This window comes from Rossellomorea sp. NPDC071047, from assembly GCF_050270195.1.
In the GTDB taxonomy this organism is placed as follows: Bacteria; Bacillota; Bacilli; order Bacillales; family Bacillaceae_B; genus Rossellomorea.
Genome location: NZ_JBNNJT010000005.1, coordinates 287,921 through 345,591, shown reverse-complemented (window position 1 = coordinate 345,591; position 57,671 = coordinate 287,921). Strand labels below are relative to the sequence as shown.

Below are 57,671 nucleotides of genomic sequence, written 5' to 3'. Positions count from 1 at the left end.
GAGGATTGATCGAATGATCAGCCCAAGTACCACTCCGGGAATTACAAACATCATCGGCAAAAAGACAGGTCCTATAAATACACCAAATAAATATACCTTAGGAGAGTACATCAAGCCAACGGTCACCATATAAGCAGACATGACAAAAGGTAAAAATATATATGGTTCTTCCTTTGTTTGGGCAAGCTTATATGCATCCCACATGGCAAACATATATAGGCATGGATAAAACATCAACCACTGATAATCGATTACAGAAGCTGCTTTACGGGTTTCCCCTAAAAAACTATACATAATCCCTTGATTAAAGTTACTCTGGACATTGATGATAATCTCAAGAAGCACAAATAACGTTCCCTTAAACCAAAGTCCAACCAGTAATTGCGGAAAACCCGGAAGAGCAATGCTCCATAGAATTCCTTCTAATTTTGTAATAGAAGTTTTCATGGGCATCCCAGCAATTGGTGATGGAGTGAATGAACTATAGGATGTATATACCGGGTCGGCTCTTGCGTAAGGGAAAATGACATCTCGAGAATCCTCCTATTGATGCTTCTCCCATTATTTTTACCATTTCCCTCCCAATTATTACGGAGATTAAGACACTACCTAACAATCTTCATGAAAATATCCTTAATTTATCTTCACATGTAATCTTTCGTCAGATGAATGTTCAAGATAAAATTGAACCATTTTTTCGATTTGGTTTGAGAGCGTTGGGCATTGAATGTTAGATCCTTTTAAGTCTTCTTGGGCATATTGGCAATTGAACCTTCCTTCAAGTGTAAAATAAGCAAGCGCTTCACGTTCAACCTTCAAATATCTGCGTACAAAACGAAATCCCAGAGCCCAATTGGAAAGAGATAACGGAACTCTTCCCCGCGGCTGTTTCTTGTACATATGCCATAGAATCTGTTCATACACTTCTTTTACTGTCACTGGTTGTGGATCGGTAAGATGATAGGTTTTTCCTTTTCCGATCCCCACGTGGCCAAGGTATATAGAAGCTCGGACGACATATTCGACGGGAACGATGTTGATGAGGGCATTTCCTTCTCCGAGAAAAGGTATCCAAGGTAAAAACGATAATCGTTTAAACATATTCATAATAAAATACGGACCATCAAACTTAACTGTCTCACCCGTAGTTGAACTTCCTTTAACGATACCGGGGCGGATGATCGTAATCGGCAGGATTTTCTTCAGTTCCTCAACGTATACCTCTGCTTCATACTTTGTCTGTTCGTAGAAATTATTAAAGCTGTCTGGATACTCAAGCTCCTTCTCATAGATCTCTCCTTTACGTGTACCGGCTACAAACGCAGTAGAGAAATAAACATATCTCTTTAATCGGTGAAGAGTTTTACAGAAAGAATTAACGTGTCGTGTTCCCTCGACGTTTACTTTATATGCAAGATTTTCAGGTACGGCAAGGTCATAGATGGCAGCCAGGTGCCAGACATACTCCACTGTTTCCCGTATTTCACCTATTTTTTCTCCTGACATACCAAGATCAGGTTGTGTAATGTCCCCCTTCACTAAGATGAGGTCGGTTCCTTTTCCTCCAAGCATTCCGGCTAATTCCTCTGCTTCTTTAGTCATATTGTCTAAATGAAGCAAGTAGATCGATGATGCCTTCTCTTGAGTAACTAATTCTTCCACAATATTAAGACTCAAGAACCCTGGGAACCCTGTAATTAAATATATCCCTTTCTTCATATCGTTTTCCCCCCGCAAAGGACTTCTTTCATATGTGTAAAAAAAAAAGCTAACCTGCAGCCTAAGGTACCTGCTCGATTTAAGGAGGTGACTACTTAGCTGTAAGGTTAGCTCGTTTGACTTTGACTATTCTTTATTACCGTATGCTTCACGATTACTCTTCATTCTTCTCGTTTCTTTATCAAAGAAACTATATACAATCGGAATGACATAAATCGTCAACAGTGTACTGCTTATCAACCCACCAATTACGGCTATACCCATCGGCTGATTGATCTCAGTACCTTCCCCGAGTCCCAGGGCAAGCGGTAACAAGCCAAGTATCGTCGTCAATGCGGTCATTAATATCGGCCGTGCCCGATCTTGAACCGCTTCAACAATACTATCAAAGCTATTGATTCCTGATTCTTTACGCTGGTTGATGTAATCGACAATCACAATCGCATTGTTTACAACAATGCCTGCCAGGACAATGACACCAATAATCGCTGAAATGCTTATAGGTGTTTGAGTTACCGCCAGCGCTATTGCGACCCCGATGACCATGAGCGGCACAGTAAACATAATGACAAATGGATACTTAAATGATTCAAACTGTGCAGCCATGACCATATAGACAAGAACAATTGCGAGTCCAAGTGCAAGTGCCATATCGTCAATGGAGTCTTCCAGTAACTCCCTGTCACCACTGAATGAAACCAGAGTCTCATTCGGAAGTTCCAATGATTCTATCTTATCATCCACATCTTTCGAGATTGCACCGAGATTGGTGGACGATGAATACTTCAAAGTAAATTGAACTGCGTGCTGTTGATCGATTCTTTGTATACTGACAGGACCATCTTCTATTGCAAAATCCACTACAGAATTTAATTGAATATACTTTCCTTGTCCGTTAGGGATTAGTAGTTTTTTCAGTGAGTCCAGATTCTCAGTAATATTACGGTCATATTGTACGAGGACATTTATGACATCAGACGACTCTGTGACCATTTGTGTCGCCAATACACCTCGTGTTACATCCTGAACAAGGGTGCCTATCTGTGCTGGTGCCAATCCTTGTTCCAGAGCTTTGTCACGGTTCACTTTCATTAGGACTTCTTTGACCGTTTCCATTTGATCAGTCGTCACTTCTGATACGTTTTTCATATTCTTCAAAGAATTAAATAATGCATCAACGGATTGATCCAATCTTTTCGGATCTGTATCCCTTAAATTGAACGTCAGGGTTTGAGGACTGGAACCTGATGTTGATTGAAGGTTAAATGAAATTTCCGAAGAATCATTTACCTTTTTTGCAGCTTTTTCTATCTCAGGTTTTACTTCATCAGCAAAAGTGAATATGGATCTTCCACGATCTTCTAAAGGCTTCATTTTCACATACACTTCAGCAATATTCCCTTTTGAACTTCCTCTAAAGGACTCTTCCTGAGTTGTACCGACCAGGCTTACAAAAACATCAACATCCTTTTCCATTTCCAGCCTATCTTCAATTGCATTTACAACTGTATTCGTTTCTTCCACGGATGCTCCATTATCTAATTCGACTCTCATATTGAAAAACCCTTCATCCGTAGGAGGTAAAAACTGTGTTCCTACTGTCGTCAATCCGAAACCGCCTGCGACGAGAGTGAGAGCAGTAATAAACAGGACGATGAACCGGTGGCGAAGGGCCCACTTGACAGACCTGGCAAATGTTTTTCTGCTTTTGGAGCGCCTGCGCTTCGCTTCGAGATTTCCTTTAGGCTTCTTCAATAATCTGCTTGCTAACATCGGGATGACCGTTAAGGCTACAACGAGCGATGCTAACAAGCTAAAAGAAATGGTAAGGGCAAATTCGGTAAATAACTCACCAAGCAAACCTGAAATAAAGACAACTGGTAAAAACACTGCAACTGTTGTTAAAGTAGATGCCGTAATGGCACCACCCACTTCTTTGGCTCCGATGCTTGCAGCCTCTCTGGGTGTTTTCCCAAGAGAAAGATGCCGATAAATATTTTCAATTACGACAATGGCATTATCCACAAGCATTCCAATTCCAAGGGCAAGTGCTCCGAGAGTCATGATATTCAAAGCAAAATCAGCAAAGAACATTAGGACAAATGTAACGATGACAGAGTATGGAATCGCCACACCAATAATTAACGGACTCTTTACATTCTTCAGGAATAGAAATAGAACAAGCATGGCAAAAGCCCCGCCAATAATTAGGGAATTTGCAATATTTCCTATCGCTTGGGTAATATAGTCCCCCTGATCGAAGAGAATGTCTGCTTTGATTGATTTGTATTGGTCTTGTTGAAGTAGACGATCCAGCTCATCCTGGAATGCTTTTGAAACAGAAGCCGTGTTTGCGTCGGATTGTTGCAACACACTAAAGAGGATCGCAGGTTCCTGATTGGCACGAGTGATCGTATTCGTATCCTGCTGCTGCTTCTCAACAGCCGCCACTTCCCCAAGGGTAATCTTTTTACCATTTTGAGGATTCACTTGAAGCACCAATTTTTCCAGTTCATCTACGGACTGTAATTCACTCATAACCCGGGTGGTTAAGGTTTGTCCATCAGTTTCTATGGTATCCCCAGGTGATGTTACATTATTTGCTCTGATCGTGTTAATAACGTCAGATTGACTTAGACGATTATCTTTCAGCGCTTGTTGATTTAATTCAATGACCACTTCATCCTTGAGTGAACCAGAAACGTTCACATTGGCCACTCCTTCAACCCGGGTTAATTCCAATTTCAAATTCTCGGATAACGTCTTTAAATTACTTTCCTTCCCCTCTTCACGTAACGAGAATTGAATGATTGGGAATTGGGCCGGATCGAACTTAAGAAACCTTGGATTATCCGCTCCATCCGGGAGTGGAGTTTGATCGATTCTTTGAAGTACATCGTTTTCTATCTCATCAATCGAAGTTGTCCATGAAAATTCAAGGAGAATGAAGTTTGAACCTTCTCTGGAAGTAGATTGGATATTTTTCATTCCTGGTAAAGTTGACAAGCTTTCTTCCAGTGGCTTTGTCAACTTTTCCACCACTTCTTCAGGACTGGCACCAGGATAATTGGTTACGACGACCCCAACTGGAGGGTTTAGATCAGGAATGAGCTTTAATGGTATTCGTAGGAGGGACACTCCTCCAAGAATAAGAATGAGTAGCATTGTGACAATGGTGAATACAGGACGGCGTATGGAAAAATCACTGATTTTCAAACGGGCGCTCCCCTTTCTATATCTATATTGTTCATTACGGTTCGGAAGCAGTTAATGTTAACTATAGTCTCTTCAGGAAAATCCTTCAATATTAAAGCGTCTACAAGAGAAAATGTTCATAATTTATTCACCTTGATAAATAAATACACCTAATCTGTAAACACTATTTTTATACTGAAACGTTAGGAGCATTAGCATGGCGAATTGGGTTCCCTTTGTATCCCTTAGTCTTATCAGCATTATCCTGTTGGTCATAATTGTCGTTAAGAACCGTCATATGTCTGCTCGGATTGTATTATTTTGGCTTTTCATTTCCGGTTTAGCTTATGTATTCGAATATATCATCTTTGTTTTATTTAACAGCTATACGTATCATCCCCATATTTTATCGAATAATTACAATGACAGCGTGTTAGGATCGATTAGTTCCCAGGCCTTTTCGGTGCCAATCGCGCTCACTTATATTGTTGTATATCATTTAAGAGCAACCAGGATTGCCTTGATCATTGGTTTATTCTTTCTCATTGAAACATGGTTCACCTATTCAAATTTTTACGAACATCATTGGTGGCAATCGTATTACACATCATTCTTCTTGATCGTTTCTGTCATACTGTCTAAAGCGTGGTGGAAACTGCTTGAAAATGATCCGAATCACTATGTACTATTCATTACCTTGTTTTTCGCTCTGTCAACCGTTTCTCTTTCATTTGCCTGGATTCTATCATCCCTATTGCAACTATATATCATCCCATTGAATCAATTCTCCAATCCTACACGGGACTTGATTGCGGGAAATGCAATGTACATTTGGTTTTCCACCTACTTCTATACACTGGTGATCTTCTTTAGGAATGAGGATAAGCAATATGCATTGTTGACCATCCTTTTTCTGTTAACCATAGAGATATTCATGATCCAAGACGGTGTGTTGCTATTAAAGAACCCAATGATGATAATGGTTCTTCCACTTTTTCATTTTTCAATGATTGCACTAGGCGGATATTATTACAATCATCATTTCCCAAATTATGTTGAACTTACACGAAAAGGACTGCCCTCTGGATAATTCATCTTTTTTTAAAAAATGCGATGAATTACGAGGACAGTCCTTTTTACTTCTTTTTATAATGTTAGTTTGATGCAATTGGATTCGGTTCGGTTTGTTCTTTTTCGATGGTCCATCCGGTAAATCCATATAGAATGGTTATGACGGGAGAAATGAGACAAAAGATAGCGAACGGTAAATACTCTATCGTGGCGACACCTAATACATCAGTTAAGAATATACCACATACACTCCATGGCACTAACGGGTTTATGACCGTTCCAGCATCTTCTAACGTACGTGATAAGTTCTTGGGATGTAACCCAAGCTTCTTATATTGGGATTGAAAGGCTTCTCCCGTTAATAGGATGGACAGATACTGCTCCCCTACAACCAGGTTTATACCAATGGCGGATAGAGCCGTTGAAAGGATCGTTCTTCTTCCTGATTGAAGGATCGTTGAAACTTTATTAAGCATCACAGGAATTATACCAAGTTTAAATAATAATCCACCGAGGCTTAAAGAGAGAATGACAAGAGAAATCGTAAACATCATGCTGTTCACTCCTCCTCTGGTTAAAAGTGAGTCGATGGATTCCACCCCTGTTTTGGATTCAAACCCTGAAAATAACACCTGAAACAGTTCATTCAGTTTCAAAGATCCATGTAGGAATGAAAGTCCAATCGAGACAACTACATTGATCGCAAGTGTTAGTAGAGCAGGGGTCTTAAATACGATGAGAGCAATTAGTAATAATACAGGTACGAGACTGTACCAATGAATGAGACCTGTTTGATCCAAGCCATCCTGTAGCGATTTCAGCTGGGTTAAATTCACATCACTTGTTTCAGGTGATAAAAAACCAAAAACGATGAGTGTAATAATGAAAGCAGGAACAGTTGTCCAGGCCATATTACGAATATGAGTAAACAAATCTACCTTCACAATTGAAGAAGCAAGGTTCGTTGTGTCTGATAAAGGCGACATCTTGTCTCCAAAAAAAGCCCCTGAAACAATCGCGCCAGCTGTTATACTCATTGACAGTCCCATCGCCTCACCGATTCCTATAAGCGCCACACCTATGGTTGCCGCCGTTGTCAATGAACTTCCAATCACGATTCCGCTCAAGGAAGTAAGTAAAAAGGCAATCGCATAAAAATAATTTGGTGATACAAATTCAAATCCATAAAACATCAAAGTAGGAATGGTTCCACTGAGTAGCCAACTGCTTACAAGAAGACCAATGAAGAAAAAGAGTAAAATAGCTCCTAGGCCACCTTGAGCCCCCGCAATCATTCCTTGTTCAATTTCTTTGAATTTCACTTTACGACTTAGCCCATACACCATCAAAAAGAAGAGCGATAGGATAATGGGAATATGAGGGACTGATTCGAGCCCAATAATACTGAAACTAATAATCCCAAGTACAGCGAGCAATATCACTGATGCTTCTATAACATTTGGTTTGTTTACACTTTGAATGTTTAACATAGTAACACTTCCTTCTCTAAGTTGAAATTGATGAATTGGAATAGAAAGAACAACAAAAAGAACTCTCATTCCCGAATAGGGACGAAGAGTTCTCCGCGTTACCACCCTAATTGGAATAAACTTATTGTCATACATTCCCACTATTCATTCACTACTATTCATGAATAGTTAACAATTAGTTTATTCCCACTCCATAAAGGTTTGTCCCTGGATAAAGCCTCATTTACTTTGAGGATTTATAAGCAATGTAATTCAGAAATATTGGACCTAAGCTTTCACCTGCCGCCTAGTCTCTGATTGCTGTCCACCTATTTCCTACTGCGTTGCTCAAGACAAAGATATTTAATTCAATCGCTAAGAGTTCTCAAGGTCATCAGCCTCTTTCGCTCTTAAACGCTTTTAAGCACTAAAGCAATTATAGTAGTATTTTATCACCTTAACGAAATATGTCAATGATTTTCATTAAAAAATGACCTTCTTACAAGAAGGTCATTTCAGCTATACAAATAAGGATTGCGCAAATGGTTCTTTTGCTTCAAGAGCCGGTTTTCCTATGAAGTAGCCTTGTGCATAATGAACTCCGATTTTCTTACAGAATAGCAATTCTTCTTTCCTCTCAATTCCTTCTGCTAATACAAGGATGTTCAATTCCGTTGCAATCTGCATGACCTTATGTAAGAACTCCTGGTTTTCTGGGACACTATCACAGTGATTGATAAAAGAACGGTCAATTTTTACATAGTCAGGCTTTAGGAGCGTCAGCATTTCGATAGTGGCAAAACCGGATCCAACATCATCAAGCGCAACCTTCATTCCTTCACGTTTATATACATCAAGGACGGACTTTAAATGCTCGACATCCTCAATTTTCTCTGTCTCCACCACTTCGAATACAAGATCTTCAGGATTTAAACCTAATTCGTTCACGATTTGAAAGGTATGACGTAAACAGAATTCAGGATTATAAATCGTGGAAGGAAGGAAATTAATGAAACTTTTAATGCCAGGATTCACCTGACCTATACGGCATTCAATTGCCGATTTCCTTGCTTTCTGGTCTAACATGGAATGAAAGCCAGTGATGGCAGCAACTTCAAATAATTGTCCCGGATTAATACTTTTTGACTGATCGCCTGCCCGTAGAAGAGATTCATAACCCAAAAGACTATAATCGCTTAAATCAATGATCGGCTGAAGATGGCTTATGAATTCCCCATTCTGAATCACCTCTACCATCTCTCTATGTTTCATTAATAGCATGAATCTGCTGACTGCCATGAATGGTCCGGGCTGATCAATAACATTAATGCTACACTTCCATCCATCCTCTTCCATTATCCCTTCTTTTTTCACAAGATTTTCGTATAGTACATTCAGATTTTCATACAAAAAAACATATGTACCATCTTCTAATTGTGAAGAATATCCCTTCAACGGCAAGGTATAGTTTTGAGCATTATGTAAAAAAAAGTACCCTGTATCAAGATACTTCATGGTTACTGCACAATTTGCACAAGCGATGTTCATTTTCAACTCTCTCCCTTTATCATTAATATATCCCCTATAGGTATATACTAAGACTTTTCACCTGGGTAATGCCACTAATATACATTTATCCCGGTAAATATTCACTTGATAATGGTAAAGAGTTCAATTAAACGAAGGATCCCCTTTATTCCGACTACAAAAAAAACACCCCTCCAAGTCCAATTCTTGAGGGGTGTTCACGATCCTTACATCAAACTATATAATCGAATGTCCGGATTTTTATCATTGAACCATCTCATGGCAAAATCATTTTCAAACAAGAATACCAAGTTGTCATGACGGTCTTTAACCAGCATGCTTCGAGAGCTTGACATTGATTCCTTGACATCTTCTTCATTTTCAATCCATCTGGCTATTTTTGATCCGATCGGTTCCATTTTCACATCAACGTTGTACTCATTTTTCATTCTGTGCTCGAATACTTCAAACTGCAGCTGCCCGACTGCACCCAGGATAATATCTTCCGTGCGGGTCTTATAGTATTGGATGGCCCCTTCTTGAACCAGTTGAAGAATCCCTTTTTGAAAATGCTTCTGTTTCATTACGTTCTTAGCTGTAACACGAACAAAAAGTTCAGGTGTAAATTGAGGGAGCTTTTCATATTGGAAGCTTTGCTTTCCTTGAACAAGCGTATCACCGATTTGATACGTACCTGTGTCATAAACCCCGATAATATCCCCACTTACTGCTTCGTTTACAGTGCTTCGATCGTCTGCAAGAAACTGTGTTGATTGAGCAAGCTTAATCGATTTACCTGTGCGGGAAAGATTAACCGTCATCCCTCTCTCGAATTGTCCCGAACAGATGCGGAGAAATGCAATCCTGTCACGGTGAGCGGGATTCATATTTGCTTGAATCTTGAACACGAAACCAGAAAACTCCTCTGCCGTCGGCTCAATTTCTCCAGCATCGGAATTCCTTGGCTGGGGAGATGGTGCAAATTGTAAATACGTTTCAAGAAACGTCTGAACGCCGAAATTCGTTAATGCACTACCAAAGAATACGGGAGAAAGCTCTCCATTCGCTATTCGCTCGCGTGAAAACTGATTTCCCGCTTCGTTCAGAAGCAACACATCTTCAAGGGTCTGATCATATAGGTTGCTTTCTTTAAGGGGGTGTTCCCCATCGATTTCACCTTCATCGTTTAAAGGAATGAAACGATCTTCATCCTCCACGCGGAATTGCTCAATTCGATTATGGAAGCGATCATAAATACCTAAGAATTCTTTCCCCATTCCTATCGGCCAATTCATCGGATAAGATTGTATTCCAAGTACTTCTTCAAGCTCTTCCAATAATTCCAAAGGTTCACGGCCTTGACGGTCAAGCTTATTAATGAATGTGAAGATCGGTATGCCTCTCATTCGGCATACTTTGAAAAGCTTTAAGGTTTGTGCTTCAATCCCTTTTGCTGAATCGATGATCATAACCGCACTATCAACAGCCATCAATGTTCTATAAGTATCTTCAGAAAAGTCCTGGTGACCAGGTGTATCCAGGATATTCACCCGATAATCATCATAGTCGAATGCCATAACAGAAGAAGTGACCGAAATCCCTCTCTGCTTCTCAATTTCCATCCAGTCAGATGTAGCGAACTTTCCAGATTTCTTACCTTTTACAGTTCCAGCTGCCCGAATCGCTCCTCCAAAGAGAAGAAGTTGCTCAGTTAATGTTGTTTTCCCGGCATCCGGGTGGGAAATAATAGCGAAAGTCCGTCTTGACTGAACTTCCTGTATAAAGTCTATTTTCATTCATAAAATCCTTTCTCGTCATTCTCACTTTCTCATCATATTCGTTCTAAAGTGACAATGCAACAAAGAATCAACACCTTGGTAATTCAAGCATGTTTCACATATCATTTCCTATAGGTATGAGTTTGCATTTTCACTATCACGTTCTTACAGTATTCACCAAAATGGCTTTAAGGACACTTACATTTCACTTGTCCATTGAACAATTCGGGAACTTAATGATTCTGCTGTTTCTTTTGAAACCCTTCCCTGTAACGAATCCAGTAATTTAGTTTGTATATTATCTTCACCATAGGTAAAAGAATAAGACCAACGAATATCAGGGACTGCAATCAATATGAACTCATCTTTCTTGTTTTCATAGATATATACTTTTTGTTCCAAGCCTTCCAAAAAATTTTTTCTGATCTTCAAAATGTGTATCCCCTTTCATGAAAACGCTTTATTGGCGCATACTAATGACGATGTTGTCCGTACAACTTTAAGAAATTCGTGTAATTGTAGGTTGTCAGACGTCTGAAAGAATTGTAAAATAAAAAACCGAAAGCATCAAGTTACAAACTTAAATTTCGAAGAGGTGAAAGAAGTGCAATATTTATGGGGTATCATGGGTATCATTGTCGTTCTGGGAATTGCTTTTGCATTTTCTACGAACAAAAAGCGTATTAATTTCAGAACCGTCCTTGGAGGACTAGCTATACAGTTATTTTTCGCTTTTATCGTGTTGGAAACTTCTTGGGGTCAGAATTCTCTTAAAGGATTGACTCAAGTTGTAAACGCTATTATCAATTATTCAAATGAAGGAATCACCTTCCTTTTCGGTGGTCTTTATACGGAAGAATCCAATATAGCGTTTATTTTTGCGTTTAATGTCCTTCCTGTCGTTATTTTCTTCTCTGCTTTAATTTCAGTTCTTTACTATCTTAAAATCATGCAATTTTTCATCAAAATTTTAGGTGGCGGACTGGCAAAGCTGTTAGGAACAAGAAAGGCAGAGTCACTTTCTGCAGCAGCGAATATTTTCGTCGGACAGACTGAGGCTCCGTTGGTAGTAAGACCTTATCTATCCAGAATGACTGAATCGGAACTTTTCGCAGTCATGACAGGTGGACTTGCTTCCGTTGCAGGGTCCGTATTAGTCGGGTATTCCTTATTAGGGGTTCCATTGGAGTACTTACTGGCAGCAAGCTTCATGGCTGCTCCTGCAGGACTCGTATTGGCAAAGTTATTTGTACCTGAGACAGATAATACACCTGAACCAAAAGAGCTTGATATGGAAGCGGATTCTGATTCGGCAAATGTGATCGATGCAGCGGCTAAAGGTGCCAGCGTCGGGCTTCAATTAGCTTTAAATATCGGTGCAATGCTACTGGCATTCATTGCACTTGTCGCAATGATCAATGGATTGCTTGGCTTAGTAGGTGGCTTGTTCGGTATGGACAGCCTTTCATTAGAGCTTATCCTTGGTTATGCCTTTGCTCCACTTGCTTTTGCTATCGGTGTTCCTTGGAGTGAGGCAGTCATCGCCGGAAACTTTATAGGACAAAAGCTTGTCATCAATGAATTCGTTGCTTATTCCGCGTTTGCTCCTGAAATCGGGAACTTATCGGATAAAGCGGTAGCCATCATCTCCTTCGCTCTATGTGGATTTGCGAACCTTTCTTCATTAGGTATTTTACTTGGTGGACTTGGTAACCTTGCTCCTGACCGCAGAGGAGATATCGCCCGCTTAGGATTAAAAGCCGTCATTGCCGGTGCACTCGCTTCGTTACTAAGTGCCGCAATAGCTGGTATGTTTGTATAATATACAATCAAAAAAGAAGCTGTCCTCAAGGAGGACAGCTTCTTTTCATTCCAGACAGCTCATGGAATGTAAAGCTCATCATTTGCAAGACATGTCCTTCCCTTCCCGGCTTTCTTAGCTACATAAAGCCTTTGATCGGCAAGTGCGAAAAGCTTTTCCGGGTCATCGTCTTCCGTCGTTCCAGCTTGACCGAAACTCATGGAAATCGATATAGGCGCTAAGGTCTCTAACCGGCTGTATAATTCCTTTAAGAACTGATGGATAACACCATCATCCATATGTGGCAATAAGATGACAAATTCTTCTCCTCCATATCGAAATGCCTGTCCCTTATAGGTCTCCGTGAGATTACGAAAGACTTCTCCAACCTTTCGAATCACATCATCCCCTGTTAAATGCCCATATTCATCATTCACTTTCTTGAAGTCATCGATGTCACCAAGGAAAAATGTGAAAGATTCATTCGCATCCACCTTCCCTTTGAACTTTTCCTGAAATGATAGCTGATTGAATAAGCCAGATAAATAATCTCTATGGGCGAGATGATGATAGGCTTCCTTTTGGACATAATGGGCTCGTTCCCTCAGCATGATCAGAGCACCGAAAAGACCAATGATCCAAAGGAAAAACAAATTAAAAGAAAGAGTGAAATAATGTTGGAAATCTGTTAAGTTGACGGTCACAATTCCCATCAGAAGGTAGGCAAGACTAAATGCTGCAAGAGAAATGAAGGCCCCTTTGGTTCTCCAATAAATGGTTGCATGCATAACAAACAATATAGAGATCGGATAAAGCGGACTATGTATCCCTTCTGATAAAAACATCAGCCATATTAATGCCAGAAAATCGAACATTATCCCCGCTTTTAAGATGAGTTGGAGACTTCCTTTATCATCCCGGGCACGAACAAGTGCAAATTGAGTCACAATCATATAGATGACCGCGGATACTAATAAATAGGGAAAGACCGCTTTATTGGTAGTGATATTATCAGAAAAGGGTGGTACGTAAAATATGAGTGTAGCGATCACTACAAACAGCCACCTCAAAGTAGAAAACAACTTCTCTGTTTCGTAATCATTCAAGTACAATGAAAATCTCATAAGCTTCATTCTCTCATCGTTTAATATGGTTTAAATTTACCAAAGATTGTGAAATTCGTCTATCACATATCAAAAAAAACAGACCAACATCTGTCATATTGGTCTGTTGCAGAGGAGAAGATTATTCAATCACGCCGTACTTCGACTTGCTCTCTTTGATCGCAATATCTTTGTCACTATGAGGATATTTTGTATTTTCGATGATTTGATAATCCTCATGGCCTTTACCGGCAAAAATGATAATATCCCCAGGTTCACTAACTTCAACTGCATGCTTAACCGCTTCTGCTCGATCTCCAATCAAAGCATATTGTTCATGCTGCATTCCTTTTTCAAGATCTTTTAGAATGCTATCGTATTCCTCATATCGAGGGTCGTCTGTTGTTAAGATGACATAGTCTGCCAGTGATGCTTTTTCTGCCATGGTAGGACGTTTTGTCTTATCACGATTTCCTCCTGTACCAACGAGGAAAATGATCTTGTTTTCTTTAAACGGCAAGACGGATTGAATTGCATTTTCGATTGCATCCGGCGTATGTGCATAATCAATGTAAACGGATAGAGGTGCCTCCACTTCAACCTTCTCCATTCTCCCGCTTACAGGTGGGAGATCGCGAACAATTTCCACCAGTCTGGATACTTCCATCCCCTTCGCATACAAACAAGCCATGGCTGTCAGTACATTATAGACATTGAACTTCCCTAATAACTTCATTTCTACCTCAAAGCTTCCTTGAGGAGATACAAGTGTAAACTTCGTTAAATCATTGAAATATTCTACATTTTCTGCTTTGAAGTCTGCGTGCCCTTCAAGTCCATAGCTTATCACTTCATGTGGGGTCATATAGCTGTAGCGCTCATACCATTCGTCATCTGCATTAAGAACAGCGTACTTTGGATTTTGAAGGTCCTGACCTAATTGAGAAAACAATAACCCTTTGGCATATCCGTAGTGTTCCATCGTTCCGTGGTAATCCAAATGATCATGACTTAAGTTGGTGAAAGCCACCACATCAAAGTCAATGCCCCAAAGCCTCCCCAACGCGAGTCCGTGTGAAGATACTTCAAGGGTGAAATTCTGAATATCGCGATTTATCGCTCTTTGCAGCATCTGCTGGTTCGTTAAGTTGTCACAGGTTGTGTTTTCACTCGGGAGTAACTCTCCATCTAAATTAAAGCCGATTGTACCGGATAATGCAGAACTCCGGCTGTCTTTTTTCAGGATGGAGTGGATCAGGTTGCTCACTGTAGTCTTTCCATTGGTCCCCGTAACTCCGAAAACCGTTAACTTCCGTGAAGGGTAATCATAATACTTATTGGATAATTGAGCCAATGCTTTGAATGAGTCTTTGACTACTACTAATCCGGCTTTATTTAAATCAATGTCTAATTGTTTTTCTGCAACGATCAGGGTGGCTCCTTTTTCAACGGCCATCTGTGCATAATCATGTCCATCCACTGTGTAGCCTCTTGTACATACAAACATGCTGCCTTCTGTCACTTTTCTGGAATCGACATGAATTTCGTTTATTTCTGATGGCAATTCACCGTAAATGGTTTTTAATTTAATGCTGTCTAATAGATCATATGTAATCATTTGCTTACCTCTTTTGTATTAATATTGTATCTATTTTATCTTATCATCTTCGCCTTGATAAGAGAAATACCTCCTAAAATCAAAACAAAGTTTTCTCACACAAATGTCACCTTACCCCCATTCACAATGACTAAAACAAAAAAGTCTTTGATCACACCTATAAAGGGTGACCAAAGACTTCACATTTACTCCACAATCATCTTTGATTGAACATAGTGCCAAAGTAATTTTTCCGTATTGAGAATCGAGGTTTCATGCGTTCGCTCATATGCATGTGAAGCATCGATGCCTGCCCCGATCAGTCCATGAACGATATCAAAGCCTGCACGGATTGCGGCAGATGCATCGGAACCATAGTAAGGATAAATATCGACTTTATATTCGATCCCGTTTTCTTCAGCTAATGAGACTAAGTGTTTACGCAATTCGTAATGATAGGGTCCACTCGAGTCCTTCGCACAAATAGAAACGGTGTATTCATCCGTTGATTGTCCATCACCGATTGCTCCCATATCCACCGCCAGGTATTCAATGGTCTCATCAGGAATATTAGAATTCCCCCCGTATCCGATTTCTTCATTATTGGATATTAAGAAGTGGGTCGTATAAGGAAGAGTGATTCCTTCTGATTTGATTTGGTGAATCAAGCGAAGGAGCATACCCACACTTGCCTTATCATCTAAGTGGCGGGACTTAATAAACCCGCTATCTGTAATTTCAGCACGTGGATCAAAGGAAACAAAGTCACCAACCTCAATTCCAAGTTCCCTTACTTCCTTTGCATTTTGGACTTTTTCATCAATGCGGACTTCAATATTTGTTTCGTCCCTTTTCGCCTCACCCGCATTTTTGTATACATGAACGGATGTTTGATGCATGAGGATGGTTCCACTATAGGTTCTGCCAGAAGAGGTTTCAATCTGACAATACTCCCCTTCGACTGCATTCCATCTGAATCCACCTATCATGGATAAACGCAAACGGCCATCCCCCTTGATTTCCTTTACCATGGCGCCAAGGGCATCCACATGGGCCGTCAGCATACGATGCCTTCCTGTATCTTCGCCAGGAAGCGTAATGATCAGTGCACCTTTTCGGTTTCTTTTCATTTCTACATTTAGGTCTGAAAGATAATCCTCAACAAAATTCATTATCTTATTCGTGTTCCCTGAAGGACTTGGAATTTCAACAAGTTCCTTAATTATTTGAAGTGTTTTTTTCGTATCTGGATATGTATTCAATTGACTCCCTCCCTTATCGTATTATACCGTCAATTGGAAGCTTACTACAAATGTTGTTTACCGAATATTCCACCTAATGCGCTTGGATTTTCTAATCGCCTCTCTTTCGAATTTCTTTCTTTTCTCTTTTTGAAACGGATGAAGATAGCCACAGTTCTCACAGCAGTAAAAGCCAATATTTCCTCCAACCTTTTGTCCATGTGACAAAATCGTAAGCCCATCACCATATTCTTCTCTCAAAAACATTTCACTTTCCGACAATTCTGGGTGACCACAATATAAACAACCATTAAACCCCATATTTTCCACCATCCCTTTTTGTACATGCCTATGAAAGGAACGGGGATACTATGAATGGATTCGTAGGAATTTCACTGTAGCCCCTAATCATTACACATAAAAACCATCAAAGAAAAAGGAGTGATATAGTGAACTCATCAACACTGGACAATTTACCTCAAGGAAAGAAACATCCGAAAGGGTTATATCTCTTATTTTTCACAGAATTATGGGAACGGTATAGCTACTATGGCATGAGGGCTCTACTCGTCCTCTATCTAACAACCGCATTTGTAAGCGGGGGATTGGGTGTGGACCCAGCAAAGGCTTTATCAATCTATGGAATTTATACAGGAAGTGTATATTTCACTCCAATATTCGGAGGGTGGATGACAGATCGCTATATAGGGTTGAGAAGAGCGATTACCATTGGGGGCATCACAATGGCATGCGGAGATTTTTTAATCTTCCTTACCCACTCCCAAACCGGGCTATATGCAGGATTAGCCCTACTAGTAATAGGAAATGGATTTTTCAAACCGAATATCTCAACCCTGGTTGGTGAGCTCTATCCACGACATGATAAACGAAAGGATGCAGCTTTTACGATTTTTTATATGGGAATAAACCTGGGAGCATTATTCGCACCCCTAATTGCAGGGTTTCTCGCAGAAGATGTATTTCTCACTACGCTTGCGGATGGTACGATGCATTATGGATTTAAATGGGCTTTCCTTGCATCCTCCATCGGAATGGTTACTGGTCAAATCATCTTTAGCACATTAAATAATAAGTATCTCGGAAACGTTGGACTAAAGCCCAATAAAGCATTGGCCGAAGAAGCGAACGAGAACCAGAATGTTCCTCTGACAAAGAAAGAAAAGCAGCGGACAACAGCCATTCTAATTCTAGCCTGTTTTGTCGTTTTCTTCTGGGCAGGCTTTGAACAGGCAGGAAGCTCTTTCACTCTGTATACGAAAAGTTTCATCGATCGAGAAGTGTTCGGCTACACTATACCTGTCGCCTGGTTCCAATCTGTTAACCCCTTGTTCATTGTGATTCTGGCACCAATTCTATCAAGTGTCTGGTTAAAGCTTTCAAGGTCAAATAAAGGGGACCTGAACATGACGACTAAAATGGGGATCGGGATGATCCTCCTCGGACTCGGATTTATGATCCTCATTCCCGCAGTCATGCAAACGGGTTCGGATGAACAAAATATAACCGTAAAGGCCAACTTACTGTTTATCGTTTTTACTTACCTTCTGCATACTCTTGGAGAACTGTTTTTATCCCCAGTCGGTTTGTCTCTGGTCAGTAAAGTAGCACCTGTTAAAATTGCATCCTTGCTGATGGGTGTTTGGATGGCTGCCATAGGGGTGGCGAGCCTTCTTGCCGGACAGTTAGCTTCCCTGACAGCCACACTGGGATATTTGGAAATCTTCGCTGTCATCGGTGCCACCGCCATTATCCTTGGCTTCATCTTACTTGCCATCTCGAAAAAGCTAGTCTTAATGATGAGAGAAGAAAATCAAACGTAAAAGAAATAAAAAGCCGCTGGGCAATTAAGCCAAGCGGTTTTCCTATTTCACCTTTTTCTCAGCTACACTGCCGTTCAATAATCCACCAATCAATAAAATCGTGGAGGAAATGTAAAACCATACAACTAACGTAATGACGCTGCCCAGCTGACCATAAAACTGGGAATAGTCATTCAATTTAACATAGGTACCATATAACCAGGAAACCCCTTGCCAGCCAAAGGTGGCGACTAGTGCACCGGGGATGACATGTAGGAACGAAATTCGTTTACTTGGAACAACCATATAAAGAAACAGGAATAAAATCAACATAAAGATCGAACTTAAACCCCATTTTCCTATAACCCATGCTTGACTCCATTCTCCGTTAATCTTCCCTTCTGCGAACCTTGCATGACGGATATATTCCTCAACCACTGGTACGATGAGAGAAAATGAAATGAGGAACATAAAACCGACCGTCAATAACAAATCATACAATAACGCAATCAGAAAGGGTTTCTTCCTCTCGATTTTATACGCTTTATTCAATGATCTCACCATGGATTGGACAGCCATAGAAGAAAGCCAAAAGGTAAAGAAGATGGAAATGGACAACACATCTCCCCTTTGGTCATACAAAATACGATCTATATTATTTTGAATGATGGCGTATGATTTATCTGGTGCAAAAGGCTTGATCAGAAGCAATACATTGGTTTCCGAAATGGGCAGATAACTAATCAATGAAAAGACAAAAATTAAGAACGGAAAAATGGATAATAACAAATAATACGCCAACTGTGCAGAATGATCGAAAAAACGTTCCTTAAAAAATCGAACTGTCACATTTTTAGAATGATGTAAGATATTCATGGTTTTAACTCCTAAATAGGAAAAGATATTCTTATTTTCCCCTTTCATGCCCAATTCAATCATTTTAGAACAGCTTTGCATTATCATTTGACCTTTCTTAACCTCATTCTACACCCCTTTTTCTCCACTCATCCATTAATAAACCGAAAAGCAGGGAGTCTCTCCACCCATTTTTCATTTTCAACGCATGACGGATTCTTCCTTCTAACGTCATACCGATTTTTGTTAACACTTTCTGAGAGGAAATGTTTTGAGGGTCACATGTCGCTGAGATCTTATGCAGATTCAACTCAGAAAACCCTCTCTCCACTAACGCATTTCCAAGGAGAGTTCCGATGCCCTTTCCCCAGTAATCAGGATGTAGAATATACCCAATCTCTCCAGACTGGTGAACGAAGCTTTTGATTATTATTTCTCCTGCACCAATTACACGACCGGTTTTCTCATCGACCAAGGCATGAACATACCTTGTTTGCGGAACCAACTTTTCAGCTTTCAGCACATCCTCCACATACGCTAATGTTTCCACTTCCGAATTTGGGCCCCATGCCTGATACTGAGAAACAGCTTCTTGGGACGCATAAAGATGAACGTCCTTCCAATCTTCTTTCTTTAACCTGCGTAAAAATAAACTAGAAGAAAGATAAATCTTTTCCACATCATTCACCCCACATGCATAATAAATTGATCTAATATTAACACAACTTACCATATTAGGATTAAATTTTTTCTGAATGAATACCACTATTGAACAAATAGACAAAGGAATTCAAAAACAACACAAAATTCAAGAAAATACCCGAAACTAATAAAGGATTTCTCCCTCTCATTCAAGAAATCAATAATAGAAAGAAAATTTCTAGCATCACTGTATGAAGCAGACGAAAGGAAAGGGAGAATCTATATGGTAAACAACAAGGAAACAATGGGGAATGAAGATGTATACACCGACTTTATTAATAAAATGACCTATGGTGAATATCTTGGCCTGGATACACTACTCCATAGTCAGAAACGTTTATCCGGTCACCATGATGAAATGTTATTCATTATCATTCATCAAGTAAGCGAGTTATGGATGAAATTGATTCTGCATGAAATCAAAGCCAGTATCACCTCCATTCAAAAAGGTGAACTTTCTCCTGCATTTAAAATGTTGGCACGTGTTTCAAAGATTCAGTCGCAAATCATTCATGCATGGGATGTGCTATCTACACTTACACCATCAGAATACGTTCAATTCAGGGACAGCCTTGGGCAAGCCTCAGGATTTCAATCCTACCAATATAGAATGATCGAATTTGCCCTTGGCTATAAAACGAAACATGTATTGGAGATTTATAAGAAGGATCCTGAGTTATTAGCTCAGCTTGAAGAGGCACACGAAGCCCCTTCCCTTTATGATGTTTCTATCCTTGCCCTATCAAAAGCAGGATTACCCATTCATGAAGATGTACTTCTTCGGGACTATAAGAAGCATTACACGGAAGATCAGTCTGTATTGGATGCATGGACAGAAGTTTATAAGCAACCCGATCAGTATTGGGATTTATACGAATTAGCCGAAAAGTTGATCGATATCGAGGATTGGCTACAGCAATGGCGCTTCAGACATATGAAAACCGTGGAACGGATCATCGGTCATAAAATGGGGACGGGAGGATCAAGCGGCGTAGGCTACCTAAAAAAGGTTCTGGACCATCGGTTCTTTCCTGAATTGTGGAATGTCCGTACGAACCTCTAAATCCTTTGCATTTTGCATTTTTTTGTGAGGCTCATATAGTAAAAGTGAAATTCACACATTTTTCTGCCTATTTTTAATTCCTTCATTCATAAGGGTTGCCTTTTAAATGGTTACCTGATATTATGTAAGAGAATTATTTTTGTTCGGAATGGAAGGATAGACAAAGTTTTTAAAGCTTTTCGCCTTGAAGTTACGTGAGCAAGAATAGTAATACAATTGTGTGGAGAACACACGAGGAGGTAACATTATGTTAGAAGGTACAGTTAAATGGTTTAACGCAGAAAAAGGTTTCGGATTCATCGAGCGCGAAGGTGGAGACGACGTGTTCGTACACTTCTCAGCTATTCAAGGCGAAGGATTCAAAACTTTAGAAGAAGGTCAAAAAGTTTCTTTCGAAATCGTTCAAGGAAACCGTGGCGACCAAGCTGCTAACGTTACTAAAGCATAATTCATGCTAATTCGAAAGACTCTACTCTGTAGGGTCTTTTTTCTTTGCCATCACATTAAAAAGCGGATACAATAACCATACCATGCTTATTAGGAGGTTTATTTGTATGGCTAGACACTCTTTTCATATATCTACTGATTGGCCGGGTCTGCGAAATGATACAGGTACTTTAAGCTCGGAAAATTTTCACACGAAGATATCCATTCCTACTGAAATGGATGGGCCTGGAATAGGAACAAACCCTGATGAAATGCTTCTTGGAGCAGCAGCTACCTGTTACATCATCACTCTGGCAGCGATGCTTGAACGAAGTCATATTGAGAAAACGGACTTAGCGATGACATCTGAAGGAATTGTGGAAGTTCAAAAAGGGATCATTACATACAAAGAAATTATTCACCGCCCTGTACTGACATTGGGTCCCTCCACTACTGAAAAAGACATAACCCTTACGAAGAAATTGTTGATGAAAGCAGAGCAGTCTTGCATGATCACCCGTGCCATCAAAGGGAATGTCACGGTAAAGGTAGACCCGGAAATACATATGTAAAAAAGCATAAGCAAAGGGCATCCATTCAGATGCCCTCTCTTTTTATGATTCAGCGTGAACAAGCTTCACTAACATATGGGCAAGCATATGCTGCTCTTCCTTATTACCCGATTTCCATAATTCATATAATAACTTTTCTTCTCTATTCTTCGGTTCCTCATGAGCCGCAAGATAATCCCCAACCTTCTGGGCTGCCTTTGCCTGCTGTTCTTCATTCATCCCTAACTTATCCGCCAAGGAAACTTTATTACCTAAGTATTGTTTGAAATGATCAAAGTTAGATAATATATCCTCTTTTTTATCCTGGGACATATTATCTAACGTTTTGTCCACCTTAGATTCCATTTTTTCTTCTGTAGAATGATTTGTCATGTAAAACCTCTCCTCTCATTCAATCTAATATGTATATTCCCACCACTGGGAGAGTTAAACATTTATTTTCATATTATTGGTAATGGAAGCTCAAACTCTCTGCTTCTTGTTTAAGCACTTTCTCCAGAGTGTAAACAATATAGTGGATATTGAATAATGAGGAGGAATAATCATGAATACACAATTTGATAAACTGTTTATTAATGGAGAATGGGTAAAAGGGAGCAGTGAGAATATGATTCCTAATAAAAACCCATTCAATAATATAGAGCTTTGTTCCATTAAAGCTGCCAGTAAAGAGGATCTCGACACCGCATATCAATCAGCACAGAAAGCACAAGTAAGCTGGGCGGAGGAACTTCCTCAAGTAAAAAGAGAAGTGATGGAAAAAGCCGTTCGAGTCGTCGAAGACAATCAGGAATTCATCATTGATTGGCTTATCAAAGAGTCTGGCAGCACTTACATGAAAGCTGCAGGCGAAGTGAAGGTCTCCATAAATAGTATGAAGGAAGCAGCTACCTACCCTTACAGAATGGAAGGTAGAATCCTGCCTTCTCAAGTGCCCGGAAAAGAAAACCGTGTCTATAGAGAACCGCTGGGAGTTGTGGGAGTAATCAGCCCCTGGAACTTCCCCTTCCATTTAGCAGTTCGCTCAATTGCGACGGCATTGGCAACCGGAAACGGTGTTGTTGTTAAACCGGCTACTCACACTCCTGTGACAGGTGGTCTATTATTTGCAAGTATCTTTGAAAAAGCAGGACTGCCGAAGGGATTGTTGAATGTAATCGTTGGAAAGGGGTCAGAAATTGGTGATGATATCGTTGCTCACCCGATTCCCAGATTGATTTCCTTTACCGGTTCGACTGAAGTTGGACGTGGAATAGGAGCTCTCGCAGGGAAGAACCTGAAGAAGACTGCTCTTGAGTTAGGCGGAAACAACGTCTTTATCGTTCTTGATGATGCAGATCTCGATCAGGCAGTTGAATCCGCCCTTTTCGGAAAATTTTATCATCAAGGACAAATTTGCATGTCCATTAATCGGATCATGGTTCAAAAAGGGATATACGATAAATTTGTGAAAGCTTTTGTATCTCGTGTAAAAGAACTAAATACTGGAGATCCCTCAGTTAAAACCACCCATATCGGACCCTTAATTGATCAAAATCAGGTGGACCGCATTTTGAAGGATATTGAAAGCAGCAAGGAACAAGGAGCGGAAGTGGTATTAGGAGGCAACGCTGATGAGAACTTATTGCACCCCACAGTAATCACTCATGTCACCAACTCAATGCCGATTGCGAAGAATGAAATCTTTGGACCTGTAGCAGCCATCATCCCGTTTGAAGATGCCGATGAGGCGATCCGTTTTGCCAATGAGCATCCATACGGCCTAAGCGGAGCAGTACACTCTTCCTCGATAGAGAGAGCGACGAATTTGGCTCACCAAGTAAAGACCGGGATGATTCATATTAATGATGAACCTGTGAATGATGAACCCCATTTGCCATTCGGAGGAGAAAAGGATTCCGGACTTGGCCGCTTCAATGGCGAATGGGCTCTTGAAGAATTCACAACGGTTAAATGGGTCGCCGTTCAACATAAGAGAAGAGATTATGGACCTTTTATTGAGAAGAAATAAGTCAAAAAGCGAGTCATGATGACTCGCTTTTCTTATGGGGAGATTGTTATGATGTTGTATAAATTCTGAAAATAAAAACTTCCTTTTCCTAGCTTTTAGTTCTGAAAAAACGCATTTTGAAAGGAAATTAGTCCATTTCAGTATCATGATACCAAAATCCCCTCCATTATTAGTTGATTTTATATTACGTTGCCTGGATATCGGCGAATTTTTCATTTTATCGGCGGTATTTTGATTTTATCGGCGAAATCAGTACTTTTATCGGCGAAATTTCAAATATAACGGCGAACTGGATAACCACGATTATAGAGCTATCTTCTGCCCGAACGTCCCTCCGCTATAGTTATTACAGTTCATCAAACCCATTAGCATCCGATGTCTTCGTATATTGCCTTGATTTCTGTTCAAAGAAATCGGTCTTCCCTCTATCCACTTCCTGATAGGCGATGATCCATTTTAATGGGTTGGTCTTGTATCCTTCGAATGGTTCTTCAAACCCCAGCTGTTTGGCTCTTTTATTCGCCATGAATTTAATATAATCTTCAAGATCGCTCATCAAAAGACCTTCAACGTGAGATCCGATGATTTCCCTTCCCCACTCTATTTCCAGGAGAGCTGCCTGTTTGAATGCATCATGCCCGAAGTCACGCAGCTCATCCGTTTGATAAGCGGGATTCTCGTTGAGGACTTCTTTATATATTTTTTCAAATAAGCCGACATGAAGCTGTTCATCCCGATTGATATAATTAATCATCGTTGATGTCGCCACCATCTTTTGATTTCTGGCCAGATTGTAGAAGAAGGCAAAACCTGAGTAAAAGAATAACCCTTCCAGAATGACATCATAGATGATCGATTTTAATAGATTCTCTATGGTAGGGAATTCAACAAACCCTTTATATCCATTCGTTATAAATTCGTTCCGTTTTTTCAAGATCGGATCGTTCTTCCAGAAATCAAATACTTCATCCTGCTTTTTTTTGGATACGATACTGGATAACACGTAACTGTACGAATGATTATGGACGACCTCTTGCTGTGCCAGAATGATCATCAATGCATTCAGGCTGGAATCCGTGAGATAGTCTGCCACTTTACCGGCGTAATCTGTCTGCACGCTATCAAGGAGAGCCAGCAGGCCGATGATTTTCAAAAAAGACTCCTGCTCCCTTGATGAAAGAGCCGGGAACTGCTTGATATCCTTTGCCATATTGATCTCAAAAGGCGTCCAGAAGTTCCCAAGCATTCTCTTATACTTTGGATAGGCCCATGAAAACCTGACATCATCCCAGTTTAATATATTCGAACTTTGTCCATTTACAATTCCTGTAGATTTATTTGGTGCCTCAGAATCTATTAAGATTCGCTGTTTTAATCCATTCATTTTATCATCTTCCTCCCAGTCAGCTATGGCAGCTTTCACATTCTTCAAAATTTGAAACAGACGTCGATCTCACATAGTAGGTCGTTTTCAATCCTGACTTCCATGCATCTAAATGAAGAGATAGTAACTCTATCGCCTTGATATCATTCCGTACATACAAGTTAAACGATATTCCTTGATCTATATGTCGCTGTCTTTTCTCATTCTGTTTAATACTCCAGTGCTGATCTACGTTATAAGCCGTTTTGTAATACCAGGTCGTCTTAGGTGATAAATCAGGTGCTGTAACAGGGATCTTATAATCCTTCTTTTCTTCCGAGTATTCTAATCTGAATAAGGGATCTATGCTTGCTGTAGAGCCGGCTATGATCGAAGTGGACGAATTTGGCGCAACGGCCATTAAATATCCGTTTCTGATTCCTTGTGAAGAAACATCTTCCCGGAGTGCATCCCACCTCGGTCCTGAATATCCTTTTTTTGAAAAATACTCGCCAGTCGACCAGTCGGACCCGCTGTAATATGGATAGGAGCCTTTTTCTTTCGCTAGTTCTTGACTGGCTTTGATCGTGTAATAAGCAACATCCTCGTATATTGAATCACAGTAATCAACTGCTTCAATGCTCTCCCATTTCAAACCTTTTAATGCTAGGAGGTGATGCCACCCAAATGTTCCCAATCCAATCCCTCTATAGCGTCTGTTTGTCAGTTGGGCTTGCAGTACTGGAAGTTTATTAATATCAATGACGTTATCAAGTAATCTCACTCCTATGGATACGACCCTTTCCAGCTCATCATCCATGATTGTTTTGGCTAAAGAAACAGACGCCAGATTACAGACGACATAATCTCCGGGAGATTTATAGGTAATGATTTTCCCGTCTTTTATGACCTCTTCTTCCATGACGGTTGCACTCATATTCTGGGCGATTTCCGTACACAGATTACTGCAGTAAATCATTCCCTTATGCCCATTGGCATTCAGCCGATTGACTGTATCTCGGTAAAACATGTAGGGCGTTCCCGTTTCGAGTTGGGAAATCATGATCCGCTTGAAAATTTCAATTGCCGGAACCTTTTCCCTGGAAAGACCGGGACATTCTACACATTGCCAATATTTATCTCTGAACGAACCTTCTCCATCATACTCATCATAATAATCTTCCAGGGAATACCCCATGACCATCCTCACTTCATGGGGATCAAATAAATACCAATCCCCTCTCCTCTCCACTTGTTCCATAAATAAATCCGGTAAGCTGACTCCAGTGAATAGATCATGAGTACGCTGCCTTTCATCACCATTGTTTAAGCGTGTATCTAGAAAAGGAAAAATATCTTTATGCCATACATCCAAATAAACAGCTATCGCTCCTTGACGTTGACCTAATTGATCAACGGATACGGCTGTGTTATTTAATTGTTTCATCCATGGAATAACACCGGAACTTACTCCCTTGAAGCCTTTGATATTACTTCCTCTACTTCGTACCTTCCCCAGATAGATACCGAGACCGCCACCGTTTTTACTTAGTGTGGAAACATCTGTATTGCTGTCATAAATACTTCTCAAATCATCGGCTACCGTATCTATAAAGCAGCTCGATAACTGACCATGGCTTTTGCCGGCGTTGGCAAACGTAGGTGTTGCTACCGTCATATACAAATTAGACATGGCCCAATAAGCTTCTTCAATAAGCGCCAGCCGCTTTTCACGGGGTTCGTTCATAAAGAGTGTCATGGCGATGATCAGCAATCGTTCCTGAGGTAATTCAAGGATTTCACCATCATGGGACTTAGTTAAATATCGCTCTGATAGAGTGACGATCCCTATGTACGTAAACAGATGGTCGTTAGATGAATCCATGATCCTCCCCAAGGAATCAATTTCATCTTTGCTATATGATTCCAATAATGCAGACGTATATAGTTTCCTATCAGTCAAGTCTTGAATTAATTCAGAAAAGGAACTGTACAACTCGCTTTCTTCCACTCTCCTTGAATATGCGATCGTACGATAGAGTTTCATTAAATATAATTCTGCAGCCACATATGTCCAATCAGGTTCATGAGCAGTGATCCGTTCGACTGCCGCGAGGATCATGAAATGATAAAGCTTTTCTTTATTCAATTCAGATTGACCGTCTGCATACTTATAAGTCTTTTCATCGAATTCATTAAAATGAAGTTGTGGAAAGCGACTGTGGAGATTTGTTAGAACCCTTTTTGCTTCCATTGTGATCCTATGATCCTGTGATACGATTGACATCATCATTCCTCCCAAATTTATACAGTGTGGGAAGGATTCAAAAAAAGCCCATCCTTTCAAACGGATGGGCTTTTATATACGAAAGATATATGAATAGACTAAAGGGCCTACTCCAATCCTCGCTTTATCCTCCCAATTCCCGAAGAAGATAACACGTGATAAACAAGGCAGGTCTCCTGACTCGTGCTTCACCCTACTTTAAGGCCTTCCCATCGTATATGACAGTGGCAGTTCCTTATTTCGTCAGCACTTACAGTTGCGGGGACAGTTCCGGATTCACACCGGATTCCCTTTTAAGTCCATTCAGACACCCTATTCACAGGTTATAATCAATATATAGATAAAATAATTTAACAAAACACAAAATGTTGTGTTCTGTATCATCATAAACGATTGAAAATGAATTTACAAGTGAAACTATTCATTTTGTTTAGAAGTTGAAATCTTTTAATAGTATCACTCTATTACCCTCTTAAAGTCAAGAGATGAGACAAGTTAAACGATAGGAAGGAACCCCCCCATTAAAATATGCTTATAATTATTATTTTTCATGAAAAGAATAGAAGAAGATTGAATACTGCCTTCAAAAGGACACTAGTCAGCCGACACCTTCCTAAATGTTAGTTGAAGAAAATGTAGCCACTCTCTATAATTCAAATAGAAGGTTGTTTGACAGTATTCTTTGGTCCCCAATATTTTTTTATAGGCTGTTTAAATGGAGGAAAAGAACTCGATTTAAGCAGTCTCTTTTTTTTAGCATCCAAAAGAAAGTCTTCTTTCATTTTCATTTCAGCCCCGCAGTTGAAAGTCGGATGTAATCGCATACATTACAGTGAAAGAGGGACCATATTAGTAACCCGCTGTATTTCAACCTCATTACAATCTATACTTTTCGGCTTAAATACTTTCTTTTTACGGGCTTTTCCTTTAAAATGCGCATTAAGTGATTTTTTTCGAAATCACACCTTACTTCTGAAAGGGGTCTATTATGAAAAAATTATTAACGACTTTACTATTGACATTATTAACGATTGGACTAGCCGCTTGCGGTTCGAACGAGGAGAGCCAAAAACAAGCTGACGATAAAGCGAAAACAGAAGAGAAAAGCGATGGAAAGGCTCAGGAAGAGCAAGCGAAGCAAATGGAAGAAATGCAAAAGAAAATGGATGAACAAAAGATTGAAAAAGATAAGATCGTTGCTATTGTAAACGACGAAAAAATTAAAGGTGAGGATTTCAATAACGTATTGACTCAATCACAAATGCAATATCAACAGATGGGACAAGACCCGACAAGTAAAGATGCAGCAAAGAAAATCAAAGAACAAACTATTGATAGCCTGGTCGGACAAACACTCCTTATGCAACAGGCCGATGAAAAAGGCTACAAAGCATCTGAAGATGAAATCAATAAACAACTGGAAGAAGTTAAAAAGCAGTACGGTGATGAAAAGAAGTTTGAAGACGCAATGAAAAAAGCCGGATTCACAATGGACGAGTTAAAAGCTCAAATCGCTGAAAATATCAAATACACAAACTACGTTGAAAAAGAAATCAAAGTAGAAGAAGTTTCTGAAGATGAAATGAAGAAGTTTTACGATCAGTACGCAAGTCAGCAAGGTCAGGGTGAATCAAAAGATGCTCCAAAATTTGAAGAAGTTAAACCTCAAATCAAGACTCAGTTAGAGCAACAGAAAAAACAAGAAAAACTTGTTAAGCACGTAGAAGATTTAAAGAAAAATGCTAAAGTTGATGTGAAAATCTAAAGCTCCACTAAAGAAAGCCACCTGCACAGATAGGTGGCTTTCTTATGTTCTATTCCCCCTCTATGTTTTTCTCGGCTCACGAAGGGTATGGTACTACAAGGACTTATTAAGGGAGGATGAAAGATAATGACGAAAAGGACAAATGACAATCCTGAGCAAATCAATAAAGATCATGACGGCATTCTCGATCAGCATGAAAGTGAGCAAAATGTGGATCCAATTCCCCTCGATGACTTAAAAAAAGAGCAGCGGGACGAGAAAAATAAGCATCATACGAAAGATGACTCATCAAGCAAAGAATAAAACGTTAATCAAAAGCCCTGTGGGAATCCCACAGGGCTTTCTTCTTATTTAGATAACCAGTCCGTATGGAATGTTCCTTCTTTATCCACACGCTGATACGTATGAGCTCCAAAATAATCACGTTGAGCTTGCAGAAGATTGGCTGGCAGTGACTCAGAGCGATAGCTGTCATAATATGCTAAAGCACTCGCAAGACCAGGTACAGGGATACCTAATTTAATGGCTGTAGCCACCACTTCCCTCGCTTCCTCCTGATAGTTTTCAACGATTTCCTTGAAATACGGATCAAGCAGTAAATTCGTTAATCCCGGTTCACGATCATAGGCTTTCTTGATTTCTTCCAGGAAGCCTGCACGTATGATGCATCCACCTCTGAAGATCATGGAAATCTCGCCGGGCTTCAGGTTCCAGTTATACTCATCCGAAGCAGATTGAAGCTGGGCGAAACCCTGTGCATATGAACAAATTTTGCTTAAATATAAGGCTTTACGAATCATTTCGATAAACTCTTCTTTGCTACCGGAGAACTCCTTATTTCTTGGTCCTCTTAAGATTTTACTCGCCTTCACTCTTTCTTCCTTCATGGCAGAGATGAAACGGGCAAACACAGATTCAGTGATGATGGACAAAGGTACACCTAATTCCAGTGCAGAAATACTCGTCCATTTCCCAGTTCCCTTTTGCCCTGCTGTATCCAGAATTACGTCAACAAGAGGCTTCCCTGTTTCTTCATCCACCTTTGTGAAAATATCCGCGGTAATTTCAATCAGGTAGCTGTCGAGCTCCCCCGCGTTCCATTCTTTGAATATCTCATGCAGCTCTGTTGCGCTTAAACCCAATACATTTTTCATAAGATAATACGCTTCACAGATAAGCTGCATATCACTGTACTCAATTCCATTGTGGACCATTTTTACATAATGCCCAGATCCATCCGGACCGATATATGTACTGCACGCATCTCCTTTTACCTTGGCCGCAATCGCTGTCAGGAAAGGCTCGACTAAATCGTATGCATCCTTCTGACCGCTCGGCATGATAGCAGGACCGTATAAAGCGCCTTCCTCTCCGCCTGAGACACCTGCACCGATGAAGTTGATACCTTTTTCACCAAGTTCCTTATTGCGGCGAATCGTATCTTCAAAGTATGTGTTTCCTCCATCAATCAGAATATCTCCCTTATCTAAATGAGGAAGCAATGATTCGATCGCTTTATCGGTAATATTACCGGCTGGAACCATAATCAATATTTTCCGTGGTGTTTCTAATGACTGGACGAACTCTTTTACATCATGAGTACCGACCATTTTCTTCTCTGGATGTTCTTCAAGAACTTCTCTTACCTTCTCATCAGACACATCATAGATGGAAACGGAATAGCCTCTGCTTTCAAAATTCAAAGCCAGACTTTTCCCCATCACTCCGACACCTGCAACCCCTATTTGTTGTTTTTTCATATATGTATCATTCCTTTCACTACGAATAATTATATTTTCACCGTATATATTATAATACGAAATAATTTTCCGTGGTGGATTTTTATGAAATAATATTTTTTTATTTCAAGAAGTAGGTTAAAATTATTTTCATGAAGATTTCGCTTAAAGGAGGTTTACCCTGCATGAAAGAGGAAAAGGTACAGCATTGCTTCCCTCGAATCCGATCTCAATACTCTCAATTCAGTGAAAAAGAAAAGGTGATTGCAGATTTTATTATTGCTAATCCAGAAAAAATTATCCACTCCACCATCAGTGGTGTAGCAGAAGAACTGAACGTTGCAGATGCTACAGTCTTCCGATTCTGCAAACGGTTGGGCTTTAAAGGCTACCAGGCCATGAAGATTTCTCTTGCATCCGACCTGGTGACCCCTATAAAAGATATTCATGAAACAATCAATGAAGGAGACTCCGAGGGTGTTATTGCCCAAAAAGTGTTCCGGTCCAATATCAGAACATTAGAGGATTCTTTAAGCATGCTGAACGAAGAAATGTTTACGAAAGCTATTCAAGGAATGATAAGTGCCAGAAGAATAGAATTTTATGGTACGGGTGGATCGGGGTTTGTTGCCATGGATGCTCATCATAAGTTCCTCAGAACAGGCATGAGCACTACGGCGTACAACGACCCCCATATGCAGCTGATCTCCGCTTCCCAATTGACCGATGCTGATGCAATCGTCTTTATCTCACATTCAGGAGCGAACAAAGATCTATTGGAAGTGTTAGACGTAGCCAAGAAGAATCGGGTAACGACCATTGCCATTACTCACTTTGCCAAATCCCCTCTGAGCAACGGGGTCGACATTCCTCTTTTTACGGTATCTAAGGAAACCGAATTTCGATCTGAAGCACTTGCATCAAGAATCAGTCAGCTAACTATCGTGGATGCCCTCTATGTCAATACCATGATGAAAAGAAAAGATCTGTCCAAAGCCTCCCTGCAAAAAATGCGTGACGCGATTTCCATTAAGAAAATATAGCCATTAAATGTGGGGTAAGGGACATCCACCATTTTTTCAGAATCTCCTGATGATTATGAGCAAAGTAAGGGACGGACCTTTTCGAGTGGCCCGTCCCTAATCTTTATTTCGGATACTTCAGTGCATTCTTTTCCAATTTCTCATATACTTCTTCTTCTAGGTCGATATCCATTTTATCAGCCAGCTGAACTAAATAAATCAGGACATCAGCCATTTCTTCTTTAATATTTTGACGTGTCGCTTCCACTGCTTCCCGGCTTGTTTTCCATTGGAAATTTTCCAGGAGTTCATTTGCTTCTAATGAAATGGAAATGGCAAGATCCTTTTCATTATGATTGGCATCCCAATTTCTTTCATCCCTGAATTCAATGACTTTTTCACACAAGTGTTTCATCTTTTCTCACCCATTTGCCTATGATCTGTTACCACTTCTTTACTATAACACGGGTGGCAATAGGATTGTGACAGGGATGAGCAACTTTATTCTACTTATGCTTCCAGTCTTTCAATGATTGTTGCATTTGCCATCCCATGGCCTTCGCACATCGTTTGAAGGCCGTATCTTCCTCCAGAACGCTCCAATTCATGCATCATGCTTACCATGATACGTGCCCCACTCGCTCCTAATGGATGCCCCAGGGCAATCGCCCCCCCGTTTGGATTCAGTTTGGAAGGGTCGGCTCCTACCACTTTCAACCAGGCAAGAGCAACAGGTGCGAATGCTTCATTCACTTCGAAAACATCAATATCTGACAATGATAATCCTGCTTTATCCAGGACTTTCTTCGTTGCAGGTATAGGTCCGGTTAACATGAGGGTAGGATCGGATCCGACCACCACGCGGGTATGAACCTTAAATCTAGCCTTCAACCCTAATTCTTCAGCCTTTTCCCGTGTCATTAATAGAAGTGCCGCAGCCCCATCACTAATTTGGCTTGCATTACCTGCATGAATGATACCATCTTCTTTAAATGCAGGTTTTAAATTTGAAAGCATCTCCAGTGACGTTTCCTTTCTTGGACCTTCGTCTTTAGAAAACGGGATTACAGTACTGTCCGGACCGTTAACTGTCACCTCATAAATTTCCCGGTCGAAATAACCAGCCTCTTGAGCCTTTAACGCCTTTTGATGACTGGAGTAGGCGAACTGATCAAGATCTTCACGACTGAATCCGTATTCCTCAGCAATCCGTTCTGCAGATAAACCCTGGTGGATGATTTCATGCTTGCCTCTAAGCTTTTCACTAAAGGGAGACCCCTGATAGTTTGAACCGATTGGAGTTCTTGACATATTCTCAACCCCGCCGGCGATCACGATATCCATGTCACCGGAAAGAATTGCTTGTGATGCAAAGTGGACAGCCTGCTGGCTCGAGCCGCATTGTCTGTCGATTGTCGTACCAGGTACTTCGATTGGAAAACCGGCGATCAAGGCAGCCACCCTGGCAATGTCTCCAGCCTGCTCACCTGATTGAGTAACACACCCTAATATGACATCATCTATAAGCACAGGGTCAATCCCTGCTCTTTCCACTAACCCTTTCAGCACTTCCCCTGCTAAATCATCAGGCCTCATATCTTTCAACGAACCCTTTCGTCTCCCAACCGCAGATCGTATCCCTTCAACGATAACAACCTCTCTCATCCTGCTCTTCCTTTCTATAATCCAAGATTTTTCGCTATGATCACCTTCATGATCTCATTTGTCCCTGCATATATACTGGCAACTGGAATATCCCTGTATCTTCTCGCGATTTGATACTCTTCCATGTAGCCATATCCACCGTGAAGCTGCATGCATTCAGTGGCGATTTCCCTTGCCCTTTCAGTCAATCTATATTTGGCCATGGAAACCTTCGTCACGACATCCTTCCCATCCATATGTTCGGCGATCAAACCATCGAGGAATGCCCTGCCCATCTCAATATCCGTCGCCATTTCCGCCATCTTAAATTGTGTATTCTGAAATCCGCCAATCGCCTTCCCGAACGCTTCACGGCTTTTCACATAATCCAGCGTGAGAGAAAACATTTCTTCTGAAGCAGTCTGAGCAGCAATCGCCACGATAAGACGTTCTTGTTGGAGCTTATTCATCAAGTATTGAAATCCTTTGCCCTCTTCCCCAATCAAATTATCTTTCGGCACCTTGCAATCTTCAAAGATCAGCTCGGCTGTATCCTGACAATGCAAACCAACTTTATCAAGCTTCCTTCCCCTGGAGAAACCGGGTGCATCCCTTTCGATGGCCAACAAACTGATCCCTTTGTGAGGCGGGCTGATGGTCGTATCTGTTTTACATGCAACAATCACTAAATCACCTTGAATCCCATTTGTGATGAAGGTCTTCTGACCATTCACAATATAGTGGTCCCCCTCAAGCTTAGCCGTCGTTTTAATCCCGGCTAAATCAGATCCTGTACCAGGTTCCGTCATGGCAATGGCCGTAATCATTTTTCCACTTGTGCATGCGGGTAGCCACTTTTTTTTCTGTTCCTCACTTCCATATTCAGAAATATAAGGGACCACAATGTCATTATGCAATCCTATCCCGATCAAACCAGAGCCTACCCGTTCCAATTCTTCATTGATAATCACGGAAAATCCCCAATCCACCCCGCTTCCACCGTACACTTCGTCAAGATCCGGACAAAGAAATCCCTGCTCCCCCATCTTCGTCCAAAAGGCCCTTGGAACCATCCTGTTTTTCTCCCAATCATCATAGAAAGGATAAGCCTCTTTTTGTAAAAATTTCCGAAGCGCCTGCCTGAATATGCTATGATCCTCCGTTAAATAATGATGTTTCATACGTACTCGACCTCCTAACAAAGTGATGAATTTTTATTAAACGTTCTCATATTCCTGTAATGAATGAACATGCATTCATTTATTAAGCAAACCTTTTCATCAGCTTCAACCACTTACTTAGGCTGCATTCTAATTGCACCGTCTAATCGGATCGTTTCACCGTTCAGCATTGGATTCTCGAGTATACTCTTCACTAATTGAGCATATTCTGATGGGTGACCGAGCCTTGGTGGAAAGGGCACCATCTTCCCAAGCGAATTTCTTGCTTCATCAGGAAGTGTGTCAAACATCGGGGTATGAAATAACCCAGGAGCAATGGACATGACCCTTATACCATCCTTTGCAAGCTCCCTGGCAATCGGAAGAGTCATCCCGACCACTCCACCTTTAGATGCACTATAAGCAGCTTGACCGATCTGTCCATCAAATGCAGCAACAGAAGCTGTATTTACGATGACCCCTCTTTCGCCGTGGTCATTTGGTGTATTGCCTATCATCTTATCTGCAGCCAAGCGTATCACATTGAACGTACCAATTAAGTTAATCTCTATTACCTTCGAAAATCGTTCAAGAGAGTGAATCCCTTTTCTACCTACCACTTTTCCCGGAAGAGCTATCCCGGCACAATTCACTACAGTATTAAAACCGCCAAAAGCCTGTATCGATCTCTCCATTGCTTCTAACACCTGATCTTCCTTTGTAACGTCTGTTTTATAAAAGCCAATGGAATCTCCATACTCCTCTTTCAAAGAAGCTGCTCTCTCTTCATTGAGATCCAGTATATACGCCTTCCCGCCTTCCTCGATAATCCTCCTTACTGTAGCTTCCCCCAGTCCGGATGCACCACCTGTCACCAATGCGACTATATCTTTCATTTCCACGATAAATCCCTCCACTCATATACTTTAATTTTAGCGTTGTACGGAGGAAAAAGATATAATGTTTTTAAAATTCTGTCTACTCAAAACTCTCTTCCCTTACTTACCAAGGATAACGAAGCTTCCCTTGTTAAGAATAAGAATGTAAAAACCTTTTACAACCAGGAGGAAATAACGATGACTAATAAAAATGATAATCGCGAACGAAAAAACAAATACCCAAACAACAAAAAAAGCGATACTGAATTCTCGAAAGAACTCAATATTCGCAGTGAAGTGACCAAGAAAGATTTAGGAAAGTAAATTATATGAATGGAAAGGCTGCTTTTTATAGCGGCCTTCTTCATTCGAACATATTGGAAAGACGTCCGTTAATTTCCAAATAGTCCCAGGTAAATTAAATATCCACATAAAAAAAAACAGACTCACGAATGAGTCTGTTTTTGGAGTTGTAAAGTCAGATTATGCTTTACGTACGTTAGCTGCTTGTGGTCCACGAGCACCTTGTTCAACGTCGAAAGATACTTCTTGACCTTCGTCAAGAGATTTGAAACCTTCACCTTGGATCGCTGAGAAGTGTACGAATACGTCGTCTCCACCTTCTACTTCGATGAATCCGAAACCTTTTTCTGCGTTAAACCATTTTACTTTACCATTTTCCATGTTTGTTGCCTCCTAAAGTGCTTTACACACAATGTATTACTATTCTTGCGATATCAGGTGAAAAATCAAATCTTGTTCTTCCCTCGTATACCGGACAAAAATAATTCTTCTATAGAATAACAGTATTGAAACAAATAAGCAAGTTCTTCAAGGAGAAGTTTTTAAAGTCAGACCTCTGACACAACCTTACCCCTCATCAAACGTTCTCTTGATATGTTAATGATTACTACCTATTGCCTGTTAAAGCGCTACCATTATATTTATCAAGATTTATCACTAATGGGACTCTAAAATGAAGGGTAAACTGTGGTATAATGAGAGAAGATGAAAGGGAGTGCCCAATGAAATCCACAAAAAATCGTTTTAGTAATGGCGCAATGGTTACGATAAAGGAAACTGGCGAAACAGTGACAATATTGAAATGGCAATACGTTAAAAATATGAAGCGGTTCTCTTATATCGTAAAAGAACATCCTGGCACGTTTTATTTTGAGGAAGAATTAGAAGTCAACTAAAAAGAAGTGATCATATCCTGATATGATTTGGCAAGGACTCTTACGTAAATTCCAACAGAGTCCTTTTTACTTGGCTCTTTTCACAACTTTTGTGGCTATCTTAAGAAGAAAGTAGTAGTTGATTTCCGCTACAGGATGCTCGCTTTCACCGGGGCAGGCGGTTTAACTCTGAGAATCCTTTATAAAGATTGATCTACATATAAAAGAAAAAAGCCTGCACCTAATTTATAAGGTGCAGGCTTTCTTTATGTATGACCTGTGAGGGATTCGAACCCACGACCCCTTCCCTGTCAAGGAAGTGCTCTCCCACTGAGCTAACAAGTCGCAATGAAAGGTATATATTAAATTATAGTCATGATGGGAAAAATGTCAATCATTTTTTGTTCTATACCTTTATTTTTGGGAATCCATGTATAAAAGAACATTTGTTCGCATATACTGTGAGTATACTTCCAGGAGAGGAGCTCACAAATGAATACGGTATTAAAGCGCTCATTCAAGAACCAACGTCCCATTGAAATCATCTATATGACTCCTGAGTCCATTTGTACGAAGAGAAAGATCATAGTTAAAAAAATCGATGGGGATATTATTCTGGCCTATTGCTTATTACGAAAAGATTTCCGCAGATTCAGACTACATGATATTTTGGCCGCTTATCCCCTTCTTCCTTATAAGAAACGAACCATATCCTGATTGGAAACTAAAATACGTGAGGCTGACCTAATTAAGGGTCATCCTCACGTATCTTTGTTTATGCTGTTGCTTTTTTAGGTGTTTTGTCTTCTCTTTTGATGAAGAATTGTAAAGCGAGCATAACAGCAAACAGTACTAAACCAATGATATCTGTGCTTCCCTCCGGATAGATCAGCATTAAACCGGCTGCTACACAAAGGAAACGTTCAATTACATACACTCTTCTATACCAATACCCAATCATCCCAGCCCCTATGGCCATCATTCCGGTTATTGCCGTAAAGACAACCCATAATAATCTCGGGATGGTGGTATCAATCATCAGCAACTCAGGAGACAGGACGAACATATACGGAATAATAAAGGCAGCAATCGCTAACTTGGCAGAATTGACCCCTGTCCGTATCGGCTCTCCCCCTGACACCCCGGCGGCGGCAAATGCTGCAAGAGCCACGGGTGGCGTGATATCTGCAATGATACCAAAGTAAAAGACAAATAAGTGAGCCGCTAACTCAGGTGCACCTAACAGGATGATCGCCGGAGCTGCAATTGTAGACGTGATTACATAGTTGGCCGTCGTCGGTGATCCCATACCTAATACAATCGATGCAATCATAGTAAATACCAGGGTCAGGATTAATTTACCTTCTGATGAATTTGTTAGATCAGCAGCCAGGTCAACTAAACCATTCGCAAGTGTCAGCCCTAATCCCGTTTTCGTCACTACGCCGACTATCATCCCTGCAGCCGCAGTGGCTACAGCTACGGAAAGCGCAGTACGTGCACCGTCTACTAGTGCGTCGACTGCATCCTTAAAGCCAATCCTTGTCTCTTTTCGAATCGCGCTAATCACGACCGTAGCTACAATTGACCAAAGTGCTGCACGCATAACACTCATACCGCTGACTAATAAAATAATGACCGTAAGGATCGGCATTAATAAGTAAATTTTCTTTAAAACTTCTTTACGATTAGGCATTTCTTCGTCCGAAAGGCCGCGAAGACCGATTCGCTTCGCTTCAAAATGAGTCATTATCCAAATTCCTGTAAAATACAAAAGAGCAGGAATGGTTGCAGCCTTTGCGATATCCCAATAAGAGATCCCGCCGATGAATTCAACCATTAAGAATGCTGCAGCTCCCATGATTGGCGGCATCAACTGACCACCCGTTGAGGCTGCTGCCTCTACTCCACCTGCAAACTCCTTACGATAGCCAAGCTTTTTCATCATTGGAATCGTAAAAGAACCGGATGTTACAACGTTCGCAACGGAACTCCCACTGATCGTTCCTTGCAGGGCACTCGAGAAGATTGCAACCTTAGCAGGACCACCAGTGCGTTTACCGGCAATGGCAACAGCTAAATCATTAAAATATTGCCCTACGCCTGTTTTAACGAGGAAGGCCCCGAATAATAAGAATAGGAAGATGAAGGTGGCTGAAACATACAGTGGCGTTCCAAGAATCCCTTCACTGGTAAAGAACATCGTCTTAACGATATCGTCCCAATCATATCCCCTGTGCGCAAGGAATCCAGGCATCAGCCGTCCATAATACATATAGAGAATGAAAGTAGAGGCGATAATCGTTATGGGTAGACCGACTGCACGACGGGTTGCCTCCAATACTAAGATCATCGCAGCAAAACCAACATAAAAATCGAGTGATGTCATGATTCCGACTCTGCTGACAATGTCATCTTGCATAATCGGCCAGTATGCACCAATTCCTACAGATATGACAGAGAGAACGACGTCATACCATGCCACTTTATCTTTTCGCAGATTCTTTTTCCTGGCAGGGAAAAGAAGAAAGACAAGTGACAAAGCAAACCCTAAATGAATGGATAATAATAATTGTCTAGGGATGAATTGAAAGATCGATGCGACTAATTGAAATAATGAAAATGCTAAAAGGCCATAGAAAATCACCCATTTAAACAGACCATGATGAAGCTTTCGCGTCGATGATTCAGGGTCATATTTTTCTAATAATTCTTGTTGTTGTTCGGAGGTTAATGATTCGAATTCTTTATCTTTTTCCAACAACGGTCACTCCTTTCCACAGATCATATAGTGTTTGTTTCTTTACATGCATTCGAACGACAGAGCCTTTATCGAAATAGTCAGCTAGAGGATAGACTTTACCATCCAATACGAGACGATGATTGGCGATCACTTGTCCGATGCGAATATCAATGTACGGGAACACTTTATTCATATTTGAAATTAAGTATTTTCCCTCATCAGTCATCTCGAAGGATTCATTTCCTTCTGCATTTGCAGGCATACCTATTGCAGTATCCTCATAAAGCAGGCTTGTCTGTTGAATGTGGTTTGTAGATTGGCGATAAAACTCTTCTACCTCTGAGAGATGAATAGAATGAGTGTAACGAACCGAAAATGTACGATCTTCAGGAAGTCTGAAAAGGACAGGATCACCCTCAGTACTCCTCGGTTCGATTACCAGGTATGTTTGAAAGGGAATAAAGATGATGAGTAAAAGAACAAGAATAATGAGAATTGTTCCTATGAATGAAATTTTCTTCATAACAAATTCCCCACCATTCCATTTATTACTGCTGTACATTACATTTTTTAGCTTATACCAAAACAAAAGAATAGACCGTTTTACGCGGCCTATCCCTTCGTCCATCTACTGGTGTGGATCTATTCCATTGAAACGCCTTTTTCATCAAAGTATTTCTTCGCACCAGGATGTAATTCAATCCCCATACCCTTAAGTCCATCTTCAGCCTTGATTAACTCACCTTTGGCATGAGTGATTGCATCTGTGTTTTCAAAAATGGCTTTTGTAACATCATAGATTACATCTTCGGAAATATCAGCATTTGTTACTAACATTGCACGAACCGCAACCGTTGTAACCGCCTCATCGACTTTACTATACGTACCTGAAGGAATTTCATCCTCGGAGTAGTATGGATATTTCTCGATCAGCTCACTGATTTTCCCTGATTCAACCGGTACGATTGTGATATCTTCCGTTGCGGCCAATCCTTCAACCGCTCCTGTTGGAGTACCTGAAGTAATGAATGCCGCATCGATTGTACCATCCTGGATACCAGTGGTTGAATCATCGAATGATAGATTACGGGCTTCTAAATCTTCTAAGGCAATTCCGTGGACCTCAAGGATTTGTTTTGCGTTCAGTAAAGTTCCAGATCCGGCTTCACCGACAGAAACAACTTTCCCTTTCAGATCTTCAACGGATTTGATACCAGAGTCTTTTGTTGTTACGATTTGAATCGTTTCAGGATATAGAGTGGCAATCCCTCTTGCGTTTTCTACTTTATTATCGCTGAACATTTCAGTTCCTTCAGATGCATAAGATGCGATATCGGTTTGTGTAAAAGCGATTTCAGTTTTACCATCTTTAATGGCCGCCATATTTTCAGCCGATGCCCCTGAAGTTGAAGCCGAGGATTTGATTCCTGTTTCATCTTCAATGATCTTAGCGAATGTTCCGCCTAACGGGTAATATGTACCCCCTGTTCCACCTGTAGCAATCCCGATGAAGTCAACCTCTTTGTTACCTTCACCCTCAGATGATCCTCCGCCTGACCCGCCGCCACATGCAGCAAGAATGACTGATAGAACTAGAAGTAGTGCAGTGCTTAGATAAAAACTGCGTTTTTTCATATTCTAATTCCCCCTATTAAATTTCTACTTTACCGAAATAATTGTAACACAGTCTGTAACAATCTTGTCAAATCAAATACATAAAATTTTAACAATTTTTATAAAAAACCCCTTATACAGCTCCTACATTCTGATTGAAATCTGTTGTGCGGCTTGTTCTTGTCATGTCAATTATTTTACAAATGTATACATAATGTATAAAGCGGTTACATTTCACCATTCATTTTTCCTCCCCTGCGCATGTTTGTCCACAGTAAAAAGACTGAAAAGGAATCATTCCCCCTTCAGTCCATCTGTTATATATCAGAAATGGTCTAGCCTATCAATTCCTCATCCTCAAATTTCATCTTATCTTCTTCTGAAATATTTTCTTCACGGTCCCGTATGCTATGAGCAATTCGCGAAGAAGCATTTGCCGCAATGCTGGCGACGATATCATCTAAAAAGGTATGAACACCCTCCCCGTTCTTCGTATCGAGGTCACGGATGATGCCGATTTTATTTTTATCCAGATGACCAAAAGTGGTAACAGCGATGCTTCCATATCCTAATGCTGCACCTAAAGCAATGGTCTCATCTACTCCAAACAACCCTTCATCTGATTCTACAATCGATTGGAGTGGTTCGGAGAGCTTCTTCTCTTCAGCAAGTTGATCCAATTCTACCCCTACAAGAATCGCATGCTGAATCTCTCTTTTTAACAACACTTTCTTCACACTCTCGATACAATCTTCCATATTTAACTCATGATTATATGGATACTGCATTTCATAGACGATTTCAGCAATATCTTCTATTGTTACGCCTCTATCTTTCAGCCTCTGTAATGCAGCTTTCGTAACATCCCTTGAATGTACAGGTTTATTCATTGAGATACCCCTTTCTGGACAGTCCATAAACTTACATGAATTATACCATTCTTTTGAATTTTCGTATTGCAATCCGCTTTAGGGAATTATCAGGGAGAATATGATACAATCTTTCTGTAAACGTTAACACTGATTATAGGAGGCTATCGTCATGACAACCGCAAGAGGAACTGTAACCGAATTAAACCTCTATAGTAAAGAACTGAATGAAGAGATTAAGATGCTCGTATACCTGCCGGCTACTTTTTCTCCCCTCTATAAATATTCTCTACTGATCACCCAGGATGGTAAGGACTATTTCCAGCTAGGAAGAATACCTCGCCTGGCTGATGAACTTCTCGAAAATAGGGAAATAGAAAACATGATTATCGTGGGAGTTCCATACAAAGATGTTGAGGACCGAAGAAGAAAATACCATCCACATGGTGAAGAAAATGATGCTTACATTCGCTTTTTAGCACACGAATTGGTCCCGTACCTGGACGAACATTACCCAACATATCATATGGGAATGGGACGTGCCCTGGTTGGTGATTCATTAGGAGCGACAGTCTCATTGATGACTGCATTAAAATACCCTAATACATTTGGCAAGGTTCTCCTTCAGTCACCTTTCGTAAACGAGAAAGTGTTGGAAGCCGTAGAAAACTTCTCACAACCCCATTTGTTAAGCATTTACCATATCATCGGGAAACAGGAAACAGAGGTAAAAACGACGGACGGCAAAGTAAAAGACTTCTTAAAGCCAAACCGTAAGCTTCACGAGACATTCGATCAAAAAAGATTTTCTTCCTTTTACGATGAGTTCGACGGAGATCATACGTGGAAATATTGGCAACCGGATTTGAGACGCGCTTTGAAGATGATGTTTGGCTAAACCCCGATTAGGCAAGGGACCACCCTTGCCTCACTTTAAATGAATGGGAGCTGCTGACATCACTTTGATATTAGGAGATCCTATCCGTTCGCCCTATATTAAATTTTTGAAATATTTGCTATACTATACATAATACAAAGATAGTTAAATAGAGGAGGATTGAAGAAAATGAATTATGGTATAGTCATTTTCCCATCGAAAAAGCTGCAGGATATCGCAAACTCTTATAGGAAACGTTATGATCCTCATTATGCATTGGTTCCACCACATTTGACATTAAAGAATGTCTTTAGTGCAGACGATGATCAAATCAAAGATATAGCCAATAAATTAAATGTTATTTCAAAGAAATACGATCCCTTCAATTTAAAAGTGTACAAAGTAAGTTCTTTTCAGCCTGTGAACAATGTAATCTATTTCAAGGTGAACTCCACTCCTGAACTGCAAGGGTTGCACGATGACATGCATAGTCAAAGCTTCATGGGTGACGAGCCGGAATTCGCTTTCGTTCCTCACATTACTGTCGCTCAAAAGCTTTCGAATGATGAGCACTCGGATATTTTTGGATCACTGCGTATGCTGGGCATCGATCATGAAGAAACCATTGACCGATTCCACTTGTTGTATCAATTAGAAAACGGCTCTTGGACAGTTTACGAAACCTTCCGTTTAGGAAAGGAAGAGTAAGAGTTGAAGGTCGAAGTTGCAAAAACAGAAGATCAGATCCAAGAGGTATTCAACATAAGGAAGACAGTGTTTGTGGAAGAACAAAAGGTTCCACTCCAGGAAGAAATCGATGAATTCGAAAACGATTCCACTCATTTTGTCCTTTACGACCAAACACACGCTGTAGGTGCCGGCCGTTTCCGTATTCTTGATGGACTTGGTAAAATTGAAAGAATATGCGTTCTAGAATCCGTCAGGGGAAAAGGAGCAGGGCGTGAGATCATGCTTTCCATTGAAAAATATGCGAAGCAAGAGCACTTATCCCAATTAAAATTAAATGCTCAGACATATGCCATCCCTTTTTATGAAGGCTTAGGATACGAGGTTACGTCTGATGAGTTTCTGGACGCGGGAATCCCTCATAAAACAATGAAGAAGGATATTTAAAAGGAACAAGTAATTAAGCAGAACTGCTTAATTACTTGTTCCTTTTTTTTGCTTATCGCAAATCATATTAAGAAGTATATTACAATATCAACTCGTCGATAATGGGAAAGTGTATGGGAAGGGGGATCCTTATGGAAATCGCATCGATTGCCATCGAGTTAATCGTAGGATATTTTGCCTTATTGATTCTTACAAAAATACTTGGTAAAACTCAAATCACTCAAATATCTGCCTTTGATTTCATTTCAGCATTAATTCTTGGTGAACTTGTTGGGAACTCCCTTTATGATGGAAAGATTACTGTGCTTCCAATTCTTGCTGCCATTTTTATCTGGGGGAGTTTGATTTTTTTCACAGAGTATTTTACCCAGAAATCCCGACGGTTCCGTCATATGCTGGAAGGCACGCCTGCCTTAATCATTAATAAAGGAAAGATCAATTTTGATGAGCTTAAGAAAAATCACTTAGATTTGAATCAACTTCAGCATCTGCTTCGTGCAAAAGATATTTTCTCAGTGAGGGAATGTGAATTTGCCCTTTTGGAGTCTGATGGTACTCTGAGTGTCATTAGAAAACCGCTATATGAAATCGTACAGCGTCAAGACCTAAATATACCGGCAAAAAATGCTTCTCTCCCACTTTCTTTAATTGTGGATGGAGAAATCGTTTACGATAATTTAAAGCTGGCCGAACAAAGAGAAGATTGGCTTTTAAGCGAAATAAAAAAACAAGGCTTCCTCTCCTCCAAGGACGTTATGTATGCTGAATGGGAAGAAGGAGAAAGCCTGTTAGTACAAGGGTATTAATGGGGCTGAATGATGAGTTCATTGTTTCTAATCGTGAACGATAGGAGTTTCCCTCGTTCGAGACTGGTAAGATAAGCTGTTACCGATGTTCTGAACAAAAGCCATTGCCCTACATTTGATACAGCTATTTTGTGTAAATTCAAATAATCTTTTGTGATCTTTTCAAAAGAAATGCCCTCTTTACTATCATTTATTAGTGTTAAGAGAGAATTGATCCGTTCTTGATGAAGATCGATATTCACCTGCACTGTTCGAACAAAGTTTTCTTCATAGTCCCCGTGACCCGGAATTGCTCCTTTGCATGATATGTGAAGGAGTTTTTCTAATGAATCCAGTGTTTGATCCGCATCAATGATAAATGGAATGACATGCTTTTCCAACGTATCCCTGCCAAAATAACTGTCAGCTGCAAATAAAACATCATCAACAAGCAAACCTACCTGACCATAAGAATGACCCGGTAAGTCAATCGCTCCAAAAGTAAAAGGTCCAATGCTATTTTCACCAATCTTCAACTCATCATCAATGACCACTGATTGTCCTTCAAGAAACTTATTTCTCAAATCATTTATGGGATTAGCTCCATTAAATAGATAAATCGGTTCCAGGATCGAATTCTCCATGATCGCTTTTTCAAGTTTTGGAGCAAACAATGGAGTCCCTTGTTTTTTCTTCAGGAAGTGAGCTCCACCAAAATGATCTGCGTGGGCGTGGGTGATGACACAAAAATCCAATGGCAGTCCTTCATTGGAAAGGATTTTGATCACTTTCTTCATGGCAGAATCATCCAAACCACTGTCAATAAGAAGACCCTTCCCATCTTTCATGCAGTACCCAATGTTAACGCTCCCTGTAAATGCATAGCAACGCTCTGAAAGTTTTTGTAATTTCAAGTGATTACCTCCAAATATGTATGTGGCCAGATATCATCAATTAATTAAAAGATCCCATAAGGAATGCACCTTTTGGGATCTTTCAAAGTGACTAAAAAAAGCCCCTTAAACTTCTTTATACATATTCGTTAAAGTGCTTTCCTTTTCCTGTTAACCGGGCTAATAATGTTGTTGGGATGGATCGTTTAGAGAGTGCGTGATATGAAGCTTTGCGTTGATTTGATTGAAGTACATGATAGGACGATTCTGTTTCTTCATTATGTGCTTGAGTTTTATTTTTCATGGGCTTTACAGGTTGCACGGGGAGAAAGGTAAATGGATGTTTTTCAACTTTTATTTCTCGTTCCTGATACTGTTTATACTGATGGTGAGGAATTGGAGCAATGTATCCCATTTTTCATTACCTCCTTGATAATAGTTACCCCTATAGGGTAGAACATTAAACTTTATTTAGGCTTCATTGATACTATGGGCTGTATAGATTTTTTTATGTACCCTGCCTGGATGAAAAATCTCATCACTTTTACACTCTAGTTAAAAAATAAATAGGAGAATTAACATAAAGTACGTGTTGGAACACACCTTTATGTCCATTCTCCTTTCATTTTTATTACTTTTATTTCTTCCCCTTATTTAACATATTTGAGATGGTTCCAAAGTCTAATTGTTTTCCATCATTCACAATCGACTGTACAATCTTATTTTCCATTTCCTTGTTAACTGGTTTATTGGCAATTTTAGATACTCGTTTAATGACGCTTCTAACGGTTGCTTCATCTTTGAAGTTTGCATTTTGTAATGAGTTCGCAAGCTCTAACACTTCGTTCATGTTTACGCCTGTCTTCTTCTCTAAATTCTTAAAAAAGTTATTATTCATTTCCATCACGCCTCCTTTTAACTATAAGCATCATATGTGAAAAACCCAGGAGCGTGATTATGAATTGATTTTTTTTGAAGTACGTCTGGTAAGAATTAATCTTCGTCTTTTCTTGGATTCTCTCACAAAGATTATTCTCAGATTCTAAAAATGTATATTCATCTTTTGAATGAGTGGTAATGTGAAAACATGTACCGTTCCTTTCCGCTCCAGGCACAAGATTCCCCGGGGAGGAAGTCAAGCCTCCTCGGGCTTTGCCCTGCGGGGTCTCGACCTTTCCTCTATCTCCCGCAGGAGTCAAGTGCCTTCCGCTACAATCCACTCTGTGCTACTACATTCTGTCTGCTATAAGTATAGATACACAAACACAAGAATGCTCTTATTGTAGATATGTTGAGCATTTGTTGAAAAACAAACTACCAACAAGGGAGTAAAAAAATTTATGTTATTTCATAAATCAATGGATTATTGACTTTCTCACAAATGAAACCTTAAAAGGAAATTCAAACTTTACTTACCTTTAATAAGATTGTTTGCTAAAAAGCTTGTTTAAATTGTTTTCGATTTAGGATTCATGCTCAGAAAGTTGATTCTCGCTGCAGGATGCTCGACTCCTGCGGGAATAGCTGGACAGGTGAGACCCCGGAGGCACAGCCGAGGAAGCTCACCGCCAGCCCCGCGGAAAGCGAGCATCCTGGAGCGGAAATCAACTATTACCTTCTCCTCTACAATAGCAACAAACTATACCACAAGAGCCTTACAAAAAGAGCAAAACAAAAAGACAAAATCTCTCTAATGAGGATTCTGCCTTTTGTACCCCTTTCTAACAGAAACTTGCTCCGACGATAATCAAGAGAATGAAAAGCACAACGATCAATACAAATGTTGAGCCATAACCGCCGCCGCCATATCCACAGCCACCGTATCCATATCCATACATATAATTTCACCTCTCTTTTACCTTTAGTCTCTTATAACATATGTATAGAGAGAACATTACGTATGGGCTTTTGCAGAATTTATTGTGTGTTTGTCCAATTGTAGAGGTCGAAGGTCAGGTTTCCTTCGCGGTCAAGTTGGGCAAGGAAAATGGATTCAACTTGCAATTGTCTTTTGGCCAGCTCTTTTTGTAACCAGGGAAGGGGAAATCCTACTTCTCGCAGAGCCTCTTCATCTATTTCCCCATCCGAAATGACTGCTTGTGGAGGAGTGGACTTTTGTGAGATATTAAATACATCTTCTCGAACAAGCGGCCTTTTCTCCCTTTTGAGCAAAACACTTAGGTCTCCGTTTGTGTCCAATGAAGCAAATTCCACATCTGCAGCTCTGAAAACGTCTTTCTTTCTCAATTGCTCCAGCAGTTCATCAACGGAATACTGTTCCTTCTTTAAAGCCTTCTCATCAATATTCCCATCCTTTATGAAAACAGTCGGTTTCCCCTCGGCAAATCTTCTAAATCGAACGCTTTTTAGAGAAAGAAAGGAGAAAATGAGTGGAAATGAAAACCATAATAAGATGCTCATCAGTCCTTCACTTAAAGGGAGGCTAAGATCCATGGAAAGTGTCCCTGCAATGCTCCCAACCGTGATTCCTGTAATGTATTCAAAAAAAGACAATTTAGATAGCTGTTTCTTCCCAAGTAACTTGGTTATTGCAAATAAGGAAAGTAAGATAAATATACTGCGTAACGCCACCTCTAAGTATTCAGGCATCGTTCTTCACCTCTATCATCCTTTAGGTTTGAAAAGGAGTGCCCCAATGAAACCGAATATGATTGCCGACGAGATCCCTGAGCTTGTCACTTCAAACATCCCCGTAAGGACACCCACTATCCCATGTTCCTGTGATTCCTGCATGGCCCCATTTACCAGGGCGTTACCAAAACTTGTTATGGGAATGGTCGCTCCTGCACCGGCAAAATCAATGAGAGGCTCGTATAATCCAAATCCTGAAAAAACCGCCCCTGCCACAACCAGTAAGCTTAGTGTATGGGCTGGAGTTAATTTAGCAACATCAAACAGTAATTGACCAATCACACAAATAATCCCGCCTACTGTAAAGGCCCAAAAAAACATCGCTAACACTTCGTTTCCTCCTTTCTTTTACATATATTCAATGGAAACCGCATGAGCAATACATGGTATTGTTTCTCCTTGCTGAAACGTCAACGGGGATAGCAAGGCTCCCGTCGCCACAACTAAGATGCGTTTGTATGTTCCTTTTTTCATTTCATTTAATAGGTGACCGTACAGGACTGTAGCAGAACAGCCGGGGCCGCTCGCACCGGATTGAACCGGCTGATTTTTTCCATAAATCAGTAGTCCGCAATCTTTAAACTGATGATCGGAGAAGTTGTACCCCTTTTCTTTCAGCATTTCAATAGCTGTCTGCCTGCCGATCTTAGCCAGATCACCAGTAATAATCAAATCGTAGTAAGAAGGATCTCTCCCCAGATCTTGAAAATGACCTGCAATCGTATCAGCAGCAGCTGGTGCCATCGCTCCACCCATGTTAAATGGATCTTTCAATCCCATATCCATCACCTTGCCGATGGTTGCAGAGGTAACTCTCGGTGTAGGGGTTGTAACAGACTTTCCTTCTCCAATTACTGCGAAACCAGCACCTGTTACAGTCCACTGAGCTGTTGGAGGCTTTTGACCGCCATACTCAGTCGGGTACCGGAATTGTCTTTCAGTTGCAGAATTATGACTGGATGCCCCTGTCACCACATGCTGAGCGCCTTGATAATTCACCAAGAACGCAGATAACGCCAAACCCTCCATCGATGTTGAGCATGCCCCGAATAATCCGAAGTATGGGATTCCATTGGTCCTCGCAGCAAAGCTTGATGGGGTAATTTGATTAATGAGATCACCCGTAAGGAAAAACTGTACATCACTTTTTTGGAGAGACTGTTTTTCCAACGCAATCTGAACCGCATCTTCAATGAGAGTTCGATTGGCTTTTTCATATGTGCCCTGTCCCATCCACAGATCATCGTAAAACTGATCAAAATCGGCTGCTAAGTTCCCCTTTTTTTCAAAAGGGCCGCCGACCACACCGGTCGACAGGATGGCCGGATGTGTTGGGAATACCCATGACCTTGTACCCTGAAGCATTAAATCACCCCCAATTGAATTAAGATTGTCTTGATTAACGCAACGATGAATGCTGAAAACACTCCGAATACAATTACGGAACCAGCCAGTTTAAAAATATTACCGCCTACACCCAAGACATACCCTTCCGTTTTATGTTCGATGGCTGCTGATATAACCGAGTTTCCGAAACCGGTCACAGGGACAGCACTACCCGCTCCTGCGAATTGGCCGATATGATCATACACGCCAAAGCCTGTAAGAAGCATTGATATAAATACCATAGTGGCAACAGTTGGATTTCCTGCTGTCTGCTCAGTAAAATTAAAGAAATAAATGAATATATACGTAATTGCCTGACCGACTAAGCAGAAGAATCCCCCCACAAAGAAAGCCTTCAGTACATTTTTAAGTAGTGGCCTCTTCGTTTCATATTGTTTTTCCAGCTGTTCGTATTTTTTCTGTTCGGGCGTTTTTGGTAATTTCCCCACAAAACATTCCTCCTACGTCTTTTCCTTTTGAAGCTTCACAATATCCTGGAACTTCTTTTCAGCATCTTTCTTTGAAATCGAACCCCTCTTAAGCTTTTCCTTTAAACGGATGGTTTCAAGAAATATCTTGTAATCACTGGACAATATAAAGTCTTCATCCGGATATTTATCTTCTAAATAGCCATCCATCTTTTTTTCGATTTTCTTCATATGGAACCTTTGCAGGTGCTTCACTTTATATACCACGAGCGTTTCTTCTTTTCCTTGAATGACCGCTACATCATAAAGCTCTTTCATTTTCGAGATTTCCCTCTTAATTGCATGTCCATAGCTGTCTGTTTCCGGGTTATCCACTAATTCAATGGGTGGTGGATCGGTCTTCTTCATAAGTGCAATCTTGCTGTCATTCCCATCTTCCTTATTGGAGCAGCCCATTAAGACAAGTATCGTAAGTGGAACGATGATCCGTTTTTTGTTCATGACATATCCCTCTTTTATTTGTACTCATGCTTTATTTTTTTCTTAAAGTGAGATTTTATGAAAAAAAAAGACTGCCCATTTTGAGCAGCCTATCTTTTCTTCACTTTTGATCCACAACCGCACCCTTTTTTCTTGATGGGAGAATTCGTTGGTTTCTTGGTATTTGCAGAAGAATTCTTCATAATGATCGCCCTCCTTTACCATTGCCCTTACGACCATTATATGTGCGAAAGTGTAAGCTTGTTTCCACTAATTACCTAATGAGCTACTCTCTTATCCAACTTTGGACAGCAGCCTCCAATATGGAAGCTACTCCAGCAACTGCCAATACTGTGATAATCGGGATGAAAAATTGTGGAAATAAAAGATTTCCTGCATATAGGAATACAGCAACCCACACACCTGTACACCAATAACACGATAATAGCTCCCCTATAAACCCTTTTATTCCGCCTTTTTTGGGTAAAAGGAAGATTTCCTCCACCCCGTCTTCTGACATTTCAGGTACTTCATCAAAAAAAGGAGACCTTAAGAATTCCGTTATTTTATCAAACACGATGAGGTGAGTCATTCTAAACACAGCAATACCCAATATAATTATGTCAAGTATCTCCATATTCCCACTCCTTATATAAACTATATCCCGCCCAATTTAGTCAAAAGGGGCATTTGTCCGTTACCCAATTTCCTCTTCTACAATATGTTATTAGTGTAGTGAAAATTATTTAAGGAGGAAAATTCTTATGGGTTGCGGTAATTACAGAAAAGATGACATTGCAGGTGCAAGAGACCGCGGTTGTGTATGCCTTGCTGTTCGCGCTATTAAAGATGTTCAAGATGCAGCAGATCAAGACTGTTTTGATTGTAAAAATGATTGTTTTCTTGAGCCACTAGGATCTTTGGTAAGTCCAGTTGGAAATGCACCAAATACTCGTGTTTTCAAACTTTATAATAAAAAAGGAGACCTATTCAAGGTTCACCCTAAACATTATTGCTGGAAAACACCTTACTTCCGTGTGAAGAATGTATTTGACGACTGCTGTGCTACACTTCAAGTATTGAAGAAAGTACATGTTACAGGTGAAGACGTAGAATCAGAAGACGAATTAATGGGGTTAAACAATAACTTCATTTACGAATTGACTGGAGATTGTATCACAGTTGATCTGGATTGCTTCTGCGCTATCCAATGTATCGATGATGTAAGAGTAGAAGGAGTTTGTGACTAATCAGCAACGTGAATAAAAAGCCAGTCGGAATTTCCGGCTGGCTTCTTTTATTTCAATCCAATGATTTTGATCGCCTTTATAGAATTTCTTGTTAAAGTGATCTCTTCACCTTGAAACGTTTTTATATCAATGGATGCACTATCTGCACTGGTTAACACACCACGATAAACCCCTCCCTCAGTTTGAAACGCACATGGAAATGGGGCTCTCCCCATTATACTCTGCTGCATATATTCAATTTTCCCATCCATATCCAGGTCTTTAAATGGGGTAAGTGGTTTAAAGTAACCGTCATGTGAGTGTTCCGGCCTTGCTTCACCTTGAATTGCTTCTTCCTTATTAGAAATCTCTTTTAGAATGGGCCGAGCCTCTATCGTATCCCTTTTTACGTTCATATGGTACTCAGGCTGTTTTAACCTCCCTAATGGAGCAGCTTCGATCAACTCAGTGCTTTTTCTTTTCATTTCGATTGGCTGCGTGTTTCTTTCTTCTCTTTCTGGTTGAACGATGCTTGACGAACCTCTATAGACTTCCTGCATGCTGCTTTTCACATCGTTCAATCTGGGTTGATGTATATATAATAGTGGCTTTTTCTGTCTATTCAATCCTATCCCTCCTTACAGTCTACATTTATATGTATGCAGGAACCGCCTATGAGTTTCTTATTAGCATAGATAAATACTATCTTTACATAACAAAAGAACCCCGGCTGCAGTATGATTTCTGCAACCAGGGTTCCGTATGTCTATTTCTTAACCTAATACATGATAACCGGAGTCTACATGAAGGTTCTCACCTGTAATTCCTCTTGAATAATCACTAAAAAGGAATACAGCCGTATCACCGACTTCTTCTTGTGTTGTATTGCGGCGGAGCGGAGCACGCTCTTCAATTTCTTTCAGTATGCTGTTGAAGTCACCTACACCTTTAGCAGACAGGGTGCGGATCGGTCCTGCAGAGATCGCGTTCACACGAATTCCGTGCTTTCCAAGATCACTGGCAAGGTATTTCACACTTGCTTCAAGAGAGGCTTTTGCTACACCCATTACGTTGTAGTTTTGCATCACTCTCTCACCACCAAGGTATGTCATGGAAACGATGCTTCCACCTTCAGTCATAAGATCCTTCGCTACTTTAGCAACTGCTGTCAAGGAGTATGAGCTGATATTGTGAGCCAGAAGGAACCCGTCTCTTGTTGTGTTCATGTAATCACCAGCAAGCTCTTCTTTATTGGCAAAAGCGATACAGTGGGCAAGTCCATGAATCACTCCGACTTCTTCCTTAATCGTTGCAAAGCATTTTTCAATGTCTTCATCACTTGTTACATCACAAGGCAGCACTAATGAATCTTCTCCACCTTCCAGAGTCCCGGCAAGATCGCTAACCCCTTTTTCAAAACGCTCGCCTGCATATGTAAAGATCAAACGTGCACCTGATTGATGTAAGGAACGGGCAATCCCCCACGCTATACTGCGTTTATTTGCAACTCCCATAACGACATATGTTTTACCTTTTAATGAAAGAGTCATTGTAATCCTCCTATTTTATACATGTTATTAGTACCTGATACTAATTCTACAGTAATACACATCAAAAGAAAAGAATAATTCCTACAAGATTCGCCTTTTAACTTCTTCGATTTGAACTAAATGCCTTTGTTCATGTTTACCGAGAAGCTCTAACACTTGCCATATGGGCATATCCCCAAATCGATGATGGTTCATGGATCGACTTTTCAAACCTTCATTCGTGTATGATTCCAGGAAGCGTGTAGTGAATGACCGGGATTCATCCAAGGCTAGAATTAATTCTTCTTTTTTTTGAAACTCAGAAGATGGTTCGATCGGTGCCTTCAATTTTTTAGAAGGATCATCGAATACGGATAAATCTGCTTTATTCTCACAAGTTCCTGATGGATTCTCCGCGGACTCGAGTGCCAATGATAAAAATCTTTTTTCAGCTCCAGCCAGATGGAGAACAATTTGAGCGATACTCCATTCCTCTGGTGAAGGCTTTTCATTCAACTTCTCTACAGATACCTCCATGAAGCTTCCTTTCACCCTATCCCTGATTTCAATGACTTTTGTTTCCCACATTTTCATGCCTCCCTTTAGTATCTCTCTCTTATTAGATATTAGTGGTAAGAGTGTAAACTCCTCTAAAAAATAGTCTCTTTTCGTAAAGTTTGTTGTTTTCTACCATAGAATCTGCCAAGGCTCTGTCAACCAGTGTGTGCTGGATGGTGAGGGGAACTGCTCCGCTTTCCGCGGACGTTCGGCCGAGCCTCCTCAGCTTCGCTTCCGGGGTCTCGGCACGCCCAAAATCCGCCGGAGTCTACGCAATTCCCCTCACCATCTTTAACAGAATTTTCATGACAGAGCTTCAAGGTGTGCAAGAATACAATGTAACAAGAAAAAATATTTCTTCTTCCTTAAAAGTAAAATCAATCTCTGCTTACCTTAATTGAGATTGTTTGCTAAAATTCTTGTTGTTATTATTCCCCATTAAGGATACATCCTCAGAAAGTTGATTGTAGCGGAAGGATGCTCGACTCCTGCGGGAATAGCTGGACAGTACGAAAAGCGGAGGGGCTTTGCCCAGGGGCGACAAGCATAAGACGAGTCTGCCGGAAAGGCGCTCTTTGCCTTTTTGGCAGACTTGGCTTATGACCTCGAGCCCCTAAGCCCCGTAGCTGGACAGGTGAGACCCCGGAGGCGCAGCCGAGGAGGCTCACCGCCAGCCCCGCGGAAAGCGAGCATCCTGGAGCGGAAAGCAACTATTACTTTCCCCTCTACAATAGCAACAAACTATACGAAAAGAGCCAAAAATAAAACTTCCCAAGAAAAATTTCTTGGGAAGTTGATTAGTTCTTAGCAATACTCACAGAATTCAAGTTCGCGTTTTAGTTCATCTACATATTCTTTTGAACCGGTGACGATCAAGCGGTCGTTCATGTGGAGTTCTGTATCCCCGTGAGGAACAATGGAATCTTTCCCTCTAAAGATCCGGACAAAGATAACATCTCCCGTAAACGGAAACTTCCGAAGGGTCATGCCTTCAAATTGACTGTTCAGCATGCGAATCTCATAAAGCGATGTTTCTTGGTTCGTAAGGATATTCATGACAGACGGTGACTCAATGAGTGCACGCAGTAAGGCTTTCGTAGACAGGAACACGGAATATACTTCAATGTCCTGTTCTCGCAGTGTCTCATGTAAGTCTGGACTCTCAACCCTTACAATGACACGATTCACACCATATTCTTTAGCGGTAACGGCAAGTGTTGCATTGATTTCTTCATCACCGGTTGAGATCACAATGATGTCCGAATCAAAGATATTGTTCTCTTCGAGCGTGTCTAACTCGTAATTATCAATTTCATTGATGGTAAACAACGAATCAGCAATATTACGGTCAGACTTATCTTGTTTTGTATGATACAAGACAGGTTCATAAAGGGATGAATGAAGTTCCCTTGAAACCGGCATCGTAAGCTGATTCGCTCCAAGGAATGTAATCTTGAGCTTTTTCTCCTTTGCGCTTTCCCTCGGGAAAAGCTTTTTGAAGAATATGGGCGTAATGATACACGTGATCACGGCTACTAATATGAGCGTGCCACTCATCTGTGCTGTGATGATTTCCATTCTCTCAGCGATTTTCGCAGCTGCAATGACAAGTGATAACGTTGATGTAAGTAAAAATGCTGATGCAATCGTTGTTTTCGTATCATACCAATACTTTAATAAGTAAACGGGGATGATTTTTGAAACCAGGAAAGCAAGCAGAAGTAATGGAATCAACAGAAGCATCTTTTTATCGCTAAGCAGTGATCCCAGATCCAATTCAACCCCTACCATCACGAAGAAGATCGGGATTAAGAATCCATAACCAAAGGAATCAAGCTTATGAACCATTTCCTGATTTGGTGCCAGTAATGATACAAGTACACCTGCAAGGAATGCACCTAGAATGTTTTCAGCACCAACGGTTTCAGATACAGCTACAAGGAGAATGATCAATGTAAAGACCGCTCGTGTGCCGATTTGAACGGTACCTGTCGACAGGCTCTTGATGAAGGAATTGTTCTTCAATCTCTTTGCGAGGAAGTACAGGAGTACTCCAACGCCGAACAGGATAAGGAGAAGCCACATATTTCCATGACCTTCACCGTAAAGTGACACGAATACGGCCAGTAAAATCATTGTCACAAGGTCTGCAATAACCGCCACAAGAAGGATGATCTGCCCGATGGCGCTTTTCATGATATGTGCTTCCTTAAGTGTAGGAACCACAACACCAAGTGAAATGGTGGAAATAATAAGGGTCATTAAGAATGCATTATCAATGAGCCCGAATAAGACGAACAGATAAGACAGCCCAAGTGAAACAAAGAATATACCGATAAAAATAAAAGTCGCTACTTTCAGACGGTTTGGTTCTTCTTTTCCATTCGGTAACCGTTCTTTTTTCTTCTTACCTCCTGAAAAAGCAGTGAAATCAATTTCCAGTCCACTTAAGAACATGAGGAAAATAAATCCAAGTGTAGACAGTGTTTCCAACCACATGTCCTGGTGAACGATGTCAAATCCGCTCCTACCTATTATTAACCCCATAATGATTTCTGCGATGACTACAGGGATAAAATTGAGTTTGAATTTATGCAGCAATATGGGAGTTAAAAAAGCTACAAGAATGACAATAACTAATGATGTAACGGACGCATGCTGTTCCATCTATACCTCCCCCTCTCTCTTCTCTCTATATTAAATAATTCATAAACAATGTCGCTAAACCAAAATAAATTAAAATACTGATAATATCATTTATCGTCGTAATAAAAGGACCGGAAGCGACAGCTGGATCCACTTTTAGTTTGTGCATAAGTAACGGTACTAATGTACCAGCTAGCGTTGCAACAAATAATGACACCAACACGGAGATCCCAACGAGAACCCCCAGGAAGAATTCACCTTTCCATACATAAACCACGATGCTGACCACTACCCCGCATGTAGTACCGGTTATAAGTCCGGTTCCCGCTTCACGGATGACAAGGGACATCTTGTTTTCCTTTTCCAGGTCACCGGTCGCAATCCCTCTAACGGCAACAGCAAGGGCCTGAGTTCCCGTATTACCCGCCATTCCGGCGATCAAGGGGATAAACACGGCAAGAATCGCTACTTTATCTAACGTGTCTTCAAATCTCCCGATAAGGCTTGCAGTGAACATTCCTAGAAAAAGTAATGCAATCAGCCATGGAAGACGCTTCTTCGCAGCATTGAATGGACTTCGGTCTATGGAATCCAAATCCGCGATACCAGCTAACTTAGAGTAGTCATCAGAAGCTTCTTCTTCCATAACGTCCATAATATCATCGACGGTAATGATCCCCAGTAAGTGATGTTGGAAATCGACAACAGGCAAAGCAAGGAAGTCATAATCTTTCATTTGTCTCGCGACTGCCTCCTGATCTTCGCTGACGCCTACAGACATGACACGATCACTCATGATTTCGCCTATCATCACATCATCATGGCTGATGATGAGATCCCTCAGGGAGATAACCCCGACGAG

Annotated in this window: 58 protein-coding genes, 1 tRNA gene and 1 riboswitch (2 of these 60 running past the window's edge); of the genes, 18 read left to right on the top strand and 41 right to left on the bottom strand. The window is 40.6% G+C overall.

The genetic code is table 11. The features are described from left to right. From ACQKFO_RS18320 to ACQKFO_RS18310, 3 genes are all read right to left on the bottom strand, one after another. Positions 1-447: the 5' portion of a hypothetical protein gene (locus tag ACQKFO_RS18320; protein WP_427600266.1), read on the bottom strand. 15 nt of this gene lie to the left of the window's left edge; only the first 447 of its 462 coding nucleotides appear in the window; the start codon lies at positions 445-447; the stop codon falls past the left edge of the window. Positions 448-633: 186 nt separating this feature from the next. After that, complete coding sequence (locus ACQKFO_RS18315; protein WP_427600265.1) at positions 634-1,719, bottom strand: SDR family oxidoreductase; 1,086 nt, start codon at positions 1,717-1,719, stop codon at positions 634-636. Between the two features lie 126 nt (positions 1,720-1,845). Next, positions 1,846-4,935, bottom strand: a complete 3,090-nt coding sequence (locus ACQKFO_RS18310) for an efflux RND transporter permease subunit (RefSeq protein WP_427600264.1) — start codon at positions 4,933-4,935, stop codon at positions 1,846-1,848. A gap of 196 nt (positions 4,936-5,131) precedes the next feature. Between ACQKFO_RS18310 and ACQKFO_RS18305 the strand changes: the two genes are divergently transcribed. After that, complete coding sequence (locus ACQKFO_RS18305; RefSeq protein WP_427600263.1) at positions 5,132-6,004, top strand: hypothetical protein; 873 nt, start codon at positions 5,132-5,134, stop codon at positions 6,002-6,004. A gap of 64 nt (positions 6,005-6,068) precedes the next feature. On the opposite strand, the gene nhaC is transcribed toward ACQKFO_RS18305, so the two are convergent. The 4 genes from nhaC to ACQKFO_RS18285 form a co-directional block, all read right to left on the bottom strand. After that, positions 6,069-7,475, bottom strand: coding sequence for a Na+/H+ antiporter NhaC (gene nhaC / locus ACQKFO_RS18300; protein ID WP_427600262.1), 1,407 nt, complete (start codon positions 7,473-7,475; stop codon positions 6,069-6,071). A gap of 498 nt (positions 7,476-7,973) precedes the next feature. Further along, positions 7,974-9,002 carry an EAL domain-containing protein gene (locus ACQKFO_RS18295; protein ID WP_427600261.1) on the bottom strand — a complete coding sequence of 343 codons (1,029 nt, stop codon included), beginning with the start codon at positions 9,000-9,002 and terminating at the stop codon, positions 7,974-7,976. A 206-nt stretch (positions 9,003-9,208) separates the two neighbouring features. Then, a complete protein-coding gene (locus ACQKFO_RS18290) occupies positions 9,209-10,777 on the bottom strand; it encodes a peptide chain release factor 3 (RefSeq protein WP_427600260.1) in 1,569 nt (522 codons plus the stop codon). A gap of 180 nt (positions 10,778-10,957) precedes the next feature. Beyond that, positions 10,958-11,191, bottom strand: a complete 234-nt coding sequence (locus ACQKFO_RS18285) for a YueH family protein (protein WP_427600259.1) — start codon at positions 11,189-11,191, stop codon at positions 10,958-10,960. Between the two features lie 172 nt (positions 11,192-11,363). Between ACQKFO_RS18285 and ACQKFO_RS18280 the strand changes: the two genes are divergently transcribed. After that, positions 11,364-12,581: a NupC/NupG family nucleoside CNT transporter gene (locus tag ACQKFO_RS18280; RefSeq protein WP_148968517.1), complete on the top strand. Its 1,218-nt coding sequence runs from the start codon at positions 11,364-11,366 to the stop codon at positions 12,579-12,581. Between the two features lie 59 nt (positions 12,582-12,640). On the opposite strand, the gene ACQKFO_RS18275 is transcribed toward ACQKFO_RS18280, so the two are convergent. From ACQKFO_RS18275 to ACQKFO_RS18265, 3 genes are all read right to left on the bottom strand, one after another. Beyond that, positions 12,641-13,684, bottom strand: coding sequence for a GGDEF domain-containing protein (locus ACQKFO_RS18275; RefSeq protein ID WP_427600258.1), 1,044 nt, complete (start codon positions 13,682-13,684; stop codon positions 12,641-12,643). A gap of 121 nt (positions 13,685-13,805) precedes the next feature. Beyond that, positions 13,806-15,281 (bottom strand): UDP-N-acetylmuramoyl-L-alanyl-D-glutamate--2,6-diaminopimelate ligase, encoded by a 1,476-nt coding sequence (locus ACQKFO_RS18270; protein WP_427600257.1) that lies wholly within the window; start codon positions 15,279-15,281, stop codon positions 13,806-13,808. Positions 15,282-15,466: 185 nt separating this feature from the next. Beyond that, positions 15,467-16,522: a M42 family metallopeptidase gene (locus ACQKFO_RS18265; RefSeq protein WP_427600256.1), complete on the bottom strand. Its 1,056-nt coding sequence runs from the start codon at positions 16,520-16,522 to the stop codon at positions 15,467-15,469. Between the two features lie 425 nt (positions 16,523-16,947). Between ACQKFO_RS18265 and ACQKFO_RS18260 the strand changes: the two genes are divergently transcribed. Beyond that, positions 16,948-18,342, top strand: coding sequence for a peptide MFS transporter (locus tag ACQKFO_RS18260; RefSeq protein WP_427600306.1), 1,395 nt, complete (start codon positions 16,948-16,950; stop codon positions 18,340-18,342). Between the two features lie 42 nt (positions 18,343-18,384). Here the strand turns inward: ACQKFO_RS18260 and ACQKFO_RS18255 are convergent, their stop codons facing one another. Continuing rightward, a complete protein-coding gene (locus ACQKFO_RS18255; RefSeq protein WP_427600255.1) occupies positions 18,385-19,197 on the bottom strand; it encodes a YihY/virulence factor BrkB family protein in 813 nt (270 codons plus the stop codon). 103 nt (positions 19,198-19,300) lie between these two features. Further along, complete coding sequence (locus ACQKFO_RS18250; RefSeq protein ID WP_427600254.1) at positions 19,301-19,855, bottom strand: GNAT family N-acetyltransferase; 555 nt, start codon at positions 19,853-19,855, stop codon at positions 19,301-19,303. 246 nt (positions 19,856-20,101) lie between these two features. On the opposite strand from ACQKFO_RS18250, the gene kynA reads away from it, so the two are divergent. From kynA to ACQKFO_RS18235, 3 genes are all read left to right on the top strand, one after another. Continuing rightward, positions 20,102-20,941, top strand: a complete 840-nt coding sequence (kynA, locus tag ACQKFO_RS18245) for a tryptophan 2,3-dioxygenase (protein ID WP_427600253.1) — start codon at positions 20,102-20,104, stop codon at positions 20,939-20,941. 247 nt (positions 20,942-21,188) lie between these two features. Further along, positions 21,189-21,389 carry a cold-shock protein gene (locus ACQKFO_RS18240; protein WP_034763568.1) on the top strand — a complete coding sequence of 67 codons (201 nt, stop codon included), beginning with the start codon at positions 21,189-21,191 and terminating at the stop codon, positions 21,387-21,389. Between the two features lie 106 nt (positions 21,390-21,495). Next, positions 21,496-21,939, top strand: coding sequence for an SACOL1771 family peroxiredoxin (locus ACQKFO_RS18235; RefSeq protein WP_427600252.1), 444 nt, complete (start codon positions 21,496-21,498; stop codon positions 21,937-21,939). A 42-nt stretch (positions 21,940-21,981) separates the two neighbouring features. Here ACQKFO_RS18235 and ACQKFO_RS18230 read toward each other — a convergent pair whose 3' ends face one another. After that, positions 21,982-22,311, bottom strand: a complete 330-nt coding sequence (locus ACQKFO_RS18230) for a DUF3243 domain-containing protein (RefSeq protein WP_427600251.1) — start codon at positions 22,309-22,311, stop codon at positions 21,982-21,984. 172 nt (positions 22,312-22,483) lie between these two features. Between ACQKFO_RS18230 and ACQKFO_RS18225 the strand changes: the two genes are divergently transcribed. Next, positions 22,484-23,950 carry an aldehyde dehydrogenase family protein gene (locus ACQKFO_RS18225; protein ID WP_427600250.1) on the top strand — a complete coding sequence of 489 codons (1,467 nt, stop codon included), beginning with the start codon at positions 22,484-22,486 and terminating at the stop codon, positions 23,948-23,950. Between the two features lie 346 nt (positions 23,951-24,296). Here ACQKFO_RS18225 and ACQKFO_RS18220 read toward each other — a convergent pair whose 3' ends face one another. Beyond that, positions 24,297-25,334: a ribonucleotide-diphosphate reductase subunit beta gene (locus ACQKFO_RS18220; RefSeq protein ID WP_427600249.1), complete on the bottom strand. Its 1,038-nt coding sequence runs from the start codon at positions 25,332-25,334 to the stop codon at positions 24,297-24,299. A gap of 19 nt (positions 25,335-25,353) precedes the next feature. Further along, positions 25,354-27,567: a ribonucleoside-diphosphate reductase subunit alpha gene (locus ACQKFO_RS18215; RefSeq protein WP_427600305.1), complete on the bottom strand. Its 2,214-nt coding sequence runs from the start codon at positions 27,565-27,567 to the stop codon at positions 25,354-25,356. A 182-nt stretch (positions 27,568-27,749) separates the two neighbouring features. Then, positions 27,750-27,930: riboswitch (cobalamin riboswitch) on the bottom strand. Between the two features lie 658 nt (positions 27,931-28,588). Between ACQKFO_RS18215 and ACQKFO_RS18210 the strand changes: the two genes are divergently transcribed. Together ACQKFO_RS18210 and ACQKFO_RS18205 are read left to right on the top strand one after the other, a co-directional pair. Then, a complete protein-coding gene (locus tag ACQKFO_RS18210; protein WP_427600248.1) occupies positions 28,589-29,365 on the top strand; it encodes a SurA N-terminal domain-containing protein in 777 nt (258 codons plus the stop codon). 126 nt (positions 29,366-29,491) lie between these two features. After that, complete coding sequence (locus tag ACQKFO_RS18205) at positions 29,492-29,668, top strand: hypothetical protein (RefSeq protein ID WP_187443482.1); 177 nt, start codon at positions 29,492-29,494, stop codon at positions 29,666-29,668. Between the two features lie 44 nt (positions 29,669-29,712). Here the strand turns inward: ACQKFO_RS18205 and gndA are convergent, their stop codons facing one another. Continuing rightward, positions 29,713-31,125 (bottom strand): NADP-dependent phosphogluconate dehydrogenase, encoded by a 1,413-nt coding sequence (gndA, locus tag ACQKFO_RS18200; RefSeq protein ID WP_427600247.1) that lies wholly within the window; start codon positions 31,123-31,125, stop codon positions 29,713-29,715. A gap of 164 nt (positions 31,126-31,289) precedes the next feature. Here gndA and ACQKFO_RS18195 point away from each other — a divergent pair, with 164 nt between their 5' ends. Continuing rightward, on the top strand, positions 31,290-32,147 hold the full coding sequence (locus tag ACQKFO_RS18195; protein ID WP_427600246.1) for a MurR/RpiR family transcriptional regulator: 858 nt from the start codon (positions 31,290-31,292) through the stop codon (positions 32,145-32,147). A 103-nt stretch (positions 32,148-32,250) separates the two neighbouring features. Here the strand turns inward: ACQKFO_RS18195 and ACQKFO_RS18190 are convergent, their stop codons facing one another. The 4 genes from ACQKFO_RS18190 to ACQKFO_RS18175 form a co-directional block, all read right to left on the bottom strand. After that, positions 32,251-32,541, bottom strand: a complete 291-nt coding sequence (locus ACQKFO_RS18190) for a nucleotide pyrophosphohydrolase (protein ID WP_427600245.1) — start codon at positions 32,539-32,541, stop codon at positions 32,251-32,253. Positions 32,542-32,636: 95 nt separating this feature from the next. After that, positions 32,637-33,791 (bottom strand): thiolase family protein, encoded by a 1,155-nt coding sequence (locus ACQKFO_RS18185; protein WP_427600244.1) that lies wholly within the window; start codon positions 33,789-33,791, stop codon positions 32,637-32,639. A 14-nt stretch (positions 33,792-33,805) separates the two neighbouring features. Continuing rightward, positions 33,806-34,951, bottom strand: coding sequence for an acyl-CoA dehydrogenase family protein (locus tag ACQKFO_RS18180; RefSeq protein ID WP_427600243.1), 1,146 nt, complete (start codon positions 34,949-34,951; stop codon positions 33,806-33,808). A gap of 113 nt (positions 34,952-35,064) precedes the next feature. Next, positions 35,065-35,832 (bottom strand): 3-hydroxyacyl-CoA dehydrogenase, encoded by a 768-nt coding sequence (locus ACQKFO_RS18175; protein WP_427600242.1) that lies wholly within the window; start codon positions 35,830-35,832, stop codon positions 35,065-35,067. A gap of 174 nt (positions 35,833-36,006) precedes the next feature. On the opposite strand from ACQKFO_RS18175, the gene ACQKFO_RS18170 reads away from it, so the two are divergent. Next, positions 36,007-36,132: a hypothetical protein gene (locus ACQKFO_RS18170; protein ID WP_258549658.1), complete on the top strand. Its 126-nt coding sequence runs from the start codon at positions 36,007-36,009 to the stop codon at positions 36,130-36,132. 159 nt (positions 36,133-36,291) lie between these two features. On the opposite strand, the gene ACQKFO_RS18165 is transcribed toward ACQKFO_RS18170, so the two are convergent. Further along, positions 36,292-36,492 carry a cold-shock protein gene (locus ACQKFO_RS18165; RefSeq protein WP_034763533.1) on the bottom strand — a complete coding sequence of 67 codons (201 nt, stop codon included), beginning with the start codon at positions 36,490-36,492 and terminating at the stop codon, positions 36,292-36,294. A gap of 341 nt (positions 36,493-36,833) precedes the next feature. Between ACQKFO_RS18165 and ACQKFO_RS18160 the strand changes: the two genes are divergently transcribed. Next, positions 36,834-37,007 carry a hypothetical protein gene (locus ACQKFO_RS18160; RefSeq protein WP_324747862.1) on the top strand — a complete coding sequence of 58 codons (174 nt, stop codon included), beginning with the start codon at positions 36,834-36,836 and terminating at the stop codon, positions 37,005-37,007. 252 nt (positions 37,008-37,259) lie between these two features. Here ACQKFO_RS18160 and ACQKFO_RS18155 read toward each other — a convergent pair. Continuing rightward, positions 37,260-37,331: transfer RNA gene (locus tag ACQKFO_RS18155), tRNA-Val, on the bottom strand. Positions 37,332-37,478: 147 nt separating this feature from the next. Between ACQKFO_RS18155 and ACQKFO_RS18150 the strand changes: the two genes are divergently transcribed. Continuing rightward, positions 37,479-37,703, top strand: coding sequence for a hypothetical protein (locus tag ACQKFO_RS18150; RefSeq protein WP_427600241.1), 225 nt, complete (start codon positions 37,479-37,481; stop codon positions 37,701-37,703). A gap of 58 nt (positions 37,704-37,761) precedes the next feature. Here the strand turns inward: ACQKFO_RS18150 and ACQKFO_RS18145 are convergent, their stop codons facing one another. The 4 genes from ACQKFO_RS18145 to ACQKFO_RS18130 form a co-directional block, all read right to left on the bottom strand. Next, complete coding sequence (locus ACQKFO_RS18145) at positions 37,762-39,747, bottom strand: TRAP transporter permease (RefSeq protein WP_427600240.1); 1,986 nt, start codon at positions 39,745-39,747, stop codon at positions 37,762-37,764. Continuing rightward, entirely contained in the window at positions 39,734-40,252 is a 519-nt protein-coding gene (locus tag ACQKFO_RS18140) for a DUF1850 domain-containing protein (protein WP_427600239.1), read from the bottom strand. The genes ACQKFO_RS18145 and ACQKFO_RS18140 overlap by 14 nt, the downstream gene beginning before the upstream one ends. Before the next feature lie 119 nt (positions 40,253-40,371). Then, on the bottom strand, positions 40,372-41,364 hold the full coding sequence (locus ACQKFO_RS18135) for a TAXI family TRAP transporter solute-binding subunit (protein WP_148968497.1): 993 nt from the start codon (positions 41,362-41,364) through the stop codon (positions 40,372-40,374). Between the two features lie 314 nt (positions 41,365-41,678). Continuing rightward, positions 41,679-42,233, bottom strand: a complete 555-nt coding sequence (locus ACQKFO_RS18130; RefSeq protein WP_427600238.1) for a phosphatidylglycerophosphatase A family protein — start codon at positions 42,231-42,233, stop codon at positions 41,679-41,681. 151 nt (positions 42,234-42,384) lie between these two features. On the opposite strand from ACQKFO_RS18130, the gene ACQKFO_RS18125 reads away from it, so the two are divergent. From ACQKFO_RS18125 to ACQKFO_RS18110, 4 genes are all read left to right on the top strand, one after another. Continuing rightward, positions 42,385-43,110 carry an alpha/beta hydrolase gene (locus ACQKFO_RS18125; protein ID WP_427600237.1) on the top strand — a complete coding sequence of 242 codons (726 nt, stop codon included), beginning with the start codon at positions 42,385-42,387 and terminating at the stop codon, positions 43,108-43,110. 168 nt (positions 43,111-43,278) lie between these two features. Beyond that, positions 43,279-43,797, top strand: a complete 519-nt coding sequence (locus ACQKFO_RS18120; RefSeq protein WP_427600236.1) for a YjcG family protein — start codon at positions 43,279-43,281, stop codon at positions 43,795-43,797. A gap of 3 nt (positions 43,798-43,800) precedes the next feature. Next, positions 43,801-44,223 carry a GNAT family N-acetyltransferase gene (locus ACQKFO_RS18115; RefSeq protein ID WP_427600235.1) on the top strand — a complete coding sequence of 141 codons (423 nt, stop codon included), beginning with the start codon at positions 43,801-43,803 and terminating at the stop codon, positions 44,221-44,223. A gap of 131 nt (positions 44,224-44,354) precedes the next feature. Further along, positions 44,355-45,029 (top strand): DUF421 domain-containing protein, encoded by a 675-nt coding sequence (locus tag ACQKFO_RS18110; RefSeq protein WP_427600234.1) that lies wholly within the window; start codon positions 44,355-44,357, stop codon positions 45,027-45,029. On the opposite strand, the gene ACQKFO_RS18105 is transcribed toward ACQKFO_RS18110, so the two are convergent. The 10 genes from ACQKFO_RS18105 to ACQKFO_RS18060 form a co-directional block, all read right to left on the bottom strand. Beyond that, positions 45,026-45,922 (bottom strand): MBL fold metallo-hydrolase, encoded by an 897-nt coding sequence (locus ACQKFO_RS18105; protein ID WP_427600233.1) that lies wholly within the window; start codon positions 45,920-45,922, stop codon positions 45,026-45,028. The two genes, ACQKFO_RS18110 and ACQKFO_RS18105, sit on opposite strands and share 4 nt — an antisense overlap. Positions 45,923-46,037: 115 nt before the next feature. Next, positions 46,038-46,316 carry a hypothetical protein gene (locus tag ACQKFO_RS18100; protein WP_427600232.1) on the bottom strand — a complete coding sequence of 93 codons (279 nt, stop codon included), beginning with the start codon at positions 46,314-46,316 and terminating at the stop codon, positions 46,038-46,040. A gap of 222 nt (positions 46,317-46,538) precedes the next feature. Further along, positions 46,539-46,799 (bottom strand): stage VI sporulation protein F, encoded by a 261-nt coding sequence (locus ACQKFO_RS18095; RefSeq protein WP_113970022.1) that lies wholly within the window; start codon positions 46,797-46,799, stop codon positions 46,539-46,541. Between the two features lie 823 nt (positions 46,800-47,622). Continuing rightward, entirely contained in the window at positions 47,623-47,739 is a 117-nt protein-coding gene (locus tag ACQKFO_RS18090; protein WP_082051146.1) for a YjcZ family sporulation protein, read from the bottom strand. A 79-nt stretch (positions 47,740-47,818) separates the two neighbouring features. Next, positions 47,819-48,511 (bottom strand): DUF421 domain-containing protein, encoded by a 693-nt coding sequence (locus tag ACQKFO_RS18085; protein WP_427600231.1) that lies wholly within the window; start codon positions 48,509-48,511, stop codon positions 47,819-47,821. 15 nt (positions 48,512-48,526) lie between these two features. Next, a complete protein-coding gene (gene spoVAE / locus ACQKFO_RS18080; RefSeq protein WP_113969981.1) occupies positions 48,527-48,883 on the bottom strand; it encodes a stage V sporulation protein AE in 357 nt (118 codons plus the stop codon). 18 nt (positions 48,884-48,901) lie between these two features. Then, entirely contained in the window at positions 48,902-49,918 is a 1,017-nt protein-coding gene (gene spoVAD / locus ACQKFO_RS18075) for a stage V sporulation protein AD (RefSeq protein WP_427600230.1), read from the bottom strand. After that, complete coding sequence (gene spoVAC, locus ACQKFO_RS18070) at positions 49,918-50,388, bottom strand: stage V sporulation protein AC (protein WP_427600229.1); 471 nt, start codon at positions 50,386-50,388, stop codon at positions 49,918-49,920. Before spoVAC ends, spoVAD begins: the two co-directional genes overlap by 1 nt. 12 nt (positions 50,389-50,400) lie before the next feature. Continuing rightward, on the bottom strand, positions 50,401-50,868 hold the full coding sequence (locus ACQKFO_RS18065; protein WP_427600228.1) for a sporulation protein: 468 nt from the start codon (positions 50,866-50,868) through the stop codon (positions 50,401-50,403). 265 nt (positions 50,869-51,133) lie between these two features. Continuing rightward, positions 51,134-51,484, bottom strand: a complete 351-nt coding sequence (locus ACQKFO_RS18060) for a DUF1360 domain-containing protein (RefSeq protein WP_427600227.1) — start codon at positions 51,482-51,484, stop codon at positions 51,134-51,136. Between the two features lie 127 nt (positions 51,485-51,611). Between ACQKFO_RS18060 and ACQKFO_RS18055 the strand changes: the two genes are divergently transcribed. Then, positions 51,612-52,097, top strand: a complete 486-nt coding sequence (locus ACQKFO_RS18055) for a CotY/CotZ family spore coat protein (RefSeq protein WP_148968484.1) — start codon at positions 51,612-51,614, stop codon at positions 52,095-52,097. Between the two features lie 47 nt (positions 52,098-52,144). Here ACQKFO_RS18055 and ACQKFO_RS18050 read toward each other — a convergent pair whose 3' ends face one another. The 5 genes from ACQKFO_RS18050 to mgtE all read right to left on the bottom strand — a co-directional run. Next, complete coding sequence (locus ACQKFO_RS18050) at positions 52,145-52,702, bottom strand: CotO family spore coat protein (RefSeq protein ID WP_427600226.1); 558 nt, start codon at positions 52,700-52,702, stop codon at positions 52,145-52,147. 147 nt (positions 52,703-52,849) lie between these two features. Then, complete coding sequence (fabI, locus tag ACQKFO_RS18045) at positions 52,850-53,626, bottom strand: enoyl-ACP reductase FabI (protein WP_148968482.1); 777 nt, start codon at positions 53,624-53,626, stop codon at positions 52,850-52,852. Positions 53,627-53,707: 81 nt separating this feature from the next. Then, entirely contained in the window at positions 53,708-54,193 is a 486-nt protein-coding gene (locus tag ACQKFO_RS18040; protein ID WP_427600225.1) for a DinB family protein, read from the bottom strand. A 774-nt stretch (positions 54,194-54,967) separates the two neighbouring features. Continuing rightward, complete coding sequence (locus ACQKFO_RS18035) at positions 54,968-56,830, bottom strand: monovalent cation:proton antiporter family protein (RefSeq protein ID WP_427600224.1); 1,863 nt, start codon at positions 56,828-56,830, stop codon at positions 54,968-54,970. A gap of 25 nt (positions 56,831-56,855) precedes the next feature. After that, on the bottom strand, positions 56,856-57,671 hold the 3' portion of the coding sequence (gene mgtE / locus ACQKFO_RS18030) for a magnesium transporter (protein ID WP_427600304.1). 528 nt of this gene lie beyond the right edge of the window; the window shows 816 of its 1,344 coding nt (coding positions 529-1,344); the start codon falls outside the window, past its right edge — the gene reads right to left on this strand; its stop codon occupies positions 56,856-56,858.

Excerpts from the sequence above, each read along its gene's own strand:
- ACQKFO_RS18315 (WP_427600265.1), bottom strand. The coding sequence starts at position 1,719 with ATGAAGAAAGGGATATATTTAATTACAGGGTTCCCAGGGTTCTTGAGT.
- ACQKFO_RS18305 (WP_427600263.1), top strand. The coding sequence starts at position 5,132 with ATGGCGAATTGGGTTCCCTTTGTATCCCTTAGTCTTATCAGCATTATC.
- nhaC (WP_427600262.1), bottom strand. The coding sequence starts at position 7,475 with ATGTTAAACATTCAAAGTGTAAACAAACCAAATGTTATAGAAGCATCA.
- ACQKFO_RS18295 (WP_427600261.1), bottom strand. The coding sequence starts at position 9,002 with ATGAACATCGCTTGTGCAAATTGTGCAGTAACCATGAAGTATCTTGAT.
- ACQKFO_RS18290 (WP_427600260.1), bottom strand. The coding sequence starts at position 10,777 with ATGAAAATAGACTTTATACAGGAAGTTCAGTCAAGACGGACTTTCGCT.
- ACQKFO_RS18275 (WP_427600258.1), bottom strand. The coding sequence starts at position 13,684 with ATGAGATTTTCATTGTACTTGAATGATTACGAAACAGAGAAGTTGTTT.
- ACQKFO_RS18270 (WP_427600257.1), bottom strand. The coding sequence starts at position 15,281 with ATGATTACATATGATCTATTAGACAGCATTAAATTAAAAACCATTTAC.
- ACQKFO_RS18255 (WP_427600255.1), bottom strand. The coding sequence starts at position 19,197 with ATGAATATCTTACATCATTCTAAAAATGTGACAGTTCGATTTTTTAAG.
- kynA (WP_427600253.1), top strand. The coding sequence starts at position 20,102 with ATGGTAAACAACAAGGAAACAATGGGGAATGAAGATGTATACACCGAC.
- ACQKFO_RS18240 (WP_034763568.1), top strand. The coding sequence starts at position 21,189 with ATGTTAGAAGGTACAGTTAAATGGTTTAACGCAGAAAAAGGTTTCGGA.
- ACQKFO_RS18235 (WP_427600252.1), top strand. The coding sequence starts at position 21,496 with ATGGCTAGACACTCTTTTCATATATCTACTGATTGGCCGGGTCTGCGA.
- ACQKFO_RS18230 (WP_427600251.1), bottom strand. The coding sequence starts at position 22,311 with ATGACAAATCATTCTACAGAAGAAAAAATGGAATCTAAGGTGGACAAA.
- ACQKFO_RS18225 (WP_427600250.1), top strand. The coding sequence starts at position 22,484 with ATGAATACACAATTTGATAAACTGTTTATTAATGGAGAATGGGTAAAA.
- ACQKFO_RS18220 (WP_427600249.1), bottom strand. The coding sequence starts at position 25,334 with ATGAATGGATTAAAACAGCGAATCTTAATAGATTCTGAGGCACCAAAT.
- ACQKFO_RS18215 (WP_427600305.1), bottom strand. The coding sequence starts at position 27,567 with ATGGAAGCAAAAAGGGTTCTAACAAATCTCCACAGTCGCTTTCCACAA.
- ACQKFO_RS18210 (WP_427600248.1), top strand. The coding sequence starts at position 28,589 with ATGAAAAAATTATTAACGACTTTACTATTGACATTATTAACGATTGGA.
- ACQKFO_RS18205 (WP_187443482.1), top strand. The coding sequence starts at position 29,492 with ATGACGAAAAGGACAAATGACAATCCTGAGCAAATCAATAAAGATCAT.
- gndA (WP_427600247.1), bottom strand. The coding sequence starts at position 31,125 with ATGAAAAAACAACAAATAGGGGTTGCAGGTGTCGGAGTGATGGGGAAA.
- ACQKFO_RS18195 (WP_427600246.1), top strand. The coding sequence starts at position 31,290 with ATGAAAGAGGAAAAGGTACAGCATTGCTTCCCTCGAATCCGATCTCAA.
- ACQKFO_RS18190 (WP_427600245.1), bottom strand. The coding sequence starts at position 32,541 with ATGAAACACTTGTGTGAAAAAGTCATTGAATTCAGGGATGAAAGAAAT.
- ACQKFO_RS18185 (WP_427600244.1), bottom strand. The coding sequence starts at position 33,791 with ATGAGAGAGGTTGTTATCGTTGAAGGGATACGATCTGCGGTTGGGAGA.
- ACQKFO_RS18180 (WP_427600243.1), bottom strand. The coding sequence starts at position 34,951 with ATGAAACATCATTATTTAACGGAGGATCATAGCATATTCAGGCAGGCG.
- ACQKFO_RS18170 (WP_258549658.1), top strand. The coding sequence starts at position 36,007 with ATGACTAATAAAAATGATAATCGCGAACGAAAAAACAAATACCCAAAC.
- ACQKFO_RS18165 (WP_034763533.1), bottom strand. The coding sequence starts at position 36,492 with ATGGAAAATGGTAAAGTAAAATGGTTTAACGCAGAAAAAGGTTTCGGA.
- ACQKFO_RS18160 (WP_324747862.1), top strand. The coding sequence starts at position 36,834 with ATGAAATCCACAAAAAATCGTTTTAGTAATGGCGCAATGGTTACGATA.
- ACQKFO_RS18150 (WP_427600241.1), top strand. The coding sequence starts at position 37,479 with ATGAATACGGTATTAAAGCGCTCATTCAAGAACCAACGTCCCATTGAA.
- ACQKFO_RS18140 (WP_427600239.1), bottom strand. The coding sequence starts at position 40,252 with ATGAAGAAAATTTCATTCATAGGAACAATTCTCATTATTCTTGTTCTT.
- ACQKFO_RS18135 (WP_148968497.1), bottom strand. The coding sequence starts at position 41,364 with ATGAAAAAACGCAGTTTTTATCTAAGCACTGCACTACTTCTAGTTCTA.
- ACQKFO_RS18130 (WP_427600238.1), bottom strand. The coding sequence starts at position 42,233 with ATGAATAAACCTGTACATTCAAGGGATGTTACGAAAGCTGCATTACAG.
- ACQKFO_RS18125 (WP_427600237.1), top strand. The coding sequence starts at position 42,385 with ATGACAACCGCAAGAGGAACTGTAACCGAATTAAACCTCTATAGTAAA.
- ACQKFO_RS18120 (WP_427600236.1), top strand. The coding sequence starts at position 43,279 with ATGAATTATGGTATAGTCATTTTCCCATCGAAAAAGCTGCAGGATATC.
- ACQKFO_RS18110 (WP_427600234.1), top strand. The coding sequence starts at position 44,355 with ATGGAAATCGCATCGATTGCCATCGAGTTAATCGTAGGATATTTTGCC.
- ACQKFO_RS18100 (WP_427600232.1), bottom strand. The coding sequence starts at position 46,316 with ATGGGATACATTGCTCCAATTCCTCACCATCAGTATAAACAGTATCAG.
- ACQKFO_RS18095 (WP_113970022.1), bottom strand. The coding sequence starts at position 46,799 with ATGAATAATAACTTTTTTAAGAATTTAGAGAAGAAGACAGGCGTAAAC.
- ACQKFO_RS18090 (WP_082051146.1), bottom strand. The coding sequence starts at position 47,739 with ATGTATGGATATGGATACGGTGGCTGTGGATATGGCGGCGGCGGTTAT.
- ACQKFO_RS18085 (WP_427600231.1), bottom strand. The coding sequence starts at position 48,511 with ATGCCTGAATACTTAGAGGTGGCGTTACGCAGTATATTTATCTTACTT.
- spoVAD (WP_427600230.1), bottom strand. The coding sequence starts at position 49,918 with ATGCTTCAGGGTACAAGGTCATGGGTATTCCCAACACATCCGGCCATC.
- ACQKFO_RS18065 (WP_427600228.1), bottom strand. The coding sequence starts at position 50,868 with ATGAACAAAAAACGGATCATCGTTCCACTTACGATACTTGTCTTAATG.
- ACQKFO_RS18060 (WP_427600227.1), bottom strand. The coding sequence starts at position 51,484 with ATGGAGATACTTGACATAATTATATTGGGTATTGCTGTGTTTAGAATG.
- ACQKFO_RS18055 (WP_148968484.1), top strand. The coding sequence starts at position 51,612 with ATGGGTTGCGGTAATTACAGAAAAGATGACATTGCAGGTGCAAGAGAC.
- fabI (WP_148968482.1), bottom strand. The coding sequence starts at position 53,626 with ATGACTCTTTCATTAAAAGGTAAAACATATGTCGTTATGGGAGTTGCA.
- ACQKFO_RS18040 (WP_427600225.1), bottom strand. The coding sequence starts at position 54,193 with ATGTGGGAAACAAAAGTCATTGAAATCAGGGATAGGGTGAAAGGAAGC.
- ACQKFO_RS18035 (WP_427600224.1), bottom strand. The coding sequence starts at position 56,830 with ATGGAACAGCATGCGTCCGTTACATCATTAGTTATTGTCATTCTTGTA.